Raw genomic sequence first — 56,595 nt, 5'->3', positions numbered from 1 at the left:
TGGGCTTGGCGAACCGCCACGTGCCCTTGGCCTTGCCGGTCCGCACGTCCCAGGCGTACGCCCCCTTGCTCGTCAGGACCGTGAGCACCGCGCCGGACGGGCTCAGCGCCACGTCGATCGGCGTGCCCGTGACGTCCAGGCGCAGTCTCCCGACCTGAGTGCGGCGGACCACGTCCCACAGCCGGGCCTCGCCGCCGCTCACGCTGACCAGGGTCCTGCTGTCGGCGCTGAGCGTGCGGAGCGTGTCGGGGCCGGTCACCGGGTCCTGGAACATGGCGGTCTCGCGTTGGGCGAGGGAGTCGTTCATGGCCCTGCGGGTCTGCGGGGTCGGGTCGAGCCGCCAGGCCGCGACGCTGAGCAGGTCGCCGAGGCGCGGGTCGGTGGCGCGGATGGTCCCGGCGGCGGCCGCGATCCTGGCCGCCTCGGACTTGCGGAACCGTTCGTCGGCCACCCGGCTCTGCCACACCGCGACCCCCGTCGCGGCCAGCGAGACCACCAGCAGCACGGCCAGGGTCAGCGACACCATCCGGGTCCTGCGGGCCCTGCGGCGGCCCAGCGCGGCCCCCGCGTCCAGGAAGTCGCGCTCGAAGCGGACCAGCGTGATGTCCCGCCGGCCGGTGGCCGCCCACTGCAGCGCGTTCTCCAGCGAGCGCCCGGCGAGCAGGTCGCCGTCCCGCCGGCCGCCGTCGTCCCAGCGCCGGGCGGCGGACAGCAGGTCGCGGTGGACGGCGAGGCCGTCGCGGTTGGCCTCGATCCAGCCGCGCAGCCGGGGCCAGGCGTGAGGCAGGGCCGGCCGGGTCAGCCGCACCTCGTCGCCGTTGACCTCCAGGAGGTAGGCGAACACCCGCAGCACGCCACGCGCCTCCGGGAACTCGCTCAGGCGGGCCCGCCGCAGAGACAGCTCGCCGTCCTCGTCCACCGTGACCAGCCGCAGGAACACCTGCGCGGCCAGCTCGCGATCGGCGGGGCTGAGCAGGCCGTAGGCCTCCTCGGCGAGCGGACCGAGACCGGGGTCGTGCGCCTCCGTGGCGAGGTGCGACGCCCGGCCGCCCTCGGCGAGCAGCCGGGCCGTGTCGAGCCGCCCGTCGCCGCGGATCAGCGCGAGCAGCAGGGCGCGGGCCGTGGGTCGCTGCAGCGGGTCCTTGCGCAGCGCGGCGTGGACCAGCGGGCGGAGCTGCTCCGGCAGGCAGGTGAGGTCGGGCTCGACCGACATGACCTGGTGCATGACCGCGCCGAGCGTCTCGGCCTTGAACGGGTCCTTGCCGGTCGCGGCGAACAGTATGATCCCGCCCCACGCGAACACGTCCGCGGGAGCCCCCGCCCGCTCGCCCGTGAACACCTCGGGCGCCATGTAGGTGGGAGTCCCGGAGATCAGCCCCGTCGCGGTCAGCGACATCTCCAGCGTCCGCGCGAGCCCGAAGTCGATCACCCGGGGCCCGTCCGGGCCGAGCAGCACGTTGTCCGGCTTCATGTCGCGGTGGATCACGCCCGCGTCGTGGATCGCGGTCAGCGCCGTGGCGACGCCGGTCGCGAGCCGGTGCAGGTCGCCCGGGGTGAAGACCCTGCCCTCGCGGACGGCCGCGCCCAGGCTGGGCCCTTCCACGTACTCGCTGACCAGGTACGGCCGGGGCCCGGTGAGGTCGGCGTCGATCAGGCGTGCCGTGCAGAAGGAGGAGATCCGCTGGGCGGCGGTGGCCTCGCGCTGCAGGAGGCCCACGTCGGAGCCGTGCAGCATCTTGATGGCCACCCGGCGCCCGGCGCTGTCGTACGCCTCGTAGACCACGCCCTGGCCGCCCGCGCCGAGTCGCCCGGCCAGCCAGTAGTCCCCGATCCGCGGCGGATCACCCGCAACAAGAGTCACAGCAGCTTGGATGTGCAACATCGCCGCGAAGTTCGCGGATGTGTCGACCTCCGCCCAGACCGCCCACCTGTGTCTGGCCCGAAACTCCGCCGTAATTAACGTTTTAAGCCGCTGACCGCCGCAATTCACTCACGACGCATGAACACGTGCTGATCGCTGCGTCAACCCCTCGAACACTTCGACCGGCGTCCACTTGTGGACATATGTCGTTATTCCCCACTAAGGAATTGATCTTTACTCTTTAGTGGGGGTCGCCGCCCTTTGATCTGTTCAACGAGACATGTCATTCGGAAGCGTTCCAGGGTGGTGTTATGAGGGTGGGGGTTGAGGAGTCCGATGTCGCGCTCCTCGAGGCCGTTCCACACCACGCGTCGAGCATCTGGACGCGGGCGTACCTGCGGGTGCTGTGGGGGGGTGACGCCGCGTGCGCGCTGGTCGCGTGCGTCTGCGTGCTGGGTGTCAGGCTGCTGTACGGCGCGTTCGTCCCGGTCGTCGAGTACGCGCTCGGCGCCGGGCTGGTCGTGGTCTGGCCGGTCGTGCTGATGATGGGCGGCGCGTACCGCGAGCGCGCGCACGGCGAGGGAATGGAGGAGTTCAGGGCGGTATTCAATGCCGGCGCCACTTTGATGGCGTCCGTGGCCATCGGGGCCTACGCCACGCAAACGGCGGTCGCGCGGAGTTTCGTCATGGCGATGCTGCCGCTCGCGCTGCTGTCCACGCTTTACTTCCGCTACAGAATGCGCAAGCGGTTGCACCGTCGCCGCGCGGTCGGCGAATATCTGCGCCAGGTCGTCGCGGTCGGTCACCGTGAGGCGATTCTCGACCTGGTGATGCAGTTCAGGGGCCAGCCGTACCATGGCATGCGGGTCGTTGGAGCGTGCCTGCCGCCCGACCGCATGGACGACGACCTCGAAGGGATTCCCGTGCTGGGGTCCTTCGGCGAGGTGTCGGAGGCCGCGGCGCGGGTGCGGGCCGACGCGGTGGCGGTGCTGGCATGCCCCGAGATGGACGGCGTGGCGCTGCGCAGGCTGGCGTGGAGCCTGGAGGCCGAGCGCACCGACCTGTTCGTGGCGCCGGCGCTGATGGACGTGGCCGGGCCGCGCATCAGCATCAGGCCCGTGGCCGGGATGCCGCTGCTGCACGTGGAGCACCCCGAGTTCGACGGCGCCAAGCAGGTGGTCAAGAGCGTGTTCGACCGGTGCGTGGCGGGGCTGGCGCTGCTGCTCATGGCGGTGCCGCTGTGGGCCGTCGTGCTGCTGGTCCGGCTCACGAGCCCCGGTCCGGCGCTGTTCTACCAGACCCGCGTCGGCAGAGGCGGCCAAGAGTTCCAGGTCGTGAAATTTCGGACAATGGTGGTGAATGCGGAGCGACTCAAGGACACCCTCATCCAGGACAACGAGCTGGACGGCGTGCTGTTCAAGATGCGGAACGATCCAAGGATCACTCGTGTGGGCGCCTTCCTGCGCCGATACTCCATCGACGAGCTCCCGCAACTGGTCAACGTGGTCCGCGGCGAGATGTCCCTCGTCGGCCCGCGCCCGCCGCTGCCCGAGGAGGTCGCGCAGTACGGCGCGGACGTGCGCCGCCGCCTCGTCGTCAAGCCCGGCATGACCGGGCTCTGGCAGGTCAGCGGGCGTTCCGACCTGAGCTGGGAGGAATCCGTGCGTCTCGATCTGCGCTACGTGGAGAACTGGTCACTCGTCCTCGACCTGCAGATCCTGTGGAAGACGTGGTCCGTCGTCACCCGCGGAGAAGGGGCTTACTAGAGGTGAAAGCACTCGTGCTCGCCGGAGGGGCGGGCACCCGGCTCAGGCCCATCACCCACACCTCCGCCAAGCAGCTCGTCCCCGTCGCCAACAAGCCCGTGCTCTTCTACGGCCTGGAGGCGATCGCGGACACCGGCATCCGGGAGGTGGGCCTGGTCGTCGGCGACACCCAGGCGGAGATCGAGGCGGCCGTCGGCGACGGCTCGGCCTTCGGGCTGGAGGTGACCTACCTGCGCCAGGAGGCGCCGCTCGGCCTGGCCCACGGCGTGCTCGTCGCCCGTGACTACCTGGGCGACGACGACTTCGTCATGTACCTCGGCGACAACTTCATCGTCGGCGGCATCGACGGAATCGTGCGCCGGTTCGCCCGCGAGCGGCCCGCCGCCCAGATCATGCTCACCAAGGTCAGCGACCCGCGCCAGTTCGGCGTCGCCGAGCTGGACGAGCGGGGCCGCGTCGTCGGGCTGGAGGAGAAGCCGGCCCGGCCCAAGAGCGACCTCGCGCTGGTCGGCGTGTACCTGTTCACCCCGGCCGTCCACGAGGCGGTGGCGGAGCTCAAGCCGTCCTGGCGGGGCGAGCTGGAGATCACCGACGCGATCCAGTGGCTGATCGAGGCCGGCCTGCCCGTGGAGTCCTCGGTGATCTCCGGCTACTGGAAGGACACCGGCAACGTCGTGGACATGCTGGAGGTCAACCGCCTGGTCCTGGAGTCGCTGGAGCCCCGGGTGAGCGGCTCGGTGGACGAGGCCAGCGAGCTGATCGGCCGGGTCGTCGTCGAGGCGGGCGCCGTGGTGACGCGCTCCCGCGTCGTGGGCCCGGCCGTCATCGGGCCGGGCGCCCGCGTCGAGGACGGCTACGTCGGCCCGTTCACCTCCATCGGGGCGGACTGCGTGATCGCGCGCGCCGAGATCGAGTACTCGATCGTGCTGCCCCGCAGCTCCATCCGGGGCGTCAGCCGCATCGAGTCGTCGCTCATCGGCCACGACGTCGAGGTGACACCGGCGTCCGCCTCTCCCCGAGCCCACCGCCTCGTGCTGGGCGATCACAGCAAGGTGCAGATCAGCGAATGAGCATCAGCGAATGAGAATCGGCGAATGAGAATCGGCGAATGAGAATCGGCGAATGAGAATCGGCGAATGAGAATCCTCGTCACCGGCGGCGCCGGTTTCATCGGCTCGCACTTCGTCCGCTCGCACGGCCAGGACGACGTGACCGTGCTGGACAAGCTCACCTACGCGGGCCGCCGGGCCAACCTCGACGGCGTCCGGCACACGTTCGTCCACGGCGACGTGTGCGACGCGGGGCTGCTCGCCGAGGTGGTGCCGGGCCACGACCTGGTGGTGAACTTCGCCGCCGAGTCGCACGTGGACCGCTCGATCGAGGGCGCCGCCGAGTTCGTCCGCACGAACGTGCTCGGCACACAGACGCTCATGCAGGCGTGCCTGGACGCCGGAGTCCCCCGGGTCGTGCAGGTCTCGACCGACGAGGTGTACGGCACGATCGACAGCGGTTCCTGGGACGAGTCCGCGCTGCTCCAGCCGCGCTCCCCGTACGCGGCGTCCAAGGCGGGCGGCGACCTGATCGCCCGCGCGTACGCGGTCACCCATGGCCTGCACGTGTCGATCACCCGGTGCGGCAACAACTACGGCCCCCGGCAGTACCCCGAGAAGATCATCCCGCTGTTCGTCACGAACCTGCTGCGCGGCCGGAAGGTCCCGCTGTACGGCGACGGCCTGAACGTCCGCGACTGGATCCACGCCGACGACCACTGCGCCGGCATCGACGTCGTGGCCGCGAAGGGCGAGCCCGGCGAGGTCTACCACATCGCGGGCACCGCCGAGCTGACCAACCGGGAGCTGACCGGGCGCCTGCTGGAGGCGTGCGGCGCCGGCTGGGACCTGGTCGAGCACGTCGAGGACCGCAAGGGCCACGACCGCCGCTACTCCCTGGACGACACGCGGCTGCGGGCCCTCGGCTACCGCCCGCGCGTCCCGTTCGACCAGGGGCTCAAGGACACCGTCGCCTGGTACGCCGCCCACCGCGACTGGTGGGAGCCGATCCTGCGAGGGGAGAGCGCGTGAGGTGGCTGATCACGGGCGGCGGCATGCTGGCCGCCGACGTGCTGCGCGCCGTCGTGCAGTCGGGCGAGCCGGCGCTGCTGCTGGGCCGCTCCGAGCTGGACGTGACCGACCGGCGGGCGGTGCGGGACATGGTGGCGGCCTGCCGGCCCGGCGTGGTGGTCAACTGCGCGGGGTGGACCGCCGTGGACGACGCCGAGACGCACGAGGCCGAGGCGCTGGAGGTCAACGGCCACGCGGTGGCCACGCTAGCCGAGGCGTGCTCGGCGGCCGGGGCGCGGCTGGTGCACATCTCCACCGACTACGTCTTCGACGGCACGAGCCGCGAGCCGTACCGGGAGGACGCCCCGACGCGCCCCCTGAACGCCTACGGCCGCACGAAGCTCGCCGGGGAGCTGGCCGCGCTGGAGCACGGCCACCACGTCGTGCGCACCGCCTGGCTGTACGGCGCCGCGGGCCCCAACTTCGTGCGCACCATGACCCGGCTGGCCCGTGCGGGCACGGCCGCCGACGTGGTGGACGACCAGCACGGCCAGCCCACGTGGGCCGCCGACCTGGCCGCCTTCGTGCTGCGGCTGGTCCGGTCCGGCCTGCCGCCGGGCGTCTTCCACGGCACCAGCGCGGGCGAGACCACCTGGTGGGGCCTGGCCCGTGAGGTCTACGCCCTGTGCGGGGCCGATCCGGGCCTGGTGCGCCCGGTCCCGAGCAGCACGTACCCGCGGCCGGCGGCGCGGCCGGGCAACAGCGTGCTCGCCCACACCAGGTGCGCGCCGATCCGCCCGTGGCGCGAGGCGCTGCGCGCGGCGTGGCCCGCGCTGACCGGGGAGCTGCCGAGGCTCCCGGCCGGGATGGGGGAGGCGGGCCCTCAGTGCAGCGTGGCGTAGAACTTCGCGCACTCCTCGTAGCCGGGCAGCAGCCCCGCCGCGCGCGCCTCACCGAGCGTGGGCGCCGCCGCGTCCTTGTCCGACAGCACCGGCTCCACGCCCTCCGGCCAGGCGATCCCCAGCGCGGGGTCGAACGGGTGGACGCCGTGCTCGCCGCCCGGGTTGTACGGCTGCGAGCAGAGGTAGACGACCGTGGCCCGCTCGCTCAACGCCATGAACGCGTGGCCGAGCCCCTCGGCGATGAGGACGGCCCGGCGCGACTCGTCGTCCATCCGCACCGCGTCCCAGCGGCCGAACCCGGGCGAGCCGACCCGAAGGTCCACCACCACGTCCAGCACGGCGCCCGCCACGCACATCACGTACTTGGCCTGGCCCGGCGGCACGGCCGCGAAGTGCACGCCACGGACCACGCCCCGGTGCGAGACCGAGCAGTTGACCTGCGCCGGCTCCATGGGGTGCGGCAGCCCTGCCGTACGGAAGGCCTCGAAGAACGAGCCGCGGAGGTCGGCGTGGACACGTGGCGTGTGCAGCCACGCCCCTTCGACCGAGAGGGGATCCATGATCGCAGGATGCCACGGTCCGGACTCCGCACCTATACCACGAGAAAGGGATCTTCCACATGACGGCCGTCCTCTCCAACAGCACGGTGACCGACGACCGGCGGCGCGACATGCTGTTCCGGGGTGACCTGTTCGTCCACTCCGCCTCGCCGGCGGCCACGGAGCTGGTGCGCTTCGCCCAGGAGCTGGTCGCCGACGCGTTCGGCGCGCGCGACCCGGAGACCGCGCAGCACGACATGCCCGTGGAGGACTTCGCCCGGCTGCTGGCCGAGCTGAAGCCGCGCTTCATCCACCATCCGAGGTGCAAGGAGCTGGTGCCGGCGCTCATCGAGGAGCGCGGCTGCGATCCGTCGCTGACCTATTTCGACGTGCCCCGCTTACGCACCTCCACCTCGCACGACTACCTGGTCTCGGGCATCTCGTACGCCTTCCACCCGCACCGCGACTGCTGGTACTCGGCCCCCTTCAACCAGGTCAACTGGTGGATGCCGGTCTTCGGGGTGGTGCCGGAGAACGTGATGGCCTTCCATCCCCGCTACTTCGACACGCCCGTGCGCAACGGCAGCGCCGGCTACGACTACGCGGAGTGGAACCGGACGAGCAGGCGGACCGCCGCCCGGCACGTCCACGGCGACACCCGGGCGCAGCCGAGGCCGGAGGAGGAGATCGACCTCGACCCGCAGGTCCGGGTCGTGCCCGAGCCGGGCGGGGTGCTGATGTTCTCGGGGGCGCACCTGCACTCGACGGTGCCCAACACCTCAGGCCGGACCCGCTTCAGCATCGACTTCCGGACCGTGCACCTCGCCGACGTGCGCGAGCGCAGGGGCGCGCCCAACGTCGACGCCCGCTGCACGGGCACCACGCTGCGCGACTTCGTCCGGTGCCGCGACCTCGCGCCGATGCCCGAGGAGCTCGCGGCGGCCTACGAGGCCGAGGCCGAGGCCCTGGCGCCGGCCGGGGTGCGCTGACGTGGCCGCCGCCTGCCGGCTGTGCGGCTCCACCGGCCTGGCCGGGGTGGTGGACCTCGGCGCGACGCCGCCGTGCGAGTCGTTCCTCCCCGCCGACCGGCTCGACGAGCCCGAGACGACCTACCCGCTGCACCTGCGCGTCTGCACGGAGTGCTGGCTGGCCCAGCTCCCGCCGCTCATCACCCCCGAGCAGACGTTCACCGAGTACGCCTACTTCTCCTCGTACTCGACGTCGTGGGTGGAGCACGCGCGGCGCTTCGTCGAGGAGCAGGACCTCTCGCCCGGCGCGTTCGTGGTGGAGGTGGCCAGCAACGACGGCTACCTGCTCCGGCACGTGGTGGAGCGCGGCGTGCGCTGCCTCGGCATCGAGCCGTCGGCCAACGTCGGCCAGGCCGCCCGGGACCGCGGCGTGCCCACGCTCACCGCGTTCCTCACCCCGGAGACCGCCCGCCTCGTCCGCGAGGAGCACGGGCCGGCCGACCTGGTCGTCGCCAACAACGTGTACGCCCACATCCCCGACGTCATCGGCTTCACCCGGGGCCTGCGCGCCCTGGTGGCCGACCACGGGCGGGTCTCGATCGAGGTGCAGCACCTGCTGACGCTCATGGAGCTCAACCAGTGGGACACGATCTACCACGAGCACTTCCAGTACTACACGGTCGCCTCGGCCCGCAGGGCGCTGGCGAGCGGCGGCCTGACGCTGGTGGACGTGGAGCTGCTGCCCACGCACGGCGGCTCGATCCGGCTGTGGGCGGTGCCGGACCCGACGGCCTCGCCGTCCTACCGGGTGGCGGACGTGCTCGCCATGGAGAAGGCCGCGGGGCTGCACGAGCTGTCCGGCTACCACGACTTCGCGGCGCGGGTGGCGAAGGTCCGGCGCGACCTGCTGCGCTTCCTGGTCGACGCGGCGGACGCGGGCCGCACGGTCGTCGGCTACGGCGCCCCGGGCAAGGGCAACACGCTGCTCAACCACTGCGGCATCCGCCCCGACCTGCTGCCGTACACCGTGGACCGCAACCCGTACAAGCACGGCCGGTTCACGCCCGGCTCGCGCATCCCCGTGCTGCCGCCGGAGCGGATCGCCGCCGACCGTCCGGACTACGTGCTGGTGCTGCCGTGGAACCTGCGTGACGAGCTGGTCGAGCAGCTCTCCTACGTCCGCGAGTGGGGCGGCCGGCTGGTCTTCCCGATCCCCGAGCTGGAGGTGGTGTCGTGAAGGTCGTCCTGTTCTGCGGCGGGCGGGGCACCCGGATGCGCAGCGAGATGCCGGGCGGGGACCTGCCCAAGCCCATGCAGTTCGTCGGGCCGCGCCCCCTGGTCTGGCATGTGATGCGCTACTACGCGCACTTCGGGCACAACGACTTCGTCCTCTGCCTCGGCTACGGGGCGCAGCACATCAAGGACTTCTTCCTCGGCTACCGCGAGACGGTCTCGAACGACTTCGTGCTCCGCGACGGGCGCGTGGAGCTGCTGTCCAGCGACATCTCCGGCTGGTCGATCTCCCTGGTGGACACCGGCGTGGACTCGCCCATCGGGGAGCGCCTGCGCCGGGTGCGCGACCACCTCGACGGTGAGGAGATGTTCCTGGCCAACTACGCCGACGTGCTGACCGACGCGCCGCTGACCGACATGATCCGCCGCTTCACGGCCACCGACGCGGGCGCGTCCATGATGGTGGTGCCGCCCACCAACACCTTCCACGTGGTGGACGTCAGCGAGGCGAACGTCGTCGGCGGCATCACCCCGGTCAGCGCGATGCCGCTCTGGGTCAACGGCGGCTTCTTCGTGCTGCGCCAGGAGATCTTCGACCACCTCCCGGAGAACGGCGACCTGGTGGCCGACGGCTGCGCCGAGCTGGCCAAGCGCGGCCGGCTGCTCGCCTACCGGCACCGCGGCTACTGGCGGCCCAGCGACACCGTCAACCAGCGGCTGGAGCTGGACCGCTCCTGGGAGCGCGGCGACCGGCCGTGGGCGCTGTGGGAGGCATGAAGGGGTGGGAAGCATGAGGGGACTCCGGCCGGACGCGCTGACCCGGGTCGTCGCGCTGGGCGCGCACTGCGACGACATCCCCATCGGCGCCGGCGGCACCCTGCTGACGCTCTGCTCGGGGCGGCCCGGCGTGCGGGTGGACGCGCTCGTGCTGTCGGGCGGCGGCACCGGGCGGGAGGACGAGGAGCGGGCCGCGCTGGCCGCCTTCTGCCCCGGCGCGGACCTGGCCGTCACGGTGCTGAAGCTGCCCGACGGGCGGCTGCCGTCCCACTGGGAGCAGGCCAAGGACGCGCTGGAGGACCTGCGCGCGGAGACCAGCCCCGACCTCGTCCTCGCCCCCTGGCACGGCGACGCGCACCAGGACCACCGCGGCCTGGCCGAGCTGGTCCCCACCGTCTTCCGCGACCACCTCACGCTCGGCTACGAGATCGTCAAGTGGGACGGCGACCTCGGCCGCCCCTCGGTCTACCAGCCGCTGGACCCCGGGACGGCCGAGGCCAAGGCGGACCTGCTGGAGCGCCACTACCCGTCGCAGCAAGGGCGGTCCTGGTACGACCGGGAGGCGTTCCTGGGGCTGGCCCGCGTCCGCGGCGTCGAGTGCGGCGCCCGCTACGCCGAGGCTTTCCACACCCGCAAGCTCACCATCGACCTGGCTGGAGACTGAACGTGCGGATCCTTCTGACCGGGCACCAGGGCTACCTGGGCACCGTGATGGCCCCCGTGCTGAGAGAGGCGGGCCATCAGGTGGTCGGCCTCGACTCGGGGCTGTTCGCCGACTGCGTGCTCGGGCCCGTGCCCGACGACCCACCCGCCCACGCGGCGGACCTGCGGGACGTGACCCCTGACGTGCTCGACGGCGTGGACGCCGTCGTCCACCTGGCGGCGCTGTCGAACGACCCGCTCGGGTCGCTGGCGCCCGAGCTGACCCACGCCATCAACCACCACGCCTCCGTACGGCTGGCCCGCCTGGCCAGGGACGCCGGGGCGAGCCGCTTCCTGTACGCCTCCACCTGCTCGGTCTACGGCGCCTCCGGCGGCGACGGCCTGGTGGACGAGGACGCGCCGCTGCGGCCCGTCACGCCGTACGCGGAGTCGAAGGTGCGCGTGGAGGACGACCTGGCGGAGCTGGCCGACGCCGGTTTCTCGCCGGTGTTCCTGCGCAACGCCACCGCGTTCGGCTTCTCGCCCCGGCTGCGCGCCGACATCGTGCTGAACAACCTGGTGGGGCACGCCCACCTGACCGGCGAGGTACGGGTGCTGTCCGACGGGACCCCGTGGCGTCCGCTGGTCCACGCCCGGGACATCGCCGAGGCGTTCCTGCGCGCGCTCACCGCGCCCCGCGAGGCCGTCCACGCCCGAGCCTTCAACGTGGGCACGGAGCGCAACAACGTGACGGTCGCCGAGATCGCCGCCGAGGTCGCCGAGGCCGTGCCCGGCTCCACGCTGGTCATCACCGGCGAGACGGGGAGCGACCCGCGCTCGTACCGGGTGGACTTCTCCCGCGTGCGGCGGGCGCTGCCCGGCTACGAGGCCCGCTGGACGGTCAAGGAGGGCGCGGCCGAGCTGGTGGACGCCTACCGCGCGTACGGGCTGACCAGGCACGACTTCGAGCGCCGCTTCACACGCCTGGCCAGGCTGTCGGACCGCCGCGCCGCCGGCGAGATCACCGCCGAGCTGAGGCCGTGACCCCGCGGGCTCCGCGGGCCATGACGCCCGAGGAGATGCACGCCCTGGTCGAGCGGCTGTACCCGATCTGCCGGAGCATCACCGGCGAAGGGGTCCGCCGCACCCTCGACGTGATCGGCGAGCGGCTGCCGCTCACCGTGACCGAGGTGCCGACGGGCACACAGGTGCTCGACTGGACCGTGCCGAAGGAATGGAACATCCGCGACGCCTACGTCAAGGACCCCTCGGGCCGGCGGGTCATCGACTTCCGCGCCTCGAACCTGCACGTGGTCGGCTACAGCGTGCCCGTCTCCGGCGTGTTCACGCTGGAGGAACTGCGCCCGCGCCTGCACACGCTGCCGGAGCAGCCGTCCCTGGTGCCCTACCGGACCGGCTACTACGCCGAGACGTGGGGGTTCTGCCTCAGCCAGGACGTCCTGGACGGGCTCGGCGAGGGGCCGTACGAGGTGCTGGTCGACTCCACGCTCGCCGACGGGTCGCTGACCATCGCCGAGCACGTGCTGCCCGGCGAGCTGCCGGACGAGGTCGTCGTCTCCTGCCACGTGTGCCACCCGTCGCTGGCCAACGACAACCTCGCCGGGATCGCGGTGGCCACGGCCCTGGCGACCCGGCTGGCCGCGATGCCGGGGCGGCGGTACACGTACCGGTTCCTGTTCATGCCGGGCACCATCGGCGCGATCACCTGGCTGGCGTTCAACCGGGACCGCGTCGGACTCGTCCGGCACGGGCTCACCCTGGCCTGCGCGGGCGACCGGGGGCCGCTCACCTACAAGCGCAGCAGGCGCGGCGACGCCGGCATCGACCGGGCCGTCACGCACGTGCTCAGGGACCGGCCGCACACGGTGCTCGACTTCTCGCCGTACGGCTACGACGAGCGGCAGTTCTGCTCGCCCGGCTTCGACCTGCCGTTCGGCGGCCTCACCAGGACCCCGTACGCGGGCTACCCGGAGTACCACACCTCGGCCGACGACCCCGGGTTCGTCACGCCGGAGGCCATGGCCGACACCCTGGACGCGCTGTGGCGGGTCGTCGGGGTGCTGGAGGGGGAGCGCACCTACCTCAACCTCAGCCCGTACGGCGAGCCGCAGCTGGGGCGGCGCGGCCTCTACGGATCTCTCGGCGGGAGAAGTGACACAAAACAGGCTCAGATGGCGATGTTATGGGTGTTGAACCTGTCCGACGGGGACCACAGCCTGCTTGACGTCGCCGAACGCTCGGGGCTGCCCTTCGAGGCGGTCGAGGACGCCGCGCGGGCGCTGGCCGCCGCCGGACTGGTGAAGGAGATCGCTTGAACCTCAGGGTCGGAGACGTGGTGGAGGTACGCGGCGAAGCCGAGATCCTCGCCACGCTGGACGAGCGCGGCGAGCTCGACGGGCTGCCGTTCATGCCGGAGATGCTGGCGTTCTGCGGCCGCCGGATGACCGTCCACAAGGTCGCGCACAAGCTGTGCGACACGCAGACCCGCAGCGGGCTGCGCCGGATGGAGCGCGCGGTGCACCTGACCGGGGCGCGCTGCGACGGCTCGGCGCACGGCGGCTGCCAGACGGCCTGCTCCCTGTACTGGAAGGAGGCCTGGCTGAAGCCGGTCGGGGGCGGCGGCGAGGCGTCCCCGGCCGCGCGGGAGGGGCGGCTCCTTCCGCTGCTGGAGGTCAACACCCGCAAGCCGGCCACGGAGGAGGGCGAGGAGCGGTATTCGTGCCAGGCCACCGAGCTGCTGCGCGCCGCCCCCGTCTGCCTGCCGGTACGCAGCGTCGGCCAGTACGTCACCGACGTGCGCTCGGGCAACGCCGGGCCGGTCCGCACGGTCCACGCGCTGCTCATCGGGATCTTCAACCGGCTCCAGGCGGCCAGCAAGCGGGTCCTGCCGAGCCGGCTGTGGTTCCGCGAGGGCCGGCGGTGGGGGTTCCTGCGGCCGGGACTGCGCGGCCGGACGCCCACCGGCTCGCTCGACCTGAGGCCCGGCGAGCTGGTCCGGGTCAAGCCGCAGGCGGAGATCCTGGCCACGCTCAACGAGGACATGCTCAACCGCGGCCTCGGCTTCGAGGAGGAGATGGCGCGCTACTGCGGCAGGGTGGTCCGCGTCCAGGCCCGCGTCGAGCGGTGCATCGACGAGCGCTCCGGCCGCATGCTCACGATGAAGTCCCCCTGCATCACGTTGGAGAGCGTGGTGTGCCAGGGGGTGCACAGCCTCAACTGCCCGCGCGAGTTCGTGCCGTTCTGGCGCGAGATCTGGCTCGAACGCGTCACCCCCTAGCAGGCACGGCCGGGAAAGGCACGGATGGACGAGACGGAGCGCGTCGAGGAGATCGGCGCCCGGGCGGGCCGAGGGCTGCGCTGGAGCATTCTCGGCAACCTCGTCACGAGGGCCGGCTCGTTCGCGATGGGGCTGGTGCTGGCGCGCGTGCTCGCGCCCGAGGACTTCGGCACGTACGCGGTGGCGCTGGCGGCGACGCAGCTCGTCATGCACATCAAGGACGTGGGCATCCAGGCGGCGACCGTGCAGTGGCGGGGCCGCCTGGAGGAGATCGCGCCCACGGCCACGGTGCTGAGCTTCCTGTTCGCCACCGGGCTGTACGGGATCTTCTGGGTGTTCGCCCCGGTCTTCGCCCGGATGGCCGGTGACGAGGAGGCCACGGGCGTCGTCAGGCTGCTCACCTCGATCATCCTCGTCGAGGCGTTCACCGCGGTCCGCAGCGCCGCCCTGCTGCGCCGCTTCGACCAGGACAAGCTGACGCTCGCCATCATGGTCGGTTTCGTGGCGAACGCCGCCGTGGCGATCACGCTGGCGTTCGGCGGCGCGGGCGCCTACAGCTTCGCCTGGGGGCAGGTCGCCGCGTCGGTGGTCACCGGGGTGCTGATCTTCGTCTGGGGCTGGGTGCCGGTCAGGATCGCGCTGAACCGAGAGGTCGCGGGCCGGCTGCTGCGCTTCGGCATCCCGTCGGCGCTCGGGTTCGGGCTCGAAGCGGTGCTGATGAACGCCGACTACGTCGTCGTCGGGGACGTGCTCGGGTCCGAGCAGCTCGGCTACTACCTGCTGGCGTTCAACGTGTCGAGCTGGGTGCCGGGCATCATCGGCACCGCCCTGCGCTACGTCTCCCTGCCGAGCTTCTCCCGCCTGGCGGAGGACCCGGCGGCGCTGTCGGAGGGGGTGCGCAGGTCCGTGCCGGTGATGGTGGCCTTCGTGCTGCCGCCCGCGCTGGTCATGGGCGTCCTCGCGCACCCCCTGGTCACTCTGCTGTACGGCGAGCGGTGGGACTTCTCCGCGGGCGTGCTGCGCTGGCTGGCCGTGCTCATGGTGGTGCGGATGCTGATCTCGTTCCTGGCCGTGGACATCCTGACCGGGCTGGGCGCCACCAGGACCACCGTGTGGCTCAACCTCGGGTGGGCCGCCGTGCTGCTGCCCGCGCTGGTGGCAGGGGCGCACCTGGGCGGCATCAGGGGCGCGGCCGTCGCGCACGCGCTGGTGGCCGTGGTCGTCGCACTCCCCGTCGCCCTGCTCGTCCTGCACCGCGCCGGCGTGCGGGTCACGCCCGCGCTGCCCGCCCTGGTCCGGCCCGCCGTGGGGGCGGTCGCCGCGGGCGCGCTGATGCTCGTCCTGGACTCGCTGACCTCCGGCGGGCCCGCGCTCGTGCGGCTCGCCGTCGCCGGCGGCGCCGGGCTGCTGCTCTTCGTCCTGGTCGTGGTGCCCGGCGCCGCGCTGCACAAGCTCGTCAGAAGGAGCGCCTGATGGCATTCGACGACACGCTGGTCTCCGTGGGGCTGCCCGTCCACAACGGCGCCGCCCGCGTGGAGAAGGCGATCACCTCGGTCCTGGCGCAGGACCATCGCGCGATCGAGCTGGTCATCTGCGACAACGCCTCGACCGACCGCACCGAGGAGGTGTGCCGCGACTGGGCCGCGACCGACCCGCGGATCGTCTACCACCGGCAGCCGGAGAACATCGGGCAGCTGCGCAACTTCAGCGACGCGATCCGTCGCTCCCGGGGCGAGTTCTACCGGTGGGCCGGCGACGACAACTGGCTGGCGCCGAACTACGTCTCCCGCTGCCTGGAGGTCTTCGCCCGGGACGAGCGGCTGCTCCTGGTCACCACCCAGCAGGCGTACACCGGCCCGGACGGCACGACGCGGACCGCGCCGTACACGGGGACCGGCTACCTGTCCGACGACCCCGTGGACCGGTTCGCCGAGTCGCTGCGGATGCTCAACGAGGACCCGTTCGCCATGGACCCGTTGTACGCGCTGATGCGCCGCACCCGCGTCATGGCCGTCGACCGCGGCCCCGTCCTGCTGCGCGAGGACGAGATCTTCGCCGCCCGGATGGCGCTGGCCGGCCCCTGGGGCCACGTGCCCGAGGTCCTCGCCGGCCGTGACTGGGAGGCGCAGCGCATGGCCGACATCGCCCGCAAGCTCGGCACCCCGGCCTGGCACGTGCGCGTCTCCACGCTGCTCCAGTGCAGGGAGCTGCTGCGGGCGCTCGGCGAGGTCGGGCTGAGCCCCGCCCAGCGTCGGAGGGGCCGCGCGCTCGTGGCCCGCATGTACGTGCGCAGGCACGGCACGGCCGCCGTCCGCCGGGGCCGCCGGCTCGCCGGCCTGGGCGCCGCGCTGGTCGGCCGCTGACTCCGGTCACTCCCCGGGGGCCGTCATTCCCCAGGCGCCTCGGGGACGGGCCGCGCCCGCGTCAGCCGCTCCCGTACGGCCGTCAGCAGCGCCGCCGTCCCGCGGTGGCGCTGGAACGGCAGCTCGAACAGCGCGGCGAACCCCCGGGCGAACACCACCGAGACCGGCACGGCCAGCGCGAGCAGCACCAGGAACCGGGTCACGCCCGGCTCGAAGCGCGGTGCGACGACGAAGTGGTGCAGCACGACCACGACCGGCGCGTGCACCAGGTACAGGCTGTAGGAGAACGAGCCGAGCGAGCGGATCGGGCGGCTGTCGAGCAGCCGCACCAGCGGCCTCGGCCGCCCGCCCGCCACGGCCGCCAGCAGCAGCCCGGCCGCGGGCGCGAGCGCCAGGTCCACCCAGAAGAAGTGGGCGACCGTCCAGACCGGGCCCTGGACGGCGACGAGGACGGCCACGGGGACGACCGCGCCGAGCGCGGCCCAGGGCAGCGCGGCCAGGACCGGCGCCCGTACCGGCGCGCGCAGCACCCCGGCCGCCAGCACCCCGGCCGCGAACAGCACGGCGAACTGCGGCGTCAGCCGCATCAGCGTCCCCACCGCGGGCACCGCGTCCGAGAGCAGGCCCACCGCCACCACGACGACGGTGACGGCCGCCACCATCACCACCGCGCCGAGCCGCCGCACCACCAGCAGCAGGAGCGGGAGGGCGAAGTAGAGCTGCGCCTCGATCGCGATCGACCAGAACGCCCCGTTGGGGCTCGGCGAGCCGAACAGGTCCTGCACGAGCAGCCCGTGGAAGACCACGCTCTTCGCCGTGGGCGCTCCCTGGCCCGGCTGCGGCACCAGCGCCCACGCGACCGCGAGGCTGAACACGAGCGCCGCCCAGTACGGCGGCAGGATGCGCCACGCGCGGCGACGCGCGAACCGGCCCAGTCCGCCGAGCCGCCAGCCGGACCGGGCGGGGGAGACGGCCAGCGAGAAGCCGGACAGCGTGATGAAGACGACGACGGCGAAGTGGCCGTAGAGCAGCCAGCTCGCCCAGGCGGGGCCCGTGTCGGCGGGGAAGCCGGGGAAGGAGAGCAGCCGGCAGTGGTGCAGCACCACGAACAGCGCGGCCAGGCCGCGGATGCCGTCCAGCCCGCCCAGCCTGCCGGGCTGCTCGGACGGCACACTTTCCCCCGATGTCATGCCCACCCCCGCATCGGCCGGTTTTCGGCCACTGTGCAGTTCATCGCGTCAGAACGGGCTGGCGTAACAAAGTGGATGTAACGGGCGTACGGGAAATGGCGATGTTTCATTGGAACGGTCTTCCGGGGGTTTGTGGCGCCCCCGGTGCTGTGCTTATCGGGCAGGGGATATATGGAATTCTGGACGACCATTCTCGGCCTTGCCCGGCAGAAGTTCATCGCCATCCCGGTCGCCGTCCTCGCCGTGGCCCTGGCGTCCACCGGATATCTGATGATGCCCGAGCGGTACGTGACCAGCGCGTCCATGGTTCTCGTCACCCCGTCGGGCGGCGGCTCGATCGACGGCACCAAGCCCGTCGCGCAGACCAACCCCCTGCTCCAGTTCACCGACGACCTGCGGACCACCGCCAGCATCCTCATCCTGGCGATGAACACCTCCGACGTGTTCGCGTCCGTCGGCGCCACCGAGGACGGGCCGACCGACCTGACCGTGGACGACGGCCGCAGCAACCCGACGCTGCTGGGCGTGGGGACCACCGGCCCGTTCATCTACGTCCAGGTCGAGAGCGACTCGCCCGCCACGGCCGGCAAGGTCCTGTCGGCGACCCAGGAGCGGCTGCGGCAGGAGCTGGAGGACCGGCAGAACGAGCTGAAGGCGCACCCGATCACGTTCGTGCAGGCCGAGGACGTCGTACGGCTCCCACCGGAGGCGGACGGCTCGGCCAGGCTCCAGGGCGTCGTCGGCGGGCTGCTGCTCGGGCTGGTGGCCGGGTTCGGGACGGCGTACGCGGTCGCGCGCCGGGGACTGTTCCCGCGCGCCCCGGTCTCCTCCGGCGAGGGCGAGCCCGAGGGGAAGCCGTCGGAGGACCTGGCGCCGGAGCCGCCCGGCAACGGCTCGGGGCCCGCCCCGTCCGCCGATCCGGACGAGACGGGCCCCATCGACGTCGTGCGTCTCAACGGCCGCTGACCCTGCGTGGGACCGCGGCTACCTGCGGCGCGCGGCCAGGTCCGCCAGCGCGGGCGGCACCCATCGCCTGGCCGTCTGCCGGAGGCTGCTCTTCCACTCCTCGCCCGGCCGCTGCTTGAACTTGGTGTCGTGCTCGTCCAGCTTCTCCTCGTCCGGGCGGCCGTTGGTGTAGTAGTACAGCGCCATGGAGCGCCGTGCCCGGCCGTCCGGGCAGGTCAGCGGCTCGGGGTGGCCGTGGTTGGCGTCGTCGGTGGTGGCGAAGAGCACGAACCGGTTGAACACCGGCAGGATCCGGTGCTCGCAGGTGGTCATGTCCTTGTCCCAGAGCTGGAGGTGGCCGCCGTACGACTCCTCCCAGTCCTTGTTGAGGTAGAGCAGCCCGTTCAGCCGGCGGTCGAGGTCGAGCCTGCGGTGCCGGTTGAAGTCGACGTGCACCTTCAGGAACCCGCCGGGCCGGATCTGGTGCAGCCCGCCGCCGTCGTAGTGGGGGTCGGACACGAGGTGCCCGATGCCGGTGAGGCGCTCCAGGAAGTCGACGAACACCTGGCCGTTGAACTCGGCCAGCAGGTGGCGGGTGGCCGGGCCCATGCGCTCGGTGTCGGCGAGCGCGAGCTTGATCTCCCTGGCGTTGTCGAACCGCTGCCACTCGGGGTCACGGGGCTCGGGGAACTCGGCGAGCACCGGCTCCAGGACGTCCGCGGGCAGGAAGTCGTCGATGACGACGTGCCGGAACGGGCTGGCCTTGAGAAAGCTTTCCCGAAGGCCGTCGGCGAGCGGAAGGAGTTCGTCGCGGCGGAAGATAAAGCTCTGCACGTGCTGCATCGGTGCTCCCCACCCCTGAATGGACGCGAAATGCCCCGGCAGTGACATCGCCCGGCACCGTTGTCTCGTTACAAATTCCCCGGTAACCCCAATACCGCAATAAACGATGATTTGGTGGGAGACATAGGTTTTCCGGTACGGGGGAGGAAGCACCTTGGACTTCTGGGGGACGGTCCTGGTCGTGTTCCGGCGGTGGTACGTCACGCTGCCCGCGTTCCTGCTCTCCCTCGGGGTGGCGTTCGCCGTCTACCGGACGGTCCCGGCCGTCTACCAGTCGAGCGCGGTGCTGGTCCTGACCGTGCCCGTCACGGGCGGGAGCGTTCCAGCCAACCCGGACTACCCGAACCCCCGCGTCAACCCGCTGCTCAACTACGACGGCGCGCTCAACGTCTCCGCCTCGATCCTGCTCCAGGCGCTCAGCGCACCCGAGACCGCGGCGAAGCTCGGCGCGCCGCCGGGCGGCGACACCACGTACGTGGTCCACAACGGCAGCGCCAACCCCGAGCTGCTGGCCAACGGCCCCTTCGTGATCGTCGAGGCGAAGAGCCCGTCGGCGCGGGTCGCGCACGCTCTCGTCGTCAAGCTGGTGGAGCAGGCCAAGATCGAGATGGCCGCCCGCCAGCAGCTGCTCCAGGCGCCGCCGAGCACGTACATCAAGCTCACCGAGATGGTGACGCCGACCAGCCCGCTGGAGCAGCGCGGCGGCAAGAGCCGGACGGCGGCGGCCGTGCTGGCGCTCGGCCTGTTCGCGGGCCTCACCGCCGGCTTCGCCGCGGAGAGCGTGGCCACGGCGCTGGAGCGGCGGCGGGCGGCATGACCGCCTCGACCGCCTCGACCGCCTCGCCCACCGCCTCCTCGGCCGGGACCCGGGCCCTGCCGTCCGCACTGCCGGGGCCGCACCGGGCCGACGGCGCCACGCTCGGCGTCGTGTTCGCCGTCATCCTCATGATCGTCCCGGCCCGGCTGGTGTACCGGGGCCTGTCCTTCGCGATCACCCCGGCCGAGTCCGTCGGCCTGTTCGCGTTGGTGTGGTGGCTGTGCGCGCACTTCACCGGCACGCTCGGCGCCGCCAAGGGCCGCACGCTCGTCCGCTCCGCCGTGTTCGGGTACGCCGCCTCGCTGCTGGCCTCGTACGCCTACGCGACGGCCGGCGCGCTGCCCCGGGACGAGGTGGAGCTGGCCGACCACATGCTCATCACCGCGTTCGCCATGATCGGCGTCGTGCTGCTGGTCGTGGACGGGGTGCGCGGCCGGGACCGGCTCGACCTGGTGCTGAAGACGGTCGCCGTGATGGGGGCGGTCCTCGGGGTGGTGGGGGCGGTGCAGTTCCTGTTCGGCTTCGACCCGACGACGTACATGGTGCTGCCCGGCCTGCGCTTCACCCAGCAGGAGCTGTTCATCCTGGAGCGCAACGGCCTGAGCAGGGTGGCGGCGACCACCGGGCACCCCATCGAGTTCGCGGTCATGTGCGCGATGATCCTGCCGATCGCCCTGCACTTCGCGTTCCAGGCGCGCGAGCGGGGCCGGCCGTCGCTGCGGTGGTGGGTGTGCGCGGCGCTGATCGCGGCCGGGATGGTGTTCTCGGTGTCGCGCTCGGCCTTCGTCGGGCTGGCGGGCGCCGCGGTGGTGCTCCTCGTCGGCTGGCCGAAGGTGCGGCGGCTGCTCGCGGCCGGCGCCGTGCTGGTCTTCCTCGCCGGGGTGAAGCTCGTGGTGCCGGGCGTGCTGGGGGCCATCGTCGCGCTGTTCACCAACATCTCCAACGACTCCAGCCTGCGCTGGCGGACCATGGACTACGCCACCGCCGCCACCGAGATCGGCCGGCACCCCTGGCTGGGCCGGGGGCTCGGCACCTGGTACGCCCCGAAGTACCTGGTCTTCGACAACCAGTACATCCTCACCACCGTCGAGACCGGGATCATCGGCGTGCTGGCCTTCGCGGGGCTGTTCGCGGCGGGCATCTGGTCGGCGCTGCGCGCCAGGCGCCTGCTGGCCGACCCGGCGGGCCGCGACCTCGGCCTGACGCTGGCGGCCTGCCTGGTGGTGCCGCTGATCGGCGCGGCCACCTTCGACCTGCGCTCGTACGCGGTGATCACCGGGCTGTCGTTCCTGCTGGTGGGGGCGGCGGGAGCCCTCCTGCGCGAGGCTCGCGCCGCGACTCCCGCCGCGCGGGGCGGGCTCAGCCGAGCAGGCGCTCCCGCGCCTCCTTCCACGAGCCCGCCGCGAGATCCCGCGCACTGATCGCGGTGATCGGGAGCGGCCAGCCGATGGCGAGGTCCGGGTCGTCGTAGCGCACCGTCAGGTCCTCGGCCGGGTCGTGCTCCCTGTCGATCCGGTAGCACACGTCGGCCTGCTCGGTCAGCGCCTGGTAGCCGTGGAAGAGGCCCGGCGGCACGTACAGGTGGGCGAACTCCTTGTCGTCGAGCACCACGCTCCAGCTCTCGCCGAACGTGGGCGACCCGGGTCTCGCGTCCACCAGCACGTCGTGGATCGCCCCGCGGGCGCACCTGACCAGCTTGGCCTCGCCCCGCCCGAGCCGGCAGTGCATCCCGCGCAAGGTGCCGAGCCGCGAGCGGGACTGGCTGTCCTGGACGAACGCGGCCGGGTCGAGCCCGTGCTCGGCGGCCAAGATCGTGTCGAACGTGCGGGTGAAGAAGCCCCTGTCGTCGTGGTGGGGGGTCGGGACGAAGATCAGGACCCCGTCGAACGCGCCTCTCTCCACTCTCATGCGCCCATGATCGCCGCCCGCCCGCCCCACCGGAAGCCCTCGCCCGGGCTGGTCGAGCGATCCTCGACCGGCGCCCGGGAATCCCGCGCCCGCCTTAGGTAACGGCTTTGTCTCTTATGCCGATTATTTCGTGAAAGGTCGTGAAGTCAGGTGGGCCAGCGCGAAGGAGCGACACCATTCCGGCGGATCCCTTCCTCACGACCGGCCCACCGGCGCGCGTGCGCGTCGGAGCGGTCCACATCCTGGCACTCACCGAGACGGCGGTCGCCGAGCACGTCTCCCGGGCGTGGGCGGACGGCCGCGGCGGCACCATCGTCACCGCGAACGTGGACATCGTCAGAGCCGCCACCCGAGACCCCGACCTGGCCGCGCTGGTCGCCCGCGCCGAGCTGGTCGTCGCCGACGGCATGCCGGTCGTGTGGGCGGGCCGCCTGGCCGGGGCCGCGATCCCGGAGCGGGTGACCGGCGCCTCGCTCGTCCACTCCCTGTCCGCGCGGGCCGCGGCGGACGGCCGCTCCGTCTACCTGCTGGGCGGCGACCCCGGCGTGCCCGAGGCCGCCGCGGCGGCGCTCGTGGCGCGCAGCCCCGCGCTGCGGATCGCGGGCGCCCACTCGCCGCCGTACGGCTTCGACACCGACCTCGGGGGGCGGCGCGAGGTGGCGGAGCGGGTGCTCGCGGCCCGCCCCGACCTCGTGCTGGTGGGCCTGGGCTTCCCCAAGCAGGAGCGGGTCATCGAGGGCCTGCGGGCCGGGCTGCCCGCCGCCTGGTTCCTCGGGTGCGGCGCGGCCATCCCGATGGCGGCCGGCCGGTTCAGCCGGGCCCCGCGTGCCCTGCAGAGCGTGGGCGGCGAGTGGCTGCACCGGCTCGCCCTGGAGCCGCGCCGCCTGGCCCGCCGCTACCTGCGGGAGGACGCCCCCTTCGCCGTCGCGCTGCTCGCCGGCGCCCTCCTCGGCCGGTTCCGACGCCCTTGACCTGACAAGCTCGACCCGACGCTCCTGAGAGGCCTCGCCCGCATGCTCGCGATAGTGATCGTCACCTACTTCAGTGAGCGGGTCGTCGGCGACTGCCTGCGCTCCCTGGCCGCCGCCGGAGCGGGCGACGCCCGGGTGATCGTGGTGGACAACGACTCGGCCGACGCGACCCTCGCGCGGGCGCGGGAGGCGCTGCCCACCGTCGAGGTCGTCTCCACGGGTCGCAACGCCGGCTTCGGCGCCGCCGTGAACGCCGGGATCGCCGCCGCCCCCGGCTGCGACGTGCTCGTGCTCAACCCCGACATCCGGCTCGACCTCGGCGCGATCACGGCTCTGCGGGAGGCGCTGGCCGAGCCGGGCACCGGCATCACGGTCCCGCGCCTTACCGACGAGTCCGGCCATCGGCACCCCTCGCTGCGGCGCCGCCCCACCGTGCTGCGGGCGCTCGGCGAGGCGCTGCTGGGCGGCCACCGGGCCGGCCGCGTCCCCGCGCTGGGCGAGCTGGTCGTCTCCGAGGCGGCGTACGAGCGGCCGGGCACGGCCGACTGGGCGACCGGCGCGGCCTGGCTGGTCTCCCGGCACTGCCTCGACGCGACCGGCCCCCTCGACGAGCGGTACTTCCTGTACTCGGAGGAGACCGAGTACATGCTGCGCGCCGGGGACCGCGGCTTCGCCGTCCGGTACGTGCCGGCGGCCCGCGCGGTCCACCTGGGCGGCGAGCAGGCCACCTCCAGCAGGCTGTGGGCGTTGTCCGCGGCGAACCGGGTCAGGCTCCACCGGCAGCGTCACGGCCGGCCGCGCGCCCTGCTCATGCGCCTGGCCGTCGCGCTCAACGAGGCGCTGCGCGCCGCCACCCGGGGCAGGACCGGCGGGACACGCCACCGGGCCGCCCTGCGCGCCCTGTGGCGCATGCCGCGCTGGCCCCGGGAGACACCCGAGCCGCCCGGCTACGTCTGCTTCTCCGCCCAGGACTGGTGGTACCACAACCAGGCGCACTCCGACTTCCAGCTCATGCGCTCGATCGCCGCCCACCGCGAGGTGCTGATCGTCAACAGCATCGGCATGCGCATGCCCGTCCCCGGCAGGTCCACCCAGGTCGTCCGGCGGATCACCCGCAAGCTGCGCAGCGTCGCCAAGCTCGTCCGCGAGCCGCTGCCCGGCTTCCACGTGATGTCGCCGCTGCCGCTGCCGTTCTACGGCTCGCCCCTGCTTCGCCGCCTGAACGCGGTGCTGGTCCGGGCCCAGGTGCGGGTCGTGTGCCGGGCGCTCGGCATGCGCCGCCCGGTCGTCGTGGTCACCATCCCCACGGCGTGGGACGTGGTGCGCCCCATGGCCAGGAGGTCGCTGGTGTTCAACCGCTCCGACAGGCACTCGGCGTTCCCCGAGGCCGACGCCGCCACCATCGGCGCGCTGGAGCGCGCGCTGCTGGCCCGCGCCGACCGTGTCGTCTACGCCAGCCGGGCCCTCATGGCGGACGAGCGCCCCCTCACCGGCGACCGGGCGCACTTCCTCGACCACGGCGTGGACCTCGGCCACTTCACCCGCACCGCCGCGCTCCCGCCCGACCTGGCCGCCGTCCCCGGGCCGCGGATCGGCTTCTTCGGCGCGCTGGACGACTTCGTCGTGGACTTCGACCTGCTCGAACGCGTCGCGGTAGAGCTGCCGCACGCGTCGCTGGTGCTCATCGGCGACGCCACCGCGCCGATGGAGCGGCTGACGAAGTATCCCAACGTCCACTGGCTCGGCTTCCGCCCGTACGAGCGGATACCCGGGTACGGGTCGGGCTTCGACGTGGCCATCATGCCGTGGCAGGACAACGCCTGGATCCGGCACGCCAACCCGATCAAGCTCAAGGAGTACCTGGCGCTCGGCCTGCCCGTCGTCAGCACGCAGTTCGCCGAGCTGGCCGCCTACACCGGCCGGGTCAGGGCCGCCGCCGGCCACGCCGCGTTCGTCGAGGCCGTGAGGCTCACGCTCGACACGGGCGGCCCGGCGACGGCCGGGGAGCTGCGCGCGTCCGTGCGGGACGCGTCCTGGTCCGCGCGGGCCCGCGAGCTCATGGCGCTGGCCGAGGGAGAGCGCTGATGCGGGTCCCCCGCCCGCTCCTGGCCCTGCCGGCCGTGCTCATCGCGGCGGCCGTGGTCTGGGCCGTGCTCGACCTGCGCCCGGCCGGGCCCGGCGCCGAGAACCCGCCGCCCGCCCCCTCCGCGCCCGCGCTCAAGCCGGTCGACTGGGAGGGCGGCCCCGCCTACTACGGCCGTTTCCCGGCCACCGCCGCCGCCGGCTGGACCGACCCCTCCTTCTTCCCCGTCGGCGTCTGGTACGAGTCCGTCATCACCCAGGACGACGTGGACAAGGACCGCGAGGCCGGCATCAACACGTACGTCGAGCTGACCGAGACCAGCGACATGGCGCTCATCAGGAAGAACGGCATGTTCGCCATCACCGGCAAGCCGATCGGGGGCTACGGCGCCGAGACCGTCGCCTGGCTCGTCACCGACGAGGCCGACATGTGGGCCGGCCCCGGCGACGACGGCTGGACCGGCAACTTCCCCGGCCAGGGGCCGCTGTGCGTGCCCGACGACCCGCACAAGGAGCGCTGCGGCTACACGGTGATGAAGACGCTCAAGGACCGCCTGCCCAAGGGCGACGGCCGGCCGCACTACGCCAACTACGGCAAGGGCGTCATGATCTGGCAGAACGACCGGCAGGCCGGCCGGTTCGTCAACGACTACACCGACCTCGTCTCGCTCGACGTCTACTGGTACACCAGCTACTACGCCTGCGTCGACGCCCAGAACTCGCTGAAGTTCCGGGCCGACCAGTGCGCCAGGGCCGCCAACTACGGCCTGCTCATCGACCGCCAGCGCAGGCTCGACGCCCTCGACGGCAAGCGGCAGCCCATCTACGCGTTCGTCGAGGCCGGCCACCCCGCGCCCGAGGACAGGCGGCCGATCGAGCCCGCCGAGCTCAAGGGCGCCGTCATGAGCTCCCTCATCCACGGCGCCCGCGGCGTCGTCTACTTCAACCACAGCTTCGGCGGGCCGTGCCAGAGCCAGCACGTCCTGCGCGACGCGTGCGGCGCGCGGACCAGGCCCGCCGTCATCGAGGTGAACCGGCAGATCAAGGAGCTGGCCCCCGTCCTCAACACCCAGTCGCTCGCCCACGACTTCGGCAAGGGCGTCGACACGATGCTCAAGCGGCACGGCGGCGCCTATTACCTGTTCGCCATGCCGGGCATGGACGGCGGGCCCGGGACGCGCACGTTCACGCTGCCGCCCGGCGTCCCGGCGGGGCGGGTCGAGGTGCTCTTCGAGAACCGGCGCGTCCCCGTGACCGGCGGCGCGTTCACCGACGCCTTCGCCGCGGAGAGCACCTACCACGTCTACCGGATAACGCCCTGACGGGCCGCGTACCAGGCGACCGTCCGGCGCAGGCCCTCCTCCAGCCCGACTGCCGCCTCCCAGCCGAGCAGTTCCCGCGCCGGCCCGGTGTCGGCCGCCTGCGGGACGTCCAGCGGCCGGTCCGACACCGCGCCGAAGCGCGGCCCGCCGCCGCCCACGATCCGGTGGAGCAGCTCCACCACCTCGCGGACCGACGCCCGCACCCCGGTGCCCACGTCGAACGCCCGCCCCACGGCCCGCCCGCTCGCGCCGGCCGCGGCGAACGCCGCCACCACGTCGTCGACGTACACCCAGTCGGCCACCTTCGCGCCGCTGGTCAGCCGCGGCTCCTCGCCGCGCAGCAGCGCCAGCGTCACGTACGGCACCAGCTTCGTCCCGTCACGCTGCCCCGGCCCGTACACCATGGTGGGCCGCACGATCGTGTACGGAACGCCCCACAGCCGGTGGAACAGGTCCGCGTACCCCGAGGCCGCGGCCTTGGCCATCGCGTACGGCGAGGGCGGCGCCGCGTGCCCGTTGCCCGGCCGCGGCTCCTCGCTCGACCCCGCCAGCACCACCCGGCTGCCCGACAGGGCCGCGGCCGTCAGCACGTTGACCGTGCTCGTCAGGTTGCCCTCCAGCGTGGGCAGCACTGTCCCGGTCTCGCGGGTGCCGTCCACCTCGCCCGCCAGGTGGTACACCACGTCCGGCCGTACCGCGGCGAGCAGGCCCTCCACCGCCGTCGCGTCACGCAGGTCGGCCCGGTGCCACGTCACCCCCGGCACGGACGGCGGGTCCGAGCGGCTCACCCCGTGCGCCTCACCCGACAGCCCGAGCCGCCGGACCAGGTGCGAGCCGATGAAACCGGTGGCCCCCGTCACCAGCGACCCGGGCATGTGTCCCCCCAGACATGACGGAGGGGACGGCTCCTCGCCGTCCCCTCATCCTCGGTCCATCGCCTCAGCTGATGCGCCAGGTGTCGCCGCCCATCAGCAGGTCCGTCAGATCACCCTGGCCCTGCTGCGCCACGGCCTCGTCGAGCTGCTCGGCCATCAGCACGTCGTACGCCGGCCGGTCCACCTGCCGGAAGATGCCGATCGGCACGTGCTCGAACGCCGGCTCGTCCAGCCGCGACAGCGCGAACGCCACCGACGGGTCGGGCGAGTGCGCGTCGTGGACCACGATCCGCTCCGCCGGGGCCTCCGCGAGCGGCACCACCTGGATGCCGCCGTTGTCGCCCCGCACGACCGCCTTGGACGCCGACACGATCGGCTGCCCGTGCTCCAGCCGCAGCGTGATGTCGTCGCGGACCTCGGGGTCCTTGAGCGGCTGGAAGGCGTTGTCGTTGAAGATGTTGCAGTTCTGGTAGATCTCCACCAGCGACGTGCCGCGGTGGGCGGTCGCCTCGCGCAGCACCGACTGCAGGTGCTTGCGGTCGGAGTCGATGGTGCGGGCCACGAACGATGCCTCCGCGCCGAGGGCCAGCGAGATCGGGTTGAACGGCTTGTCCAGCGACCCCATCGGCGTCGACTTGGTGATCTTGCCGACCTCGGAGGTGGGCGAGTACTGCCCCTTCGTCAGGCCGTAGATCCTGTTGTTGAACAGCAGGATGTTGAGGTTGACGTTGCGGCGCAGCGCGTGGATCAGGTGGTTGCCGCCGATCGACAGCGCGTCGCCGTCACCCGTGATCACCCACACGCTGAGGTCCGGCCGGCTCGCGGCCAGGCCCGTCGCGATCGCCGGCGCGCGGCCGTGGATCGAGTGGAAGCCGTAGGTGTCGAGGTAGTACGGGAAGCGCGAGGAGCAGCCGATGCCCGAGACGAACACGATGTTCTCGCGCCGCAGCCCCAGCTCCGGCAGGAAGCTCTGCACCGCGGCCAGGATCGCGTAGTCGCCGCAGCCGGGGCACCAGCGGACCTCCTGGTCGGACTTGAAGTCCTTCAGGGTCTGCTTGGCATCCGTCTTGGGGATGAGGGACAGGCCCTTCCCGTTGAGCAGCTCAGTCACTGTCGATCACGTCCTGGATCACTCCGGCCAGCTCCTCGGCCTTGAACGGCAGGCCGCGCACCCGGTTGTAGCTGATGATGTCGACGAGGTAGCGGGCCCGCAGCAGCAGCGCGAGCTGCCCGAGGTTGATCTCCGGCAGCAACACCTTGTCGTAGCCCTTGAGGACCTCGCCGGTGTTGGCGGGCAGCGGGTTGAGGTGGCGCAGGTGGGCCTGCGCGACCTTGCCGCCGCTCTTCCTGATGCGCCGCACCGCCGCGGCGATCGGCCCGTACGTCGAGCCCCACCCGAGCACGAGCACCCGGGCGTCGCCGTCGGGGTCGTCCACCTCCAGGTCCGGCACGTCGATCCCGGCGATCTTGGCGGCACGCACCCTGACCATGTGGTCGTGGTTGTTCGGGTCGTAGGAGATGTTGCCCGTGCCGTCGGCCTTCTCGATGCCGCCGATGCGGTGCTCCAGGCCCGCCGTGCCGGGGATCGCCCACGGGCGCGCCAGCGTCTCGGTGTCGCGCTTGAACGGCAGGAACTCGCCGTCGTCGCCGTTGGGCGCGGTGGTGAACTCCTGCGAGATGTCCGGCAGGTCGGACACCTCCGGCAGCCGCCACGGCTCGGAGCCGTTGGCGAGGTAGCCGTCGGACAGCAGCATGACCGGCGTGCGGTACTTCACGGCGATCCGGGCCGCCTCGACCGCCGCGTCGAAGCAGTCGCTCGGCGACATCGGCGCCACGATCGGCACCGGCGACTCGCCGTTGCGGCCGAACATGGCCATCAGCAGGTCGGTCTGCTCCGTCTTGGTCGGCATGCCGGTGCTCGGCCCGGCCCGCTGCACGTCCACGACGATCAGCGGCAGCTCGGTGGTGACCGCGAGGCCCACGGTCTCCGCCTTGAGCGCCACACCCGGACCGGAGGTCGTCGTCACGCCCAGCGCGCCGCCGAACGCCGCGCCCAGCGCCGCGCCGACGCCCGCGATCTCGTCCTCCGCCTGGAACGTGCGGATGCCGAACCGCTTGTGCTTCGACAGCTCGTGCAGGATGTCGCTGGCCGGCGTGATCGGGTACGAGCCGAGGAAAAGCGGGAGCTTCGACTGCACCGAGGCGGCGATCAGGCCGTAGGCGAGCGCCTGGTTGCCGGAGATGTTGCGGTAGACGCCCGGGGCCAGCCGGGCCGGCTTGACCTCGTACGACACCGAGAACGACTCGGTCGTCTCGCCGTAGTTCCAGCCCGCCTGGAAGGCCGCGATGTTGGCTTTGGCGATCTCCGGCTTCTTGGCGAACTTCTGCTGGAGGAACGTGATCGTGTGCTCGATCGGCCGGTGGTAGAGCCACGACAGCAGGCCGAGGGCGAACATGTTCTTCGAGCGCTCGGCGTCCTTCTTCGACAGGTCGAAGCCCTCGAGGGCCTTGACCGTCAGCGAGGTCAGCGGCACCGCGTGGACCCGCCACTCGGCGAGCGCGTCGTCCTCCAGCGGGTTGGTCTCGTAGCCGACCTTCTGCAGGTTGCGCTTGGTGAACTCGTCGGTGTTGACGATGATGTCCGCGCCGCGCGGCAGGTCGCCCAGGTTGGCCTTCAGCGCCGCCGGGTTCATCGCGACGAGCACGTTCGGCGCGTCGCCGGGCGTGAGGATGTCGTGGTCGGCGAAGTGCAGCTGGAAGCTGGAGACGCCCGGCAGGGTGCCGGCGGGCGCGCGGATCTCGGCCGGGAAGTTGGGCAGCGTGGACAGGTCGTTGCCGAACTCCGCCGTGCCGGCGGTGAAGCGGTCACCGGTGAGCTGCATGCCGTCGCCGGAGTCGCCGGCGAAGCGGATGATCACGCGGTCGAGTTGCTGGACCTGCTTCGTCACAGCTCAGTCCTCCTCGACGCGCCAATGCGCGGTCGCTTTGGGCGCGTTCTCAGTTCCATGCTAGATCCTCGCGAGGTTCAACACGTTTCCTCTGCGCATAGCGAGGGTAAACGCGGTGGGAGTCAGGGGGAGGCCGGAGAACCGCTAGGGGTGACACAGCGCCGACGCGAGCCTGCCGAGGTCGACATGCAGGCGGGCGAAGAGGACGGTTCGGGTCACGAGGGCCAACTATACGTCCCCGTAAGGGGTGCGCCGTCTCAGGGGTTGTCCGCCTCCACGGCGATTCCCGAGCGGTAGTAGTGCCCGGGCTCCATGCCTGCGGAGCCGTACAACTCCGGAACGGTGACGAAGGTGTATCCCTTCCGGCGCAGCTCCTTGAGGATGCCCGGGACCGCGTCCACGGTCGCGCTGTTGGTGTCGTGCATGAGGACGATCGCGTCGTCGTGGGCGCCGCCGACGACACGCCGGGTGATCTCCCCGGCCTGCTGCTTCGCGCCGGGGCCCGGGCCGTCCAGCGCGTCGCGCGCGTCCACGTCCCAGCCGACCAGCGCCACGCCCACCCGGTGCGCCGCGTCCAGCACCGCCGGGCTCGCCACGCCGTACGGCGGGCGGGCCAGCGCCGGCATCCGCCCCGTGCTCGCGGTGATGGCGTCCTGAGCGCGGGCGAGCCCGTCGACGACCCTGTTCACCGGCATCTTCGTCAGGTCGCGGTGACCCCAGCTGTGGTTGCCGACGAGGTGACCTTCGTCACGCATGCGGCGCAGCACCGCCGGGTTGGCCACTGCGTTGACGCCGACGGCGAAGAACGTGGCCCGCGCGTCGGCGGCGCGCAGCGCGTCGAGCAGGCGCGGCGTGTCGGGGCCCGGCCCGTCGTTGAACGTGAGCGCCACGCACTTCGTCTCGGCGCAGTTCACGTGCTCGGCCGCCGGCCCGGCGGGGACCGCGGCCTCCACGCCCGCCCCGGCCCGCGTCCCGCCCCCGACCTCCGGCCCCGCGCCCCGCCGCGGGATGATGCCGCCGGTCATCGGGGAGCCGCCCGTCTCGTTCTCGGGGTCGAACGGGACGGGGTTCGCCGTCCTGGGCGCCGACATGGCGGCGGCCTGCGCGAGCCGGCCCGTCGCCGACAGCAGCGGCTCGATCTGCCACGCCGGCACGGCCTCCGCGACCCGGCCCAGCGAGCAGGACCCGATCTCGCAGTCGTCGAACTCCACGACCAGGTCGCCCGCCCGGTTGAACGCCATCGAGTCGAGCCGTTCCTCGGTCGCCTTGACCGAGCTCAGGTCCACGGCCGAGCCGCGCGGCTGCAGGCTCTCCCGGACCAGCCGGGCCGTCTCCCCGAGCGCCGCTTTGCCGGCGAGCAGCCCGGCCGAGCCGATCGCCCGGTCGCGCCGCCGGTCGTACCAGAAGGTCCTGGTGGAGCGGGCCCAGCCGACCCCGAGAAACTCGCCGGTGCGCAGCCGTACCCCCACGACGTCGGGGGAGGCGGCGGTGAGATCCCACTGGACGTTCAGCTCGGGACGGCGCAGGGACGCGCCGACGTAGGCGCTCGCGCGGGACGGAACGGCCCGCTTGCCGCCGGCGCGGGGGCGGAGGGCGTCGGAGGAGGCGGCGTCCACGGCGGCACGGAAGGCGTGGAGCTGCCGCTCGGCCTCCTTGTTCAGCGCCGCGTCGAGCTTCGGCGCGCCCTCGACCCGCGGATAGCTGATGTGCACGTACCGGCGCGCGCTCTCGCCCTCGCTCAACGTCCTGGGGACGAGGCCGCCCACCGTCGCGGGGTCGACGTAGTCGAGCATGGTCGGGTCCGAGGGCACGACGATGTTGCGCTCATGGGAACCCGAGCCGAGGCCGCAGCCGCCGGCCAGGAGGCCGAGCAGCGCGAGTCCACCAACATGGCGCAATTTGTGCATAGGTGTCAGGTTATGGTGGCTATTCTTCCGTTTTACCCCGATTTGGGACTATAGGTCCAGAGGTTTGACTGGGTTACGATCGGGAGGTGGACGGTTACTTCGGGTCCTATGCGCTGGTCGCCGTGCTGTTCGCGACAGGCGTCGCGATCGTGGCCGGCGCCCTCATGGCCAACCGCCTGCTCCGCCCCACCCGGCCGACCCCCGAGAAGCTGACCACGTACGAGTGCGGCGTCGACCCCGTGGGCGAGGGCTGGGCCCAGTCGCAGGTCCGCTACTACGTCTTCACGTACCTGTACGTGGTGTTCGCCGTGGACGCGGTGTTCCTCTTCCCGTGGGCGACGGTGTTCGACGCGCCCGGGTACGGCGTGACCACGCTCGTGGAGATGTTCGTCTTCCTGGGCTTCATCGCGCTCGGCATCCTGTACGCCTGGCGCAAGCGCGTCCTCACCTGGACCTGAGTCTCCTCGGCCGAGATCGGCCCGCCTCTACTCCTCACGCCGATCAGGCGGGACAATGGAGACATGGCAGCGACGGATCTCCCGATGCCCACCGTGGGGCCGGTCTCCCGGCTGGCTCCCAAGCCGATGCGGTTCGTCCTCAACTGGGGGCGGCGCTATTCGCTGTGGGTGTTCAACTTCGGGCTGGCGTGCTGCGCCATCGAGTTCATCGCCACGTCGATGAGCCGGCACGACTTCATCAGGTTCGGGGTGATCCCGTTCGCCAACGGGCCGCGGCAGGCCGACCTCATGATCGTCTCAGGCACCGTGACGGACAAGATGGCTCCCGCCGTCAAGCGCCTGTACGAGCAGATGCCCGACCCCAAGTACGTCATCTCGTTCGGCGCCTGCTCCAACAGCGGCGGCCCGTACTGGGACTCCTACTGCGTCACGAACGGAGTGGACCAGATCATCCCCGTGGACGTGTACGTGCCCGGCTGCCCGCCCAGGCCGGAGGCGCTGCTGTACGGGATCATGAAGCTCCAGGAGCAGATCGCGGGCGAGCAGCTCGGCGACCGCTATCTCCCGTCCCGCCCCCACGGCGACTCGGGCGGTGACGTGTGACTCCTGTCCCCGAGGAGACCGCAGGGCGCTTCGGCGACCGCGTCCAGCTCTCGGAGTCGTACGGCGAGACGACCCTCGACGTCGCGGACCCCGGCCACTGGATCGACGTCCTGGCCGCGCTCAGGGACTCCGGCTACGTGTTCTTCGACTGGCTGACCGGGGTGGACGAGCCTCCCGAGACGTTCACGGTCGTCGCCCACCTGTACGACCCGGCCGCCTGCCGCCGGCTCCTCGTGCGCGTGAGTGTGCCGCGCGCCGACCCGCGCCTGCCCTCCGCCGTCGGCGTGTACAGGGGCGCCGACTGGCACGAGCGGGAGACGTACGAGATGTTCGGCGTCGTCTTCGACGGACACCCCAACCTGGTGCCGCTGCTCCTGCCCGACGGGTTCGAGGGACACCCGCTGCGCAAGGACTTCGTTCTCGCCGCCCGCGTCGCCAAGGCGTGGCCGGGCGCGAAGGAGCCCGGCGAGTCCGGGCACGGCTCGCCGAGCCGCCGCAAGACCCTTCCACCTGGAGTTCCCGCCGACTGGGGGGCAGCGCCCGATGCTTGACGTGGTGATCAGCTTCGTCGTCATCCTCGCCGTGTTCCTGGTGCTGCCCCTGATCGTGGGGCAGACCGAGCACAAGGTCATGGCCCACATGCAGTCGCGCCTCGGGCCGATGTACGCGGGGGGCTTCCACGGGTGGGCGCAGCTGATCGCCGACGGGGTGAAGTTCGCGCAGAAGGAGGACGTCATCCCGGCCGCCGCGGACCGGCGCATCTTCATGATCGCGCCCGGGGTGGCACTGGTCCCGTACCTCGTCGTGATGATCGCCATCCCGATCGACCAGGGCCGCGTCGCCGTGGACCTCGACCTGGGGCTGTTCTTCGTGCTCGCGGTGATGGGCATCGGCGTGCTCGGCTCGATCATGGCCGGGTGGGCCTCGGCCAACAAGTACTCCGTGCTCGGCGGCATGCGCGCGGCCGCTCAGCTCATGTCGTACGAGCTGCCGCTGGTGCTGGCCGCCTCCTCGGTCGCGATGGCGGCGGGCACGCTGTCCATCCCGGGGATCGTCGAGGCGTGGCAGTGGTGGTGGCTGCCCTGGCAGGCGATCGGCGGCGTGGTCTTCTTCCTCGCCGGGCTCGCCGAGCTGCGCAGGCCGCCGTTCGACATGCCGATCGCCGAGTCCGAGATCATCATGGGCCCCATGACCGAGTACACCGGCATGCGCTTCGCCCTGTTCATGCTGGCGGAGTACGTCGGGATCGTGGTGCTGTCGTTCCTCACCACGGTGCTGTTCCTCGGCGGCTGGCACGGCCCGTTCCTGCCGGGCTGGCTGTGGACGCTGGTCAAGGTGTTCGCGCTGGCGTTCGTGGTGATCTGGCTGCGGGTCAGCTTCCCGCGGCTGCGCGAGGACCAGCTCCAGAAGCTGGCCTGGGCGGGGCTGGTGCCGCTGGCCCTGGTCCAGCTCGCGCTGACAGGCGTGGTGAGGGTGCTCACCTGAGCGGCGGCCGGATCTCGCCAACCGGTCCCGGCACCGCGAAACTCCACCCGTCCCCCGGTCGTCTGTCCCTTGGGGACCGGAGAATCAGGGGTGACCACATGAACGCGCGGCCCGCCTCAGCCGGGGACGAACCGGCCGGCACCGTCCACAGTGTGACCTGCCTGGAGACGACGCTCTCCTGGGACGGCCACACCCTGACCGCGATCGACGCCGTAACCGGCCACACGACCCACCTCCCCCTCCCGGCCGGACCGGGGAGATGCCCGCCGCCAGGCCCGGGCCCGGCAGCCGCCGAATCCGGCGCCCAGCACCTGACCCCGTCCGCGGTGCGGCCACCCGCCACGGCCTCCGCGTCTCGATCAACCGCCACCCCCACGCGCCTGTACCACTACCGCTACGACCGGCCGGCGACCCGTGCCAAGGACGCCGAGCGGCAGACCTGCACCGGTCTCGCGGTCCTGGACGCCGACGGTCTCGTCCTCCTGGACCTCCCGGGCCCCTGGCACGCTCCCGACGTCCACACGTTCGCCGTCGGGGCCGGCATCCCGGTCGTGAACGCCCGCGCTCGCCCCTCCCGCGAGGTCCGTACCACCCTCGCCGCCCGAGCCCCCGGCTGGCGCCGCCTGCACGGCATCCGCCCGTCCTTTCTCACTAAGTGGGGCAAAGCGGTCACCATCGGGACCGGAGTCGCGGGCCTGATCGTCATGACGTACTTGGCCATGATCGGGATGTGGCCCGCCTGGCGTGGCCTGACCACGCTTGGCAGGGGGCTGGCGTACATCCTGGAGGCCAAGTGGCTCCTGATCGGCTTCAGCCCGGCGCTCCTGGTGCTGCGCCCCCTGTCGGCCCGCATGCACAGACGCCGCGCCGCCCGAGGGGAGATCCTCGGCGTGCCGGGCGGCCTCACCGTCACCACCCGGCGAGACGGCAACCGCGGCCCCCGGATGGAGATCCGGCGCGGCGGCGCCCTCGTCGCCGAGTTCGCCTTCCGCCGGAGGCCCGGTCACGCCTGCGCCTTCCTCCTGTACGGCTACGAGGACCGCACGGGCCTGTTCGTCCTCGACTCCAACGGCGCCCCGCTCCACCACCTGCCCGGCCCCTGGCCGCCCGAGGACGTCAACCGCTTCACCCAGCACCACAACATGCACCTGGAGGCCCGTCGCCTCACCCACGCCGACTACCTCAGCCTCACCCGAACCTGCCCCGAAGCCACCCCCTGACCACGCAACCCCGGTGCCCGCGGCCCCTGTGCCTGGACGCCGTATCCGCCGCCAAGCGCGCACGATGAGCCGGCCCGGCCACGCAGGAGCGGCCGGTGAATCAGGCTGCGGCACCCCGCCGGGGAACCGGGCCGCGGCGACGCCGCCTGGGGATCGGGCCGCGGCGGAGCGGCTGGCCCGCGGGTCCGGCAGGTCATCACGTGGAACGCCACGTCCGACGCGCCCATGCTGGCGATGGGCTTCACGCTGCTGGACGAGTGGAACACCTGGCGGCTGACACGCTGAGCGTGCGCATCGGCATCTCCCCACAGCACGCCGGCGGTTACCGAACCCCGTCAGTGGATGATCGCGAGCATCACGTCCGCGGCTCCCGGCCGATCCTCCGGGCTCTTGTGGAGACACGTCCCGACGATCTTCCGCAGACCCGGCGGTAAGGGCGACAGGTCAGGGTGGACCGTCAGCACCCTGTGGAAAACCGCCGGCACCGTGTCCTCCCCGAACGCCGGCCGCCCCGTTGCCGCGAACATCATCGTCACCCCCCAGCTGAACACGTCCGACGGCGGCCCCACCGGCGCCCCCGTCAACTGCTCGGGCGACATGTACGGCGGGGTGCCGGCCATCTTCCCCGACGTCACCGTCACCTGGTCGAGCGCGCGGGCGATGCCGAAGTCGATCACCCGCGGCCCGTCGTTGCCGATCAGCACGTTGCTCGGCTTGAAGTCACGATGCACGATCCCGGCCTTGTGGATGGCCGCGAGCGCCCCGGCTGTGGACAACGCCAGCCGGGTGAGGCTGTCCTGGTCCCGCGGACCGTGGTTGCGGACGAGCTGCTCCAGCGACGGTCCCTCGACGTACTCACTGACGATGTACGCGTGCTGGCCGCTGATGTTCACGTCCAGCACCCGGGCTGTGGAAAACGTCGCGACCCTGCGCGCCGTGTCCACCTCGCGGGCGAAGCGAGCACGGGCCGTCTCGTCGACCAGGTCGTGCAGGACCTTCACCGCGACCCGAGCGCCGTTGGGCGCCTGCGCGAGGTAGACGGCCCCCTGCCCGCCCCTCCCCAGGGACCGCAGCACCCGGTAGTGCCCGATCCACTCCGGCGCGCCGGAGGACTGCCGGAAGGTCGGAGCGGTGGTGCGCTGGTGGACGTTCGCCGGAGGCATGAACGGGCGAGGCGGGAACGGCGGAGCGTTGCGGTGACGGGCCCTGACCATGGCAGGAACGAGGATGCCGGAGTGGATGACACCGCCCAGCCAGGTCACGACCAGGGCGAGGGATATCAGCGAGGACAGCGGCTCCGGGATGTCCTCGAACTGGTCGTACGCGAACACCACGATCAGGAACGAACCCAGGCACACGGTGTAGGCGGCGGCGGCGATCAGCTGCCACACGCTGCGCAACCAGAACGCCGCGAACCCGATCGTGAACGGCGTCAGCATCCCGCACGTGAACAGCGGCAGAGCCGCCCACACCACCCCGGCGGTCCATGCCAGGCCACTGGGACCGTGCGGCCGGCTGTTCGACATGCCGGAAGGCTATCGGCCACACCGTGGTACATAACGGCCGCGGAGCCATCTTGTGGATAACCTCCCGATAACCTGTGGATAACTGTGGAAAAACTGGGGACAACGCGACCAGCGCATTCACGTGCGCGGACAAGTGCGCAATGATGATGACCATGGCGCGGATACCGGGAGTGGGGTTGGCGAAGGGGCTCTCCGTCACCCTCCGCCACATGCTGCGCAAATCCGTCACCCAGCAGTACCCCGAGGTCAAGCCCGCTCTCCCGCCCCGCAGCCGCGGCGTCATCGCCCTGGTCGAGGAGAACTGCACCTCCTGCATGCTCTGCGCCCGCGAGTGCCCCGACTGGTGCATCTACATCGACTCGCACAAGGAGACCCTCCCGGCGCCGGAGGGCGGACGCCCGCGTCAGCGCAACGTCCTCGACCGGTTCGCCATCGACTTCTCCCTGTGCATGTACTGCGGGATCTGCATCGAGGTCTGTCCGTTCGACGCGCTGTTCTGGTCCCCGGAGTTCGAGTACGCCGAGGGCGACATCCGCAACCTGCTGCACGAGAAGGACCGGCTCGCCGCCTGGGTGCCCACGGTCCCGCCGCCCCCGGCCCACGACCCCGGCGCCGAGCCGCCCAAGGAGCTCGCGGCCGCTCCCCGCCGCCCCGCCGGGCCCCGTCCGGGAGGTGCGGGCGGCCGTCCGGGCGCCGCCGCACCGGAGCAGCCCTCCACATCCCGTACGACGCCTCGTACGGCGCCCCGGACGACGCCGGAAGATCCGGCAGCCTCCTCCGGCACGCCGCCGGAAGGGCCCTCCGCGTCCCGCACCACCGAGGCCGCCCCTCCTTCCACAGGGGACGGTACGCCTTCCGGGGAGGACGCTTCCGCACGTACCGCCTCTGCGGAGGATGCTTCCGCACGTACCGCCTCTGCGGAGGACGCTTCCGCACGTACCGCTTCCGCGCCGGACGCTTCGACGACCGGGTCGCCCGACGTCCGCCCACCGGAGGATCCCCGCTCCGCACCGGATGCTCGCCCCCCGGCCCCGCGCGGTCGCCGGTCCGCCGGTGAGCCCGACGCCCGGGAGGCCACCACCGGGCCCCGCCCGTCCGACCCCACCGCCCAAGACGCCCCCGGCACCCAAGACGCCCCCGGCACCCGGGCCGCAGACCGGTCGGCGGCCGGCCCGGACCGGCCCGGCCAGGCGGAGCGCAGGGCGCGCATGGCGAACATCCGTGGCATCCGCCCGCCCGGGGCCCTCCCCGCGAGCCCGGCGACCGGTGACAAGCCCGGCACCACGCCGCCCGCGGGCGACAAGCCCGGCACCACGCCGCCCGCGTCGGAAGCCCGGAACCCGAAGACGCCTGAAGCCGGGGCGCGCTCCCCGGAAGCACCGCAGGACGGCGTATCCCCGGCCCCCGGCACGGACGATCCGGCCCCCGCAACGGACGATGCCGACTCCGTTCCCGGCGAAGCAGCTCCCGCGTCGAGCGAAACGGGGGCCGAGCCGGCCGGAGAGTTGTCCACAGGCTCCACATCCGGCGAAGAGTTGTCCACAGCCTCGGGCGAGCCGCGCCCGAACCCCGAAGCGGAAGAGCAGACTTCTGCCCCGAGGCCGCGCAGGCGCCGGATGGCCGATCCTCGCTCCATCCGTCCGCCCGGGCGTCTCGACCCTGCAGACCCAAGGGAGCCTGAGGAGGAGTAGTGACCGAGGAGGTGCCCTCCTATCTGTCACCCACCGGCCAGGAGATCGTCTTCTTGCTGCTCGGCGCGGTGGCGGTCGGATCGGCGCTGCTCGTCGTCACCACCCGGCAGCTCGTCCACGCCGCCCTGTGGCTCGTGGTCTGCTTCGGCGCGCTCGCCGGCTGCTACCTCGTGCTGACGGCGGAGTTCGTCGCCTGGGTGCAGGTGCTCATCTACGTGGGCGCGGTCGTCGTGCTCATGCTGTTCGGCATCATGCTCACGCGGGCTCCGATCGGCCGCTCCGCCGACCTCGACAGCGGCAACCGGGTGGTCGCCGCGCTGGTGGCCGTGGCGACGGCCGCCGTCCTGGTGACGGTGGTGGTCGACGGTTTCCGTACGGCCTACGCGCCGCTCGATCCCGGCCAGGGCGCGGCCAAGGAGCTCGGTGCCAGCGTGTTCAGCACGTGGGTGCTGCCGTTCGAGGCGCTGTCGGTGCTGCTGCTGGCGGCCCTGATCGGCGCCATCGTCCTGTCCCGCACGGACATCCAGGGCGGCTCCCCACCGAGCCACCCTCACCAGCCCGCGGACTCACCCCGTACGCCGGACTCGCCCCGTACGCCAGTCTCGCCCCGTACGCCGGACTCAAGCCCTACATCAGGGTCTCCCCGTGCGCCGGACGATCCGTCCGCCATGCCCGACCCGCCCGCTGACCGGTCCGGGGGGCGTTGATGCACATCGTCTACCCGGCCGTCGTGTCGGCGCTCCTCTTCTGCATCGGCGTGTACGGCGTGCTCGCCCGCCGCAACACGATCCTGGTGCTGATGTCCGTCGAGCTGATGCTCAACGCCGTCAACCTCAACCTCGTCGCGTTCGACGTGTGGCTGCGCGACCGGTTGCACAGCGGTCAGGTGCTCACGCTGTTCGTCATCGTGATCGCCGCGGCCGAGGTGGGGCTGGGCCTGGCCATCATCCTCGCCCTCTACCGCAACCGTAGGACCGTCGACATCGACGCCCTCCGCGACCTGTCCGAGCCGCCGATCCACACCGCGACCCCGCCCGCCCCCACAGAAACGGCCGGCGACGGCCGCGGCGACACCCAGGACGCACGGCCAGGGGCCGACGCCGAGCGAGGAGGCAACCGGTGACGACCTTCCCGCTGCTCGTCGTCCTCCTGCCCTTCGTCGCCGCCGCGGCCGGCCTCCTGCTGACCCGCCGGCCGCACCACCGCACCAGCCGCGCGTCCGGTGACACGGACGGCGCCGACGACCGGCGTGCGCGCGGGCGGGCGGCCTGGTTCGCCGTCCTGCCGACCGCCGCCTCCGCCGTGCTCGCCACCGCCCTCGCCTGGGCCCCCGGCTTCGCGTACCTCGGAGACGCGGCACCGGGCCCGCCCGTGGGCCGTACCTACGGCACGATCGTCACCGGCGGCATCCCCATCTCCCTGACCCTCCAGGCCGACGACCTGTCCGCGGTCCTCGGCGTCCTCGTGACGCTGGTCGCCCTGGCCGTACAGGTCTACTCCGTGGGCTACCTCCGCCACGACTCGCGCTACCCCTCCTACAGCGCCTTCGTCAGCCTGTTCACCAGCGCGATGCTGCTGGTCGTGTACGCCGGTGACCTCCTCGTCCTGTACGTCGGCTGGGAGATCATGGGCCTCTGCTCGTACCTGCTCATCGGCCACTGGTGGGAGGACCGCGCCAACTCCCGCGCGGCGGTCAAGGCGTTCCTGGTCACCCGCCTCGGCGATGTGGGCTTCCTGTTCGGCCTGTTCACGCTCGGCCTCGCGGCCGGCAGCTTCCGAATCTCCGACGTGCTGTCCAAGGTGCCCGAGATGTCCGCGGCCACCCTCGTGACCGCCACCATGCTGCTGCTCGCCGGAGTGGCGGGCAAGAGCGCACAGGTCCCGTTGCACACCTGGCTGCCCGACGCCATGGCGGGCCCCACGCCGATCAGCGCGCTGATCCACGCCGCCACCATGGTCGCCGCCGGCATCTTCATCGTGGCGAGGCTCTTCCCGGCGTACGCCGCCGCCGGCCCCACGCTCGACGTGCTGGCCGTCATGGCGGCGCTCGGCATGCTCGGCGCCGCCCTGGCCGCGCTCGCCCAGGACGACCTCAAACGCGTGCTCGCCTACTCCACGATCAGCCAGCTCGCCTACATGGCGGGCGGCCTGGCGGCGGGCTCGGCCAAGGCCGCGATCTTCCACCTGCTGACGCACGGGGCGTTCAAGGCGCTGCTGTTCCTGTGCGCGGGCGTCGTCATCCACCACGTCGGCGCCAACCTGATGAGCCAGATGGGCGGCCTGCGAGGGCCGCTGCCGGTGACGTTCGCGGCGATGACCGTCGGCTTCGCCGCCCTCATGGGCCTGCCACCGGCCAGCGGCTTCTTCAGCAAGGACGCCGTGCTGGCGGCCATGGACGGCGCGCTCACCGCCGGACGCCTGACCGACGCCGCCGCCCTCCTCCTGTACGGCTGTGCGCTCGCGACCGTCGCCGTCACCGGCGCGTACGCCACCAGAGCCTGGCTGCGGACGTTCTTCGGCCAGGCCGCGGTCGTCGCGCTGCCCGAGCCGGAGCCGGGCACGGCCCATGTCATCGACGTGCGGGAGGCGCCGCGGACGATGCTGGTGCCGGTGGCGCTGCTGGTCGTGCCGGCGTTGCTGCTCGGGCTCGCGGGCGGCGTTCACGTCGATCTCGGGGTCGCGGCGGTCGGGGTGGTGCTGGCGCTGCTCGGCGCGGGAGCGGTGTACGCGGTCTGGCGCTCCGCGCCGCTCGCCGACCCGGCACGGCTGCTGGGGCCGCTGCGCGTCCCGTGCGAGCGCGCGTTCTACGTGGACGCCGTCTACGCCGCCGTGTTCGCGCGGCCGGTGCTGGCGCTGGCCCGGCTGGTCGTCAGGACGGACGACGTGGTGGTGGACGGGGCGGTGCGCGGCTCCGGACGGGCGGCCCGCGGAATGTCCGGACTGCTCAGGCTCGCCCAGAACGGCAACGTCCAGCTCTACGTGAGCGGCCTGCTCGCCGGACTGCTGCTGATCGCGGTGGGAGCGGTGATGTTCACATGATGGGCTGGTTTCCGGTCACGCTGCTCGCGGTGCCGCTGCTCGGCGCGCTGCTCCTGCTGGCCGCTCCGGCCGCGCTCCGACCGGCGCTGCCGCTGTACGGGCAGGCGGTGTCGGGGCTCACGCTGGCGCTGGCCGTGGTCATGGTGGCGGTGTTCGACTACGGGCGGTCGGCCGCGCCGCAGTTCACCGTCGACCTGCCGTGGATCCCCGGTCTCGGCCTGCGTTTCCACCTCGGCGTCGACGGGATCTCGCTGCCGCTGGTCGCGCTGACCGCCCTGCTCACGTTCCTCTGCTTCGCCTATCTCGGCTGGGGCCGGGCGCGCGGCCCGGGGCGGCTCATGGCGGCGCGGCCGAGGGCACTGGTGTTCACGCTGCTGGTGCTCGAAGTCGGCATGGTCGGCACGTTCCTCGCGCTCGACCTGCTGCTGTTCTTCGTGTTCTTCGAGATCGTGCTGATCCCCATGTACTTCCTGATCGCCGTCTGGGGCGGCAAGGGACGACGGGGCGCGGCGACCAAGTTCATCCTCTACACGCTGCTCGGCTCCGTGGTGATGCTGCTCGGCCTGCTGCTCGTCTGGGCGCAGACCGGCACACTCGACATCGTCGCCCTCGCCCGGGCCCACGGCGCGGGCATGTCGAGGAGCGTGCAGATCCTCGCGTTCGTGGCGATCGGGCTCGGCCTCGCGGTCAAGACGCCGATGTGGCCGCTGCACACCTGGCTTCCCGACGCGCACACCGAGGCGCCGACTGTCGGCTCGGTCCTGCTGGCCGGGGTGCTGCTCAAGATGGGCACGTACGGCTTCGCCCGCATCGCCGTCCCGGTCCTGCCGGAGGGGGCGGTGGCGGCGGCGCCGTGGCTGGGGGCGCTGGCCGTGGTCGGCATCGTGTACGGGGCCCTCGCCTGCCTGGCCCAACGGGACCTGAAACGCATGATCGCCTACTCCTCGGTGGGCCACATGGGGTTCGTGCTGCTGGGGTTCGCCACGCTCACGACCGTGGGCGTCAACGGGGCTCTGTTCGCCAACATCGCCCACGGGCTGATCACCGGGCTGCTGTTCTTCGTGGCCGGCGCCGTCAAGGACCGGTACGGCACGGCCGACATGCCGTCGCTGGGCGGTGGCATGCTCGCCACGCTGCCGCGCCTCGGGTCGGTCCTGACGTTCGCGGCGGTCGCGTCGCTGGGGCTGCCGGGGCTGGCCGGGTTCTGGGGGGAGATGCTGGCGCTGCTGGGGGCCTTCCAGCCGGGTGCCGGGCTGCCCCGGGGGCTGTTCCTGACGTTCATGGTGATCGGCGGGCTGGGTGCGGTGCTGACGGCGGCGTACTTCCTGGTCATGCTGTCGCGCGTCACCCACGGCCTCCCACCCCGCCCCGGCCTCGCCGGAGCCGGAGCCGGAGTGGGGGTCGGGGGCGGGGCTGGAGGAGGGATCGCGGCTGGGGCGGACGCGGTGCCGGTCGGGGGGCCTCGGGAGGACACGGAGGAGGCGAGCGCGCCTGCGGAGTGGCCGAGCCTCCCGGCGGAGGCTCTCGGCCGTTCGGCGGAGGACCCAGGAGTCGACGCCGAGCTGGCGAGCGGTTCTTTGGAGGCCCCAGGAGTCGACACCGTGTTGGCGAGCGGTTCTGTGGAGGACCGGGGCGTCCACGCCGGGTTGGCGAGCGGTTCTGCCGAGTGGCTGAGCCCTTCGGAGAGTCACGCGGAAGGACCCGGCGGCGAGGCTCCCTTCGGCGAGTCCGGTCCCGGTGGCGTACCACCGCGCGACATCCGGCGGTACGAATGGGTCGCCTGGGTGCCGCTGATCGTCCTGATCCTCCTGTTCGGCCTCTGGCCGGGGCTGCTGCTGTCCCTCACCACGCCTGCCGTGCAGACACTGCTGGGAGCCCTGTCATGATCCAGCAGATCGACTACTTCGTGATCGCCCCACCGCTGGCGCTCGCGCTCACGGCCGGGCTGGTCCTGCTCCTCGACGCGTTCCTTCCCTCCGGTCCGAGGATCAGGACGGCGCTGGGCCTGGTGACGATCGGCGGTGTCCTCGTGGCCCTCGGCTTCATCGTCGCCCAGGCCGCTCAGGCCGCTCAGGCCGCTCAGGCCGCTCAGGCCGCTCAGGCCGCTCAGGCCGCTCAGGCTGCTCACGGTGCTCACGTTGCTCAAGGCGCTCAGGCGGCATCGGGTGTACGAGCTGGAGGCGGTGGCCAAGGCGGAGGCGGTGGCCAGGGCGGCGGCAGCATGGCGACGTTCTGCGTGCCCGACGCTCTCGCGCCGGCCGCCGCCGGCCGTGGCTCCGCCGGGGGATCGGCGTCCGTCCCGGCCCTCTGCTCGTTCGTCGCCGACCGCTTCACGTTGGTCTTCGCCGGGCTGGTCCTGGTCGCGGCCCTGGTCGTCGTGCTGATGTCCATGACCGAGCTGGCCGCCGGAGGCATCCCCGCAGGAGAGTGGTACTTCCTCCTGCTCTGCACCATCACCGGCGCTGTGACGCTCCCCGCCTCACGCGACCTGATCATGCTGGTGGTAGCGCTTGAGCTGGTGTCGCTCCCGGTGTTCGCGCTCACGGCACTGAAACGGTACGACGGCCGGGCCTCGGAGGCCGCGGTCAAGTTGTTCGTCGTCTCGGTCGTGTCCACGGCGGTCATGTTGTTCGGGGTCTCGCTGCTGTACGGCATCGGCGGCACGGTGTACCTGTCCCGGCTGGCCGAGGTCTTCAGCGGCGCCGTCCCCGCTCCGGGTGCGGTCGGCACCGGGACTCCGGCGGCGGGCGCGGTCACGTCCTCCGCGGCGGGCATGGTGACCGCCCAGGGGATGACGCCCCCCACGGCGGGCGTGATCACGGTGGGCGTCGTCCTGGTGCTGGCCGGGTTCGCGTTCAAGATCGCCGCAGTCCCGTTCCACTCGTGGGCGGCGGACGTCTACCAGGGCGCCCCCGTGCCGGTCGCCGCGCTGCTCTCCGTCATCTCGAAGGCCGCCGGGTTCGCGGGCCTCATCCTGCTGCTCGTCACCGCACTGTCCGGCCAGGCCGCCACGTGGACGCCCATCGTCGCCATCATCGCCGCGCTCACCATGACCGTGGGCAACCTGCTGGCGCTGCGCCAACGCTCCGCCGTACGGCTGCTGGCCTGGTCCTCGGTCGCCCAGTCGGGATACATCCTCGCGCCGCTCGCCGTGGCGCTCCAGGCTTCGGCCGGGGCGGCGACGCATGCTTCGGCGAATGCCGGGCCGGTGTCGCAGCTGTCGGCAAGTACGGGGCCCGGGGCAGCGCCGGGGCCTCTGGTGATCGGGCACGCGCAGGGGGGCGGCGTGGCGGGGGCCGAGCTGCTGGGCTCGGGGGCGGTGGGAGCCTCGGTTGCCTATCTCGTCATCTACGCCGCGATGAACCTGGGAGCGTTCGCCGTGGTCATGCTCGTGTCGAGATCGGCCGTGCGCAACGAGCTCGACGACTACCGGGGGCTCGCGCTGCGGAGCCCGGCGGCAGGGCTGGCGTTGGCGTTCTGCTTGATCTGCCTGGCGGGACTGCCGCCGGGGCTCGCGGGGTTGTTCGCCAAGGTCGTGGTCTTCCGCGAAGTTGTCGGTGGTGGAGCCGGCTGGCTGGCTATGGTCATGGCGGTCAACACAGTGATCGGCCTGTACTACTACGCCGTCTGGACGGCCCGGCTCTTCACGCCGGGGACCGCTGCGGTGGCACGACGGCCGCTTGCCGCAGCCTGGGTGGCTGTGGGGTTGGCGGTGGTGGCGGCGGTGGTTTTCTCGTTCGCGCCCCAGCTGGTGTTCGACCTGACGACGCTGTCGGCTTCCCGCTGACGTTTCGGGATGGACCTGCTTCCTCCAGAGGAAGCGCGTCTCGTGACCCGAGCTCGTCTCGGGGCCGCTCCTTCCGCCGGAGCTTGCTCGTCTCATACGCGCAACTCCCGCACGAGCTCGTTTCGTACGCGCAACTTCCGCACGAGCTCGTTTCGTGAGCGTTCCCTTCATGGGCGTCCCCTTCACGGGCGCCGCTTTCACGGGCGCCGCTTTCGCGGGTGCCGTCTTCGGGGTTGCCCGTTCGCCTGGGTTGCCGTCGCGGGCGCTGGCGTGCGGGGTGGGTGATGAATGCTGAGGCAGCCATGAGGTGTCCTTGAGGATTACTGAACGTTCGATGTGAATCGTCGTTGTATGCGTTGTTTGACCATATTTGCTACACCGGGGCCGGCCTGGGAGCTGAGGAGTGGGTGGCGACGGCAGGTGTGCTCGGCGGAGCGGGGTGTGCGGGGGTAGGCATGCGGCGCGTCATGGTGGTCTACGGCACTCGCCCGGAGGCGATCAAGGTTGCGCCGCTGGTCGCCGGACTGGCGGACGCGGCGCTCTTCGAGCCGGTCGTCGTGGTCACGGGGCAGCATCGGGAGCTGCTCGACCAGGTGCACGAGACGTTCGGGGTCAAGCCTGACGTCGACCTTGGCCTGATGCGGCCGGGGCAGACCCTGGCCGAGTTGACGAGCCGGGCGGTGTCCGGGCTGGACACGTTGATGGCTGCGGAGCGTCCCGACGTGGTGGTCGTGCAGGGCGACACGACCACGACGCTGGCGGGCGCGCTGGCGGCCTTCTATCACCGGGTACCGGTCGTGCATCTGGAGGCCGGACTGCGCAGCGGCGATCTGTTCTCGCCGTTCCCCGAGGAGGCGAACCGCAGCATGACCAGCCGCATCGCCACCCTCCACCTGGCGCCGACCGTCGGCACTGCGCGCAACCTCATCGGCGAGGGAGTGGCCCCCGAATCAATCTTCGTCACCGGGAACACGGTGATCGACGCCCTGCTGAGGAGTTGCCGAGCATGGCACGGTTACCGGGACCGGCGGTTGGCCGCCCTGGAGCGGGACGGCCGGCGCGTGATCGTGGTCACCGCGCATCGCCGGGAGTCCTGGGGACGCGGGATGGAGGGCATCGGCCGGGCGCTGTCGAGGCTGGCGGCGCGGGAGCGGGACGTGCACATCGTGTTCCCGATGCACCCCAACCCGGAGTTGCGGCGCACGCTGCTTCCGCGGCTCAGCCGGCACCCGAACATCACCGTCACGGAGCCGCTGCACTACGGCGACTTCGCCCGCCTGCTGCGCCGCTCGTACCTCGTCCTGACCGACAGCGGCGGGATCCAGGAGGAGGCGCCCAGCCTGGACAAGCCGGTGCTCGTGATGCGCGACACCACGGAACGGCCCGAGGCGGTGCGCGCCGGAGCGGCGCGGCTGGTGGGGACCGGCGAGGACGGCATCGTGGCAGGGGTGAGCGCCCTGCTGCGCTCCCCTGAGGAGTACCGGCGCATGGCCGGGGCGCTCAATCCCTACGGCGACGGGCGGGCCACCGAGAGGGTGCTGGCGGCGCTGGCCCACCTCTTCGGGCTTGGGCCGCGCCCGGCACCCTTCCACCCGACTCCAGATATCGACTTTTCCGTCGATAGCGGTCCAGATGCTGGCATTCAGGGCCGTCTGCTGCCCAGACAGGCCGCGCGAGCCGACGCCTCCGGCTGCGGCGCCTCCGGCAGCGACTGGCCGCCGATGCCCTTGAGATCGGTGGGCGGGCCGTGAGCGGTGGCAGGCGCGAGAGCGGGCTCCGGGAGCACGCCGGCCTGAGGTGGCTGGGTGCTCTGCTGCTGAGCGCCCTCGTCGTGTCGGCGGCGAGCCTGGGGCTCTTCTCCAAGAAGGAGCCGGTCCCGTTGCCCGCCCCGCGTTCGTGGCCGGCGTGCAGCACGGACGGTCCTCGTACGCCCGCCAGGTCCGCGACGAGTCCGGCGGCGGCGCACGGCGGCGCGGGGCACGCGGCTCCGGCGGCCACGTTGGTCGTCGTGGACGACGCCGGCGGTCCGGCGGCGTACCGGATGCACGCCACCCGGGCCGTCAACCTCGTGTCGCACTTCGGGGAGGTACGGGTCGTGCCGACGAGCGCCTACCGAGCCGGCATGCTGAGCCGTCATCCGGCTCTGGTGTACGTGGGCACGTCCCCCGTGCAGCGGCTCCCGGAGGGCCTGCGCCGCGACGTGCTCGCCGCCCGCCGTCCTGTCCTGTGGCTGGGCGGCAACATCGGCTCGCTGACCACGGCGGACGACTTCGTGAAACGGTACGGCTGGCGATGGGACGGCTCCGGCCTCGTTCCCCACCGGGCACCGGCGGGCCGGCCGCCCGGACCGGTCCCTGTGACGGGCCAGGGGGAGGGACTGGAGGGCGTCACCGGTGTCCGCTACAAGGGGGCACTGCTGAGCCGCGACCCCGCCCACGGCCCCATCGGCACGTTCACCGTCGTGGATCCCCGGCGAGCCCGGGTGCTGGCCGCGGCCGTCACGGACACCCGGAGGACGACCCCGTGGGCCGTCAGGTCCGCGAACCTCACCTACGTCACCGAGGTGGCGCTGAACGCCGACTCCGACGACGACCGCTTGCTGGCCGTCTCCGACCTGCTGTTCGACCTGCTCGCCCCCGGCACGCCGGCCCGCCACCGGGCGCTGGTCCGCCTGGAGGACCTCGGGCCGCAGTCCGACCCGGAGGCCATCCGCGCGGCGGGCGACGCGCTGCACCGCCTGCATGTCCCGTTCAGTTTCGGCGTCGTCCCCGTCTACCGCGGCCCGCTGCGGGACGGCCCGGACCGGGCGACGATCCGGCTGCGGGACCGGCCGGAGCTGGTGAGGGCGCTGGTCCACCTGCTGGAGAGCGGTGGCACGATGGTCCTGCACGGCTACACGCACCAGTCGGACGGCCCGCCCAACCCCACGAACGGGGAGAGCGGGCAGGACTTCGAGTTCTTCCGCACCCACTTCGGCGCCCAGGGGCAGCTCGTCTACGACGGGACCATCCGCGGCGACTCGGCAGCCTGGGTCGAGCACCGCCTCGACGCGGCGATCGCCGAGGTCCGGGCTGCTCACCTGCCCGTGCCGCGCGTCTTCGAATTCCCGCACTACGCCGCCTCGCCCACCGACTACCGCGTCGTCGCACAGCGGTTCGCCGCCCGCTACGACCGAGGCTCGTACTTCGTCCCAGGCTGGGAGCGCCACTCACCCGTCACGCTGTACATGGACGAGCAGCTCGCCCCGTACGTGATCCGTGATGTCTACGGCAGCGTCGTCATCCCCGAAAGTCTCGGCATGGTGGAGCTGCGCCCGTCCAGCCCCGATGAGGGCACCCCCCAGGCGATCGTGGACCACGCCCGCGCGCAGCTCGTGGTGCGTGACAACGTCGCGGGCTTCTTCTACCACCCATTCCTCGACACCGACCGGCTGGAGGACATCGTGCGGCGGATGCAGTCGATGGGGTACCGCTTCGTGGCCCCCTGCGAGCTGTGACACAGGCTCAGAAGAACCAGGAGAGAGGAGCGACCATGAGCGAAGCCACCGCCTCGTGGGTCGTGCGGGCCGTGGACGTCGGCGGCACGGCGTTCGCCCTGGCCCGGCTCGCGCTGGCCGTGGCCGGGCTGCTGTTCGTGCTGTACGTCGTCACCTTCGTCGCCCTCGTGATCGCCGCCCACCGGAGGCGCTGATGACCACCGTGCTGATGCTGTGCGCGCTCTCGGCCGTGCTGCTGGTCTTCACCTACACGCTGGGGATGTACCTGGAGTCGGCGGGCAGCACGGAGCGCCCGGACGGGAGCGGTGACGGGTTCACCGTTGTGTTCGTCGTGCCCTGCCTGAACGAGGCGCGGGTCATCGCCACCACGCTGGGCCACCTGCCGGACGGCCACGTCCTGGTGGTGGACGACGGCTCCGACGACGGCACGGCGGAGGTCGTCGGCCAGGTGGCCCACCCGGGCGTCCACCTGCTCAGGCGCGAACCGCCGAACGCCCGCCAGGGCAAGGGGCACGCGCTCAACTACGCCATGCGACACCTGCTGGAGGAGCTGCCGGCGGCCCGCCGCGACGCGGACCGGGTCCTGATCTGCCTCATGGACGCCGACGGCCGCCTCGACCCTCGCAGCATCGACGCGGTGCTGCCGTACTTCGGCGATCCCCGGATCGGCGCCGTTCAGGTCGGCGTGCGGATCGCCAACCGGAAGCAGAGCCTGCTGGCGCGGATGCAGGACATGGAGTTCGTGGTCTACACCCGGATGTTCCAGCGCACCCGCAGCCGCATCGGCTCGGCGGGGCTCGGCGGCAACGGCCAGGTCATGCGGCTCAGCGCGCTGCTCGACTTGGGTGACGACCCGTGGTCGCGGAGCCTGACCGAGGACCTCGACCTGGGAGTGCGGATGGTGCTGTCCGGGTGGCGTACCGCCTGGGTGCCGGACGCGACCGTGCGCCAGCAGGGTGTGGTCACGCTGCGCGCCCTGGTGCGGCAGCGCTCACGCTGGTTCCAGGGGCATCTTCAGGCGCTGCGGCTCGTGCGGCCGGTGGTCGAGGGGACGTCCGGTCGGGTGGCGGTGGACCTGCTGAGCGTCCTCCTCAGCCCGTTGCTCATCTTCGTGGGCTCGTTCATGACGCTCTCGCTGGTGGCCTCGCTGACGGGGGTGACGTTCTCGTCGGTGGCGCGCGAGCAGCTTCTCCAGCCGCTGCCGATCGTGTCGTGGTACGTGCTGACGTTCGGCGTGGCCTTCCTGGTCGGCCCGCTCTACGCGCGGGCCTGCGGTGACATGGGCTGGGTGCGCGGGCTCCTCCACGGCCACCTCTTCGTGGTCTACAACCTGGTCTGGCTGCCGGCGGCCTGGCGGGGGCTGTGGCGCGCGGCGCGCGGCCGGCGGGCCTGGCTGAAGACCGAACGGGTCGCCGACCCGTCGCCGGGGCGGGCATGAGAGCGGCCCGGCCGCACGCGCTGGCCGCCGTCGCGCTGCTCGCCCTCCCGGTGGCGCCGGCCCCTCCCGCGTCGTGTGCCCCTTGGGCCGAGGACACGGTACGGGCGGGGCTGCGCCTGGTCTACGACGGGTACGGCAGGGCGTGCACGTTCCAGGACGGCGGGCGGTGGGTGTGGTGGCTGTCACCGCGGCCGGCCCGAGCCTCCGCCGAGACGCACGCCGCGCTGGCCCTGACCACCCGGCGCCACGCGGACGTCCGGCTCCGCGTACGGGCCGTGACCCTGCGGCAGCTCAGGCGGCCCGTGCCCAACCCGTGGGAGGTCGCCTGGGTCGTGTGGCACTACACCGACGACAACCACTTCTACTACCTCGTCCCCAAGCCGGACGGCTGGGAGCTCGGCAAGGTGACCCCCGGCTACCCGGGCAACCAGCGCTACCTCGCCACGGGCCACGGCTCCTACGCGCTCGGCGTGTGGCACACGATCGACGTCCACCAGGTGGCCGACACGATGACCGTGGCCGTGGACGGCCACCACCTGATCCGGTTCCGGGACCAGGAGCGGCCCTACCTGGGCGGCCACGCCGGTCTCTACAACGAGGACGCGACGACCCAGTTCACGGACCTGCACGTCAGAGCGGCCTCCGGGCGGTTTCACGGCACCGTGGGGCGGTAGGTCTGGAGGGGAGGGATCGCCGGGCCGACGGTCGTGCGACCGATCACGACCGCGAGGCCGCCGGCGATCGGTCGCTGACTTGAGGTGATGGCGTGGTGGAACGCCCGGAGGCGCTGGTCATCGAGGACACCGCGGAGATGCGCCGGCTGTTGTGCGAGGTCCTGGGGATGGCCGGGTTCGAGGTGTCGGAGGCGGCGACCGCCGCGGAAGGGCTCGACCTGGTCGCCGAGAGGCGCCCCGACCTGGTGACGCTCGACCTCATGCTGCCGGACATGGACGGGATCGAGGTGTGCCGGCGGCTGCGCGGCATGACGAGCGCGTACGTGATCATGCTGTCGGGGCGCACGGAGGAGGCCGACCGGCTCATCGGCCTGGAGGTGGGCGCCGACGACTACATGACGAAGCCGTTCTCGCCCCGCGAGCTGCGGGCCCGGGTCGCGGCGATGTTCCGGCGGCCCCGCCGGGGCCACCTGCGGGAGGCCGGGGAGCGGCCGAGGATCCTCACGTACGGTGACCTGGTCGTGGACGAGGAGAGCCGCGAGGCGCGTCTGGCGGGGCGGCCCGTGCCGCTGACCCGGATCGAGTTCGACCTGCTCGTGCTGCTCGCCTCCAACCCGAGGCGGGTGTGGGCGCGGGAGACGCTGACCCGGAGGATCTGGCGCACCGACTGGCCGGGCAACGACCATGTGATCGACGTCCACATCGCCAACCTGCGCCGCAAACTGGGCGACGACGCCCGCTCCGGCCGGTGGGTGCGCACGGTCCACGGTGTGGGCTACCGGTTCGGAGGCTGACGGACATGGTCGTCCCGATCCACATCCTGATGTGCGAGGTGGAGGAGGACGACGCGCTGCGGATCGTCTCCTGCCTCCTGGAGGAGGGGGTGGAGGCGACCCACGAGCGGGTGGAGGACGCCGAGTCGGTGGCCACGGCGCTACGGCTGCGCCCGCCGGACATCGTCTTCTCCGACTACCGGATGCCGTGCCTCACCGCGCACGACGTGCTCCGGCTGCTGCACGAGGCCGGGCTCGACGTCCCGTTCGTCCTGGTCTCCGGGCCGGTCGGCGACGAGCGCGCGGTGGCGCTCATGCGGGCCGGCGCCCGGGACTTCGTGTGCAAGGACCGGCTCTCCCGGCTGGCTCCCGTCGTGCGGCGGGAGCTGCGCGAGGCGGAGTGCCGGCACCGGCTCAGCTGCCTCGACCGGCTGGCCGGCGGCCTCGCGCACGACGTCAGCAACCTGTTCGGGGTGATCCTGGGGCACGCCGAGCTGGCCCTCGACATGCTCCCGGCGGACGCTCCCGGCCGCGCCGGCGTCGAGCGGATCCAGCAGGCGGCCGGGCAGGGGGAGGCCCTGGCCCGCCGCCTGCTGGTTCCCGGCCAGGCGGACCGGCCGGAGCCGGTCGAGCTGAACACGGTCGTCGAGGAGACGGCCGGGCTGCTGCGACCCATCCTCAGTGCCGGCGTCGACCTCGTCACCCGGCTGGCTCCGGGCCTCCCCGCCGTCGGCATCGACCGGGCCGCGCTGGCGCACGCCCTCATCAACGTGCTGGTCAACGCGCTGGCCGCGATGCCCGACGGGGGGCGCCTGACCATCGAGACGGCCCGGGCCGGCGACGGCGGCGTCCGGCTCACCGTCTCCGACACCGGCCACGGCATGCCCGCAGAGGTGGCCGAGCATGCCTTCGAGCCGTTCTTCACCACCCGGGAGCAGGGCACGGGTCTTGGCCTGCCCACCGCCCGCGGCACGGTCGAGGAGGCCGGCGGCCGGACCACGCTCACCTCACGGCCGGGCTCCGGCACCACCATCCACATGTACCTCCCCGCGGCACGCTGACCTGCGGCTGCCGTCGCTCTGCGACAACGCTCGCACACACCGGGGAACGATGGACCCCGGCACAGTCGTTGGAGCAGGTGAACCCGCACCACGAAGGGAGGGACCCTTGCACCACAACGGCCTGCGTACCGCTGTCCTGCTCGGTGGGATGTCGGCGCTGATCCTCACCCTGGGTGCGTGGCTGGGCGGTGGCACCGGCCTGCGGATGGCGCTCGTGCTGGCTGTGGCGACCAACGGTTTCGCCTACTTCTTCTCCGACCGCATCGCCCTGTCCGCCATGCGGGCGCGGCCGGTGAGCGAGGTGGAGCATCCCACCCTGTACCGCATCGTCCGTGAGCTCTCCACCGAGGCCCGCCAGCCGATGCCGCGCCTGTACGTGTCTCCTACGGTGCAGCCGAACGCGTTCGCCACCGGCCGGAGCCCGCGCCGGGCGGCGGTCTGTGTGACGCACGGGCTGACGCGGCTGCTGGACGAGCGGGAGCTGCGCGGTGTGATCGGGCATGAGCTGTCGCATGTGTACAACCGCGACATCCTGGTGTCGTCCGTGGCGGGGGCACTGGCCACGATGATCACGTGGTTGAGTTATGTGGCGGTGTTCTTCGGCGGCTCGGACGACGACGAGGGGCCGGGGTTCGTGGGTGCGCTGCTGATGATGGTGCTGGGGCCGGTGGCGGCGGGCATGGTGCAGATGGCGATCTCCCGCACGCGGGAGTTCCAGGCGGACGAGGCGGGGGCCCGGCTCACGGGCGACCCGCTGGCCTTGGCCTCGGCCCTCCGCAAGATCGAGATGGGCGCCCGGCGCCTGCCTCTGCCCGAGAACAGCCGCCTCACCTCGGCCTCCCACATGATGATCGCCAATCCCTTCAGCGGCTCGGGCTTCGGGAGGCTGTTCTCCACCCACCCGCCCACGTCGGAGCGTGTCGCCCGGCTGGAGCGCATGGCGGGTTACCGGCGTTAGGGCCCACGTTGCCGCGCTGGAGGGCCAGGCGTGGGTGGCGCCCGCTTCTCGGCGACGCCTTCGACCCCCGCCTGCGACAGACATAATCATCCCTATGGGCCGATCTCCGCGCCTCAGTGAGGCCGAGCGTAAGCTGTGGAACGCCTTCCCCACCGGGGAGACCGTGGAGCTCGCCCAGGTCGTCACCGGCCACGGCACCGTGGCCGGGCAGAACGCCCCCAAGGACGGCGACACCTGGGGCCCCGACCGGACGGTCCGCGCCAGCGTGATCACGTCCCTGCTGCTCGGCGCCCGCGAGGGCGCCCCCGGCTCCGTGGCCGCCGTGCGCTTACGCGGGGCGAGGATCACCGGCTCCCTGTCCATCCTCGGCGGCCGGGTCGAGCACGAACTGGTGCTCAGCGGCTGCCACCTGGACGAACCCGTCCTCCTCACCGCCACCACCACCCGCACCGTACGGCTGACGGACTGCACGCTGCCGGGCTTCAGCGGCGGCGGCATGCGCGTCGCCGGCCACCTGAGCCTGTCCGGCTCGAACATCACCGGGACCGTCCGCCTCGCCCGTGCCGTGTTCGAGAGCGGGCTGTGGCTGGGCGGCATCCGCCTGACCGCCGACGACGTGTGGGCCCTGTCCGCCGGATCCATGGTCGTGGACAGCGGCGCGACCTTCCGCGGCGCCGACATCACCGGCGGCGTCCGCCTGGCGGGCAGCCGGATGAACGGCGACCTCAACTTCGGGGGCACGACCGTCCGCAACCCCGGCGGGTACGCGATCAGGGCCGACGACATGGTGGTCGAGGGCACCGTGCACTGCACGGAGGGTTTCACGGCGCAGGGCTGCATCCGGCTGCGCGGGGCGCGGATCAACGGCAGGCTTTCGTTCGCCGGGGCCGTCCGCAGCCCCGACACCGCGTTCGCGCTGCACGCCAGCCACATGGAGGTCCGCGAGTTCTCCTTCAAGCCCACCGAGCCCGTCGACGGGGTGGTCACCCTCGCCCACTCGCGCATCGGCACCCTCCAGGACGACCCCGACACCTGGCCCGAGAAGCTGAGGCTCAACGGCCTCATCTACGACCGGCTGCGCGGCCGGGGAGTGGAACGGCGCATCGACTGGGCCGGCCGCGACCCGGAGGGCTTCCGGCCTCAACCATACGAGCAGCTCGCCGCCTGGTACCTGCGCGACGGCAACGACGGGCTCGCCCGCCGCGCCCAGCTCGCCAAGCTCCGCGCCCGGCGCCGCACCCAGGGCCCCGGGCTCCGGGCTTGGGGCCGGCTGCTGGACGTCACGGTCGGCTACGGCTACCGCCCCTGGCTGGCCGGCGTGTGGTTCGCGCTGCTGCTCCTGGTCGGAACGGTCGCCTTCGGCCTCAAGCCGCCCCGCCCCCTCAAACCGGACGAAGCCCCTGTCTTCGACTCGTTCGCCTACAGCTTCGACCTGCTGCTGCCGCTGCCGGCGTTCGGGCAGAGGGAGATGTTCGACCCGGCGGGGTGGACGCAGGGGCTGGCGTACGGGCTGGTCGTCGCGGGCTGGATCCTGGCCACCGCCCTCATCGCGGGGGCTACGCGGGTGCTCCGCCCGCAGTGACGCGCCGCAGGACGCGCGCGAGGTCCTCGGGATGGACGATCTCGTCCGTGGCTTCCAGTTCCTCGGCGCTCCACCACCGGTGCCCGACCGTGGTGGCCTTCTCGATCTCCTCCATGTTCTCGAACGACACCTCGGCCTGACCCTCGCCGCCCTGACCTTCGCCGCCCTGACCTTCGCCGCCCCGACCTTTGCCGATCCGTACCGCGAAGAACGTCTGGTCCTGCGTGACGGCGTACTCGGCGAAGCTGAACTCGACCGTGCCGGCGCCGTACGGACCGGTGAACTCACCAACCTCGGCCCGGATGCCGACCTCCTCGTACAACTCCCGCGCGGCGGCCTGCTGGAGCGTCTCCCCGCCCTCCAGCGCGCCGCCGACCGTGAACCAGAACCGCTCGCCGGGTCGCGCTGGATCGAACCCGTACAACAGCAGCACCCGATCCTGATCGTCGATGGGCAGGACGCGCGCGGTGAACCGCCGCAGGGGAATCATCGTCACGCCGCCCGAGCTTATGCGCCGGAAAAGATGACGTCATGCCGAGGAGCCCGCTCCCGTCAGGAACGGAATTCCTCCCCGCCGACAACTGAAC

General features: G+C 72.2%; 51 protein-coding genes (1 of these 51 cut by a window edge). 39 read left to right on the top strand and 12 right to left on the bottom strand.

The genetic code is table 11. The features are described from left to right. Positions 1 to 1,861 carry the 5' portion of a protein kinase gene (locus tag AB0H64_RS08565; protein ID WP_357621668.1) on the bottom strand. 1,682 nt of this gene lie to the left of the window's left edge, so the window shows 1,861 of its 3,543 coding nt (coding positions 1–1,861); the start codon lies at positions 1,859 to 1,861; its stop codon lies off the left edge, out of view. A 311-nt stretch (positions 1,862 to 2,172) separates the two neighbouring features. Here AB0H64_RS08565 and AB0H64_RS08560 point away from each other — a divergent pair, with 311 nt between their 5' ends. From AB0H64_RS08560 to rfbD, 4 genes are all read left to right on the top strand, one after another. Continuing rightward, positions 2,173 to 3,627 (top strand): sugar transferase, encoded by a 1,455-nt coding sequence (locus AB0H64_RS08560; protein ID WP_357621666.1) that lies wholly within the window; start codon positions 2,173 to 2,175, stop codon positions 3,625 to 3,627. A 2-nt stretch (positions 3,628 to 3,629) separates the two neighbouring features. Continuing rightward, a complete protein-coding gene (locus AB0H64_RS08555; RefSeq protein WP_357621663.1) occupies positions 3,630 to 4,697 on the top strand; it encodes a glucose-1-phosphate thymidylyltransferase in 1,068 nt (355 codons plus the stop codon). Positions 4,698 to 4,763: 66 nt separating this feature from the next. Beyond that, positions 4,764 to 5,708 (top strand): dTDP-glucose 4,6-dehydratase, encoded by a 945-nt coding sequence (gene rfbB, locus AB0H64_RS08550; protein WP_357621661.1) that lies wholly within the window; start codon positions 4,764 to 4,766, stop codon positions 5,706 to 5,708. Beyond that, positions 5,705 to 6,589: a dTDP-4-dehydrorhamnose reductase gene (rfbD, locus tag AB0H64_RS08545; protein WP_357621659.1), complete on the top strand. Its 885-nt coding sequence runs from the start codon at positions 5,705 to 5,707 to the stop codon at positions 6,587 to 6,589. The genes rfbB and rfbD overlap by 4 nt, the downstream gene beginning before the upstream one ends. Here rfbD and rfbC (AB0H64_RS08540) read toward each other — a convergent pair. Next, positions 6,571 to 7,149 (bottom strand): dTDP-4-dehydrorhamnose 3,5-epimerase, encoded by a 579-nt coding sequence (gene rfbC, locus AB0H64_RS08540; RefSeq protein WP_357621656.1) that lies wholly within the window; start codon positions 7,147 to 7,149, stop codon positions 6,571 to 6,573. The two genes, rfbD and rfbC (AB0H64_RS08540), sit on opposite strands and share 19 nt — an antisense overlap. Before the next feature lie 59 nt (positions 7,150 to 7,208). Between rfbC (AB0H64_RS08540) and AB0H64_RS08535 the strand changes: the two genes are divergently transcribed. From AB0H64_RS08535 to AB0H64_RS08495, 9 genes are read left to right on the top strand one after another with little or no spacing between them, the layout of a single operon-like run. Next, complete coding sequence (locus AB0H64_RS08535) at positions 7,209 to 8,117, top strand: hypothetical protein (RefSeq protein ID WP_357621654.1); 909 nt, start codon at positions 7,209 to 7,211, stop codon at positions 8,115 to 8,117. Position 8,118: 1 nt separating this feature from the next. Continuing rightward, complete coding sequence (locus AB0H64_RS08530; protein WP_357621651.1) at positions 8,119 to 9,333, top strand: class I SAM-dependent methyltransferase; 1,215 nt, start codon at positions 8,119 to 8,121, stop codon at positions 9,331 to 9,333. Further along, positions 9,330 to 10,106 (top strand): glucose-1-phosphate cytidylyltransferase, encoded by a 777-nt coding sequence (locus AB0H64_RS08525; RefSeq protein ID WP_357621648.1) that lies wholly within the window; start codon positions 9,330 to 9,332, stop codon positions 10,104 to 10,106. The genes AB0H64_RS08530 and AB0H64_RS08525 overlap by 4 nt, the downstream gene beginning before the upstream one ends. 13 nt (positions 10,107 to 10,119) lie before the next feature. After that, positions 10,120 to 10,770 carry a PIG-L deacetylase family protein gene (locus AB0H64_RS08520; protein ID WP_357621646.1) on the top strand — a complete coding sequence of 217 codons (651 nt, stop codon included), beginning with the start codon at positions 10,120 to 10,122 and terminating at the stop codon, positions 10,768 to 10,770. Between the two features lie 2 nt (positions 10,771 to 10,772). Further along, positions 10,773 to 11,792, top strand: a complete 1,020-nt coding sequence (locus tag AB0H64_RS08515) for an SDR family oxidoreductase (RefSeq protein WP_357621643.1) — start codon at positions 10,773 to 10,775, stop codon at positions 11,790 to 11,792. Continuing rightward, on the top strand, positions 11,789 to 13,084 hold the full coding sequence (locus tag AB0H64_RS08510; RefSeq protein WP_357621641.1) for a DUF4910 domain-containing protein: 1,296 nt from the start codon (positions 11,789 to 11,791) through the stop codon (positions 13,082 to 13,084). The genes AB0H64_RS08515 and AB0H64_RS08510 overlap by 4 nt, the downstream gene beginning before the upstream one ends. Beyond that, entirely contained in the window at positions 13,081 to 14,046 is a 966-nt protein-coding gene (locus AB0H64_RS08505; protein WP_357621638.1) for a hypothetical protein, read from the top strand. The genes AB0H64_RS08510 and AB0H64_RS08505 overlap by 4 nt, the downstream gene beginning before the upstream one ends. Before the next feature lie 24 nt (positions 14,047 to 14,070). Continuing rightward, the gene (locus AB0H64_RS08500; protein WP_357621635.1) at positions 14,071 to 15,519 is read left to right on the top strand and encodes an oligosaccharide flippase family protein; all 1,449 of its coding nucleotides are present in this window, start codon (positions 14,071 to 14,073) and stop codon (positions 15,517 to 15,519) included. Then, positions 15,519 to 16,409: a glycosyltransferase family 2 protein gene (locus AB0H64_RS08495; protein WP_357621633.1), complete on the top strand. Its 891-nt coding sequence runs from the start codon at positions 15,519 to 15,521 to the stop codon at positions 16,407 to 16,409. The genes AB0H64_RS08500 and AB0H64_RS08495 overlap by 1 nt, the downstream gene beginning before the upstream one ends. A 23-nt stretch (positions 16,410 to 16,432) precedes the next feature. Here AB0H64_RS08495 and AB0H64_RS08490 read toward each other — a convergent pair whose 3' ends face one another. Then, positions 16,433 to 17,599: an acyltransferase gene (locus tag AB0H64_RS08490; protein ID WP_357621630.1), complete on the bottom strand. Its 1,167-nt coding sequence runs from the start codon at positions 17,597 to 17,599 to the stop codon at positions 16,433 to 16,435. A gap of 171 nt (positions 17,600 to 17,770) precedes the next feature. Here AB0H64_RS08490 and AB0H64_RS08485 point away from each other — a divergent pair, with 171 nt between their 5' ends. After that, positions 17,771 to 18,565 (top strand): hypothetical protein, encoded by a 795-nt coding sequence (locus AB0H64_RS08485; RefSeq protein ID WP_357621627.1) that lies wholly within the window; start codon positions 17,771 to 17,773, stop codon positions 18,563 to 18,565. An 18-nt stretch (positions 18,566 to 18,583) separates the two neighbouring features. On the opposite strand, the gene AB0H64_RS08480 is transcribed toward AB0H64_RS08485, so the two are convergent. Then, positions 18,584 to 19,387 carry a 2OG-Fe(II) oxygenase gene (locus AB0H64_RS08480; RefSeq protein WP_357621625.1) on the bottom strand — a complete coding sequence of 268 codons (804 nt, stop codon included), beginning with the start codon at positions 19,385 to 19,387 and terminating at the stop codon, positions 18,584 to 18,586. Between the two features lie 154 nt (positions 19,388 to 19,541). On the opposite strand from AB0H64_RS08480, the gene AB0H64_RS08475 reads away from it, so the two are divergent. Together AB0H64_RS08475 and AB0H64_RS08470 are read left to right on the top strand one after the other, a co-directional pair. Continuing rightward, positions 19,542 to 20,204, top strand: coding sequence for a hypothetical protein (locus AB0H64_RS08475; RefSeq protein WP_357621622.1), 663 nt, complete (start codon positions 19,542 to 19,544; stop codon positions 20,202 to 20,204). Further along, complete coding sequence (locus tag AB0H64_RS08470) at positions 20,201 to 21,625, top strand: O-antigen ligase family protein (RefSeq protein ID WP_357621620.1); 1,425 nt, start codon at positions 20,201 to 20,203, stop codon at positions 21,623 to 21,625. The genes AB0H64_RS08475 and AB0H64_RS08470 overlap by 4 nt, the downstream gene beginning before the upstream one ends. On the opposite strand, the gene rfbC (AB0H64_RS08465) is transcribed toward AB0H64_RS08470, so the two are convergent. Beyond that, on the bottom strand, positions 21,564 to 22,112 hold the full coding sequence (gene rfbC / locus AB0H64_RS08465; RefSeq protein WP_357621617.1) for a dTDP-4-dehydrorhamnose 3,5-epimerase: 549 nt from the start codon (positions 22,110 to 22,112) through the stop codon (positions 21,564 to 21,566). The genes AB0H64_RS08470 and rfbC (AB0H64_RS08465) overlap by 62 nt on opposite strands. A 218-nt stretch (positions 22,113 to 22,330) precedes the next feature. On the opposite strand from rfbC (AB0H64_RS08465), the gene AB0H64_RS08460 reads away from it, so the two are divergent. From AB0H64_RS08460 to AB0H64_RS08450, 3 genes are read left to right on the top strand one after another with little or no spacing between them, the layout of a single operon-like run. Beyond that, entirely contained in the window at positions 22,331 to 23,083 is a 753-nt protein-coding gene (locus tag AB0H64_RS08460) for a WecB/TagA/CpsF family glycosyltransferase (protein WP_357621615.1), read from the top strand. A 42-nt stretch (positions 23,084 to 23,125) separates the two neighbouring features. After that, positions 23,126 to 25,168 carry a glycosyltransferase gene (locus tag AB0H64_RS08455; protein ID WP_357621612.1) on the top strand — a complete coding sequence of 681 codons (2,043 nt, stop codon included), beginning with the start codon at positions 23,126 to 23,128 and terminating at the stop codon, positions 25,166 to 25,168. Next, positions 25,168 to 26,487: a hypothetical protein gene (locus tag AB0H64_RS08450; protein ID WP_357621609.1), complete on the top strand. Its 1,320-nt coding sequence runs from the start codon at positions 25,168 to 25,170 to the stop codon at positions 26,485 to 26,487. Before AB0H64_RS08455 ends, AB0H64_RS08450 begins: the two co-directional genes overlap by 1 nt. On the opposite strand, the gene AB0H64_RS08445 is transcribed toward AB0H64_RS08450, so the two are convergent. From AB0H64_RS08445 to AB0H64_RS08425, 5 genes are all read right to left on the bottom strand, one after another. Then, positions 26,469 to 27,362, bottom strand: coding sequence for an NAD-dependent epimerase/dehydratase family protein (locus AB0H64_RS08445; protein ID WP_357621606.1), 894 nt, complete (start codon positions 27,360 to 27,362; stop codon positions 26,469 to 26,471). The two genes, AB0H64_RS08450 and AB0H64_RS08445, sit on opposite strands and share 19 nt — an antisense overlap. Positions 27,363 to 27,426: 64 nt before the next feature. Further along, positions 27,427 to 28,473: a 2-oxoacid:ferredoxin oxidoreductase subunit beta gene (locus tag AB0H64_RS08440; RefSeq protein WP_357621603.1), complete on the bottom strand. Its 1,047-nt coding sequence runs from the start codon at positions 28,471 to 28,473 to the stop codon at positions 27,427 to 27,429. Further along, positions 28,466 to 30,310 (bottom strand): 2-oxoacid:acceptor oxidoreductase subunit alpha, encoded by a 1,845-nt coding sequence (locus tag AB0H64_RS08435; protein ID WP_357621600.1) that lies wholly within the window; start codon positions 30,308 to 30,310, stop codon positions 28,466 to 28,468. Before AB0H64_RS08435 ends, AB0H64_RS08440 begins: the two co-directional genes overlap by 8 nt. Before the next feature lie 144 nt (positions 30,311 to 30,454). Further along, entirely contained in the window at positions 30,455 to 30,529 is a 75-nt protein-coding gene (locus AB0H64_RS08430) for a putative leader peptide (protein ID WP_355437855.1), read from the bottom strand. 38 nt (positions 30,530 to 30,567) lie between these two features. Then, complete coding sequence (locus AB0H64_RS08425; protein WP_357621597.1) at positions 30,568 to 32,217, bottom strand: polysaccharide deacetylase family protein; 1,650 nt, start codon at positions 32,215 to 32,217, stop codon at positions 30,568 to 30,570. An 86-nt stretch (positions 32,218 to 32,303) separates the two neighbouring features. On the opposite strand from AB0H64_RS08425, the gene ndhC reads away from it, so the two are divergent. From ndhC to AB0H64_RS08400, 5 genes are all read left to right on the top strand, one after another. Then, a complete protein-coding gene (gene ndhC, locus AB0H64_RS08420) occupies positions 32,304 to 32,675 on the top strand; it encodes an NADH-quinone oxidoreductase subunit A (RefSeq protein ID WP_357621594.1) in 372 nt (123 codons plus the stop codon). Positions 32,676 to 32,801: 126 nt separating this feature from the next. Then, a complete protein-coding gene (locus tag AB0H64_RS08415) occupies positions 32,802 to 33,278 on the top strand; it encodes an NADH-quinone oxidoreductase subunit B family protein (RefSeq protein ID WP_357622169.1) in 477 nt (158 codons plus the stop codon). Then, a complete protein-coding gene (locus AB0H64_RS08410) occupies positions 33,275 to 33,829 on the top strand; it encodes an NADH-quinone oxidoreductase subunit C (protein WP_357621592.1) in 555 nt (184 codons plus the stop codon). Before AB0H64_RS08415 ends, AB0H64_RS08410 begins: the two co-directional genes overlap by 4 nt. Continuing rightward, complete coding sequence (gene nuoH / locus AB0H64_RS08405) at positions 33,822 to 34,763, top strand: NADH-quinone oxidoreductase subunit NuoH (protein ID WP_357621588.1); 942 nt, start codon at positions 33,822 to 33,824, stop codon at positions 34,761 to 34,763. Before AB0H64_RS08410 ends, nuoH begins: the two co-directional genes overlap by 8 nt. A gap of 98 nt (positions 34,764 to 34,861) precedes the next feature. After that, entirely contained in the window at positions 34,862 to 35,983 is a 1,122-nt protein-coding gene (locus AB0H64_RS08400; protein WP_357621585.1) for a hypothetical protein, read from the top strand. 335 nt (positions 35,984 to 36,318) lie between these two features. On the opposite strand, the gene AB0H64_RS08395 is transcribed toward AB0H64_RS08400, so the two are convergent. Further along, positions 36,319 to 37,509: a serine/threonine-protein kinase gene (locus tag AB0H64_RS08395; protein WP_357621583.1), complete on the bottom strand. Its 1,191-nt coding sequence runs from the start codon at positions 37,507 to 37,509 to the stop codon at positions 36,319 to 36,321. A gap of 209 nt (positions 37,510 to 37,718) precedes the next feature. On the opposite strand from AB0H64_RS08395, the gene AB0H64_RS08390 reads away from it, so the two are divergent. The 15 genes from AB0H64_RS08390 (at position 37,719) to AB0H64_RS08320 (ending at position 56,008) form a co-directional block, all read left to right on the top strand. Then, positions 37,719 to 39,200 (top strand): 4Fe-4S binding protein, encoded by a 1,482-nt coding sequence (locus AB0H64_RS08390; RefSeq protein WP_357621581.1) that lies wholly within the window; start codon positions 37,719 to 37,721, stop codon positions 39,198 to 39,200. Next, positions 39,200 to 39,907 carry an NADH-quinone oxidoreductase subunit J gene (locus tag AB0H64_RS08385; protein ID WP_357621579.1) on the top strand — a complete coding sequence of 236 codons (708 nt, stop codon included), beginning with the start codon at positions 39,200 to 39,202 and terminating at the stop codon, positions 39,905 to 39,907. The genes AB0H64_RS08390 and AB0H64_RS08385 overlap by 1 nt, the downstream gene beginning before the upstream one ends. After that, positions 39,907 to 40,323 (top strand): NADH-quinone oxidoreductase subunit NuoK, encoded by a 417-nt coding sequence (gene nuoK, locus AB0H64_RS08380; protein WP_357621576.1) that lies wholly within the window; start codon positions 39,907 to 39,909, stop codon positions 40,321 to 40,323. Before AB0H64_RS08385 ends, nuoK begins: the two co-directional genes overlap by 1 nt. Next, positions 40,320 to 42,239, top strand: a complete 1,920-nt coding sequence (locus tag AB0H64_RS08375; RefSeq protein ID WP_357621573.1) for an NADH-quinone oxidoreductase subunit L — start codon at positions 40,320 to 40,322, stop codon at positions 42,237 to 42,239. Before nuoK ends, AB0H64_RS08375 begins: the two co-directional genes overlap by 4 nt. Then, positions 42,236 to 44,125, top strand: coding sequence for an NADH-quinone oxidoreductase subunit M (locus AB0H64_RS08370; protein ID WP_357621570.1), 1,890 nt, complete (start codon positions 42,236 to 42,238; stop codon positions 44,123 to 44,125). Before AB0H64_RS08375 ends, AB0H64_RS08370 begins: the two co-directional genes overlap by 4 nt. Beyond that, positions 44,122 to 46,026, top strand: a complete 1,905-nt coding sequence (locus AB0H64_RS08365; protein ID WP_357621567.1) for an NADH-quinone oxidoreductase subunit N — start codon at positions 44,122 to 44,124, stop codon at positions 46,024 to 46,026. Before AB0H64_RS08370 ends, AB0H64_RS08365 begins: the two co-directional genes overlap by 4 nt. A gap of 455 nt (positions 46,027 to 46,481) precedes the next feature. Continuing rightward, positions 46,482 to 47,777 carry a UDP-N-acetylglucosamine 2-epimerase (non-hydrolyzing) gene (gene wecB / locus AB0H64_RS08360; protein ID WP_357621564.1) on the top strand — a complete coding sequence of 432 codons (1,296 nt, stop codon included), beginning with the start codon at positions 46,482 to 46,484 and terminating at the stop codon, positions 47,775 to 47,777. Beyond that, complete coding sequence (locus AB0H64_RS08355; RefSeq protein ID WP_357621561.1) at positions 47,774 to 49,522, top strand: DUF2334 domain-containing protein; 1,749 nt, start codon at positions 47,774 to 47,776, stop codon at positions 49,520 to 49,522. The genes wecB and AB0H64_RS08355 overlap by 4 nt, the downstream gene beginning before the upstream one ends. Before the next feature lie 35 nt (positions 49,523 to 49,557). Then, positions 49,558 to 49,716: a hypothetical protein gene (locus AB0H64_RS08350; protein WP_357621558.1), complete on the top strand. Its 159-nt coding sequence runs from the start codon at positions 49,558 to 49,560 to the stop codon at positions 49,714 to 49,716. Continuing rightward, positions 49,716 to 50,960, top strand: coding sequence for a glycosyltransferase family 2 protein (locus AB0H64_RS08345; RefSeq protein ID WP_357621556.1), 1,245 nt, complete (start codon positions 49,716 to 49,718; stop codon positions 50,958 to 50,960). The genes AB0H64_RS08350 and AB0H64_RS08345 overlap by 1 nt, the downstream gene beginning before the upstream one ends. Beyond that, entirely contained in the window at positions 50,957 to 51,634 is a 678-nt protein-coding gene (locus tag AB0H64_RS08340; protein ID WP_357621553.1) for a hypothetical protein, read from the top strand. The genes AB0H64_RS08345 and AB0H64_RS08340 overlap by 4 nt, the downstream gene beginning before the upstream one ends. A 92-nt stretch (positions 51,635 to 51,726) precedes the next feature. Next, positions 51,727 to 52,428, top strand: coding sequence for a response regulator transcription factor (locus AB0H64_RS08335; protein ID WP_357621551.1), 702 nt, complete (start codon positions 51,727 to 51,729; stop codon positions 52,426 to 52,428). A 5-nt stretch (positions 52,429 to 52,433) separates the two neighbouring features. Further along, a complete protein-coding gene (locus tag AB0H64_RS08330; RefSeq protein WP_357621548.1) occupies positions 52,434 to 53,468 on the top strand; it encodes an ATP-binding protein in 1,035 nt (344 codons plus the stop codon). A 106-nt stretch (positions 53,469 to 53,574) separates the two neighbouring features. Then, entirely contained in the window at positions 53,575 to 54,426 is an 852-nt protein-coding gene (gene htpX / locus AB0H64_RS08325) for a zinc metalloprotease HtpX (protein ID WP_357621546.1), read from the top strand. A gap of 94 nt (positions 54,427 to 54,520) precedes the next feature. Next, a complete protein-coding gene (locus tag AB0H64_RS08320; protein ID WP_357621543.1) occupies positions 54,521 to 56,008 on the top strand; it encodes a hypothetical protein in 1,488 nt (495 codons plus the stop codon). Here the strand turns inward: AB0H64_RS08320 and AB0H64_RS08315 are convergent. Next, complete coding sequence (locus tag AB0H64_RS08315) at positions 55,983 to 56,498, bottom strand: NUDIX domain-containing protein (protein WP_357622166.1); 516 nt, start codon at positions 56,496 to 56,498, stop codon at positions 55,983 to 55,985. The two genes, AB0H64_RS08320 and AB0H64_RS08315, sit on opposite strands and share 26 nt — an antisense overlap. Between the last annotated feature and the right edge of the window lie 97 nt (positions 56,499 to 56,595).

Origin of the sequence: Nonomuraea sp. NPDC050733 (genome assembly GCF_040654215.1) — a bacterium.
Lineage (GTDB): Bacteria > Actinomycetota > Actinomycetes > Streptosporangiales > Streptosporangiaceae > Nonomuraea.
The sequence above is the reverse complement of the archived record's forward strand: the minus strand, read 5'-3'. Positions and strand labels throughout refer to the sequence as shown.

Bases quoted from the DNA above. Each gene is read 5' to 3' on its own strand.
- AB0H64_RS08560 (WP_357621666.1), top strand. From the start codon at position 2,173: ATGAGGGTGGGGGTTGAGGAGTCCGATGTCGCGCTCCTCGAGGCCGTT.
- rfbB (WP_357621661.1), top strand. From the start codon at position 4,764: ATGAGAATCCTCGTCACCGGCGGCGCCGGTTTCATCGGCTCGCACTTC.
- rfbC (WP_357621656.1), bottom strand. From the start codon at position 7,149: ATGGATCCCCTCTCGGTCGAAGGGGCGTGGCTGCACACGCCACGTGTC.
- AB0H64_RS08535 (WP_357621654.1), top strand. From the start codon at position 7,209: ATGACGGCCGTCCTCTCCAACAGCACGGTGACCGACGACCGGCGGCGC.
- AB0H64_RS08520 (WP_357621646.1), top strand. From the start codon at position 10,120: ATGAGGGGACTCCGGCCGGACGCGCTGACCCGGGTCGTCGCGCTGGGC.
- AB0H64_RS08500 (WP_357621635.1), top strand. From the start codon at position 14,071: ATGGACGAGACGGAGCGCGTCGAGGAGATCGGCGCCCGGGCGGGCCGA.
- AB0H64_RS08495 (WP_357621633.1), top strand. From the start codon at position 15,519: ATGGCATTCGACGACACGCTGGTCTCCGTGGGGCTGCCCGTCCACAAC.
- AB0H64_RS08490 (WP_357621630.1), bottom strand. From the start codon at position 17,599: ATGACATCGGGGGAAAGTGTGCCGTCCGAGCAGCCCGGCAGGCTGGGC.
- AB0H64_RS08485 (WP_357621627.1), top strand. From the start codon at position 17,771: ATGGAATTCTGGACGACCATTCTCGGCCTTGCCCGGCAGAAGTTCATC.
- AB0H64_RS08480 (WP_357621625.1), bottom strand. From the start codon at position 19,387: ATGCAGCACGTGCAGAGCTTTATCTTCCGCCGCGACGAACTCCTTCCG.
- AB0H64_RS08470 (WP_357621620.1), top strand. From the start codon at position 20,201: ATGACCGCCTCGACCGCCTCGACCGCCTCGCCCACCGCCTCCTCGGCC.
- rfbC (WP_357621617.1), bottom strand. From the start codon at position 22,112: ATGAGAGTGGAGAGAGGCGCGTTCGACGGGGTCCTGATCTTCGTCCCG.
- AB0H64_RS08455 (WP_357621612.1), top strand. From the start codon at position 23,126: ATGCTCGCGATAGTGATCGTCACCTACTTCAGTGAGCGGGTCGTCGGC.
- AB0H64_RS08450 (WP_357621609.1), top strand. From the start codon at position 25,168: ATGCGGGTCCCCCGCCCGCTCCTGGCCCTGCCGGCCGTGCTCATCGCG.
- AB0H64_RS08445 (WP_357621606.1), bottom strand. From the start codon at position 27,362: ATGCCCGGGTCGCTGGTGACGGGGGCCACCGGTTTCATCGGCTCGCAC.
- AB0H64_RS08425 (WP_357621597.1), bottom strand. From the start codon at position 32,217: ATGCACAAATTGCGCCATGTTGGTGGACTCGCGCTGCTCGGCCTCCTG.
- AB0H64_RS08415 (WP_357622169.1), top strand. From the start codon at position 32,802: ATGCGGTTCGTCCTCAACTGGGGGCGGCGCTATTCGCTGTGGGTGTTC.
- nuoH (WP_357621588.1), top strand. From the start codon at position 33,822: ATGCTTGACGTGGTGATCAGCTTCGTCGTCATCCTCGCCGTGTTCCTG.
- AB0H64_RS08400 (WP_357621585.1), top strand. From the start codon at position 34,862: ATGAACGCGCGGCCCGCCTCAGCCGGGGACGAACCGGCCGGCACCGTC.
- AB0H64_RS08395 (WP_357621583.1), bottom strand. From the start codon at position 37,509: ATGTCGAACAGCCGGCCGCACGGTCCCAGTGGCCTGGCATGGACCGCC.
- AB0H64_RS08390 (WP_357621581.1), top strand. From the start codon at position 37,719: ATGCTGCGCAAATCCGTCACCCAGCAGTACCCCGAGGTCAAGCCCGCT.
- nuoK (WP_357621576.1), top strand. From the start codon at position 39,907: ATGCACATCGTCTACCCGGCCGTCGTGTCGGCGCTCCTCTTCTGCATC.
- AB0H64_RS08370 (WP_357621570.1), top strand. From the start codon at position 42,236: ATGATGGGCTGGTTTCCGGTCACGCTGCTCGCGGTGCCGCTGCTCGGC.
- AB0H64_RS08365 (WP_357621567.1), top strand. From the start codon at position 44,122: ATGATCCAGCAGATCGACTACTTCGTGATCGCCCCACCGCTGGCGCTC.
- wecB (WP_357621564.1), top strand. From the start codon at position 46,482: ATGCGGCGCGTCATGGTGGTCTACGGCACTCGCCCGGAGGCGATCAAG.
- AB0H64_RS08350 (WP_357621558.1), top strand. From the start codon at position 49,558: ATGAGCGAAGCCACCGCCTCGTGGGTCGTGCGGGCCGTGGACGTCGGC.
- AB0H64_RS08345 (WP_357621556.1), top strand. From the start codon at position 49,716: ATGACCACCGTGCTGATGCTGTGCGCGCTCTCGGCCGTGCTGCTGGTC.
- AB0H64_RS08340 (WP_357621553.1), top strand. From the start codon at position 50,957: ATGAGAGCGGCCCGGCCGCACGCGCTGGCCGCCGTCGCGCTGCTCGCC.
- AB0H64_RS08330 (WP_357621548.1), top strand. From the start codon at position 52,434: ATGGTCGTCCCGATCCACATCCTGATGTGCGAGGTGGAGGAGGACGAC.
- AB0H64_RS08320 (WP_357621543.1), top strand. From the start codon at position 54,521: ATGGGCCGATCTCCGCGCCTCAGTGAGGCCGAGCGTAAGCTGTGGAAC.
- AB0H64_RS08315 (WP_357622166.1), bottom strand. From the start codon at position 56,498: ATGATTCCCCTGCGGCGGTTCACCGCGCGCGTCCTGCCCATCGACGAT.